Raw genomic sequence first — 42,841 nt, forward strand, 5'->3', positions numbered from 1 at the left:
AAAAAAAAAAAAAAAAAAAAAAAAAAAAAAAAAAAAAAAAAAAAAAAAAAAAAAAAAAAAAAAAAAAAAAAAAAAAAAAAAAAAAAAAAAATGACATATCCAAGCATACGTGTACAAACACGAATATGTGAAAACATGCAATAAAACTTAAGCTTCAATTAACTGTCGTTTCTCTAGTTGAAAAAGATGAACAAACCCACTAACAAACTAATTAGCAACAACACGCCTAATGAAGGAAATATAGAAGCTTTGACTAGAACAAACCAACATTTCCACAGAAAACTAAGTATCAGAACACGAGTTAGAAGATCAAGAGTTGAAGAATAAAATTTTCTATTTTAGAATCGATATCTCAGGACAGCAATATAGAACTCAAAATCAGAAAAAGTATTTAACTCAAACTACAAAAGCATTAGTCAAGAAGAAAAGATAAGTTTAATAATCTATTAAAAAAACAGACGTAAATGACCTTTTTAACTGCATATACTCAGAAGTCAAACTCGTCAACCTTAAAGGAATTTCACCAAAACCAATCACTCAAAAACATTAATTACGAAAATATCCAAATTACATAAAAGATATCTAGACTCATCATCCAACGCAATACTTAATGAATTGTACAACTTAAGTAAAAGTAGGGAATGAGCACTATTTTTCTTTAGTGACTAGAACTTTTTAGCAGAAAACTACGATATACTAATTAGGCTAAACACGTATACTAAAAACGCTGTTAAAACCCCAAATACAACCACCTAAAACTTAAACAAAGAATTACAATATTATTAGGTGGAATTTCGAAATAAACCAGTTGTATAAGGAATTAAATTATCAATGACCGATAGTAGTAATTGTTAACGAAATACTATATTCACAAAATTCTGAAACACAAATTCTCCACCTGTAATTGATATAGTAAAGAAATCGAGAAATTCATAGTTGTCAATAAAGAAGTAATCCTTTTCATAATATTTTTCATAATATAAGGTCTTACTTTAACTTGAAAACGAAAACTCTTAATCTTTATTCAATACAAAATCCCAGGAAGCTAGCTTCTTGGGATTTTGTATTTTTTGAACATTCATATATTATCTTCTATTTAATATGATTTGTTAACCCAGAATTTAGGCACTTATAGAAATTCGAACATAAGAGCTACCCCTCAATATATCCTACTCATATACCTCCACTTAAGGAAGAGCTTAGTAACGCCAACAAGCAATTCGGGTAAGTTTATTCCCATGCTGCATATCAATAATGCGGAAGTCCTGAACACCTAGCTTTTTGGCAGATTTCTTTAAACTGAGTATATTGTCTTTCTTTGATACCAAACTCGTAAACCACTCGCAAAGCTCCGGAAATAATGAACTCTCGTATAAATACGTATGTAAAAAGGCCTTTTCACCTCCTTGATACCACAACTCATTGGTATTTCCTGAAAAATTGCGTCCACGTGCCGTCTTTAGATTTTTTGTTTTTCGTGAGTTCGCGGCAGCCGCTTCCTCAGCAGATCGATAAAATGGTGGATTACACATGCTAAACTGAAACTTATCCTCCTGCTTAACAATCCCTTTTAATACCGATGTCTTGTCTCGTTGATGACGGAAACTTATAGCCCCCTCAAGCCCGTTTTCACCTACTATGGTAGCCGCAGTTTTTAAGGATTTAGGATCGATATCCGTTCCGACAAAATCCCAATTGTAAACTGCCTTCCCTAAAATAGGATAAACACAAGTAGCTCCCGTTCCGATATCGAGCACTCGAAAATTTTTTCCGCTTACCGGCAAATCGTTTAGATAATGAATATAGTCTACACGCCCCGGTATTGGAGGACATAAATTTTCGGAAGGAAACTCCCAATAAGCAACTTGGTAATGTACCGATAACAACGCCGTATTAAACAGTTTTACCGCCTTAGCATTTGCAAAGTCCAACGTTTTTCGACCATGCCTTTCCAATACAAACGCCTCCAACGCAGGAACCGCACGGACTAGCAGTTCAAAGTCATAGGCTTTGTTATGTACATTATTTGGGTGTAGTGCCTTCATTTGTTATAAGTAAATGCTTGCAAAAATAGTACTTATTCCAATACCAACACGGTAAACGCCAACGATAGCGGTGCTAGTTCTTTTTTTAAGGTGGAAATAAATTCTGGACCATAGGCCAAGTAGTACTCCGAAAAATTGCGTTGTCGTTCCTCCAAACTCTGGTTGGGTAACAGCGCGTCTTGTATACTTTGGATGCGTTGCACACGATCAGACTGATTGCGTTTTTCGGCCCTTAGCATGCGTTTTTCAAGCATTGCCAACCCTTTTAATTGCTTTTTTTCTTGTGCCTCCACAGCTCCTACAAAAGAAACATCTGTTTGTTTTGCCAATTGCGCTAAAGTAGCAAACTGCTCTTGCAATGTGGCCCGCTGTTGTGCAAAATCATAACTCACTACCGCCTGTTCTTCTACCTTCTTCTTTACCAACTCGTGTTGATTTAAAAAGAGTTCCTCTGTGCTGATGTTTAATTTCTGTAGTTTTTCTTCTTGTTTTTGAGTCATCACCTGTACCGAATTACGCAGTAATAACATCGGAAATGGCACCCCTACAGCCTCAAAATAAGCTTTTAGCTGAAACCAATAGGCGAGCTCTCCTCCACCACCAATATAACAGAGGTTCGGTAAAATCACTTCTTGATACAAAGGTCGCATAATCACATTGGGAGAAAAATCTTCCGGATGCGCTTCTAAATGTGCCAAGAGTTCCTCTTTATTCCAGCGCCAATCAGTATGCAATACGCGGTATACATTTTCTTCTAATACAATGCGCTCGCGCAATCCGTTTTTAATAAAGAATAAATTAATTTCTCTCGGGTTTACCTGAACTTTATACGATGCTTCTAGAGCGGTAATCGTTTCCTGTACCTTGTGATGCGATAGTTGCTGTTCAAGCTCGTCTTGTACATAGGGGCGAAAGAGCCCTTTGAGTGCGCTGTCATCACCATCTACGATAACAAGTCCTTCTTCTCCAAACAATTCATTAGCTAAAAAGCGAGTAGCTTCGGCCAAAGTCGCCTTTTCAGCATAGGCCTTATGAAAAAGTTCTTTTAAAGCACGAGCATTTTTAGAAGTTCCTAAATGCTCCGCAAAAATACTTGCAACCTCATCCAATCCTTCCGTTGAAAATCGCCCAACGGGTCCCGTTTGTCCAGTATTCCAGGTTACTTTTTTGCCCTTAAAATTAAAGTAGTTGATTTCTTCAAAATCGTGGTCTTCGGTAGCCATCCAATAAACGGGAACAAAATGATACTCCGGAAACTGTTGTGCCAACTCCTCAGCTAAATTAATAGCATTGATAATTTTGTATAAAAAGTACAAAGGCCCGGTAAACAGGTTTAACTGGTGCCCCGTAGTTACTGTAAAAGTCGTTGGGTTCGCCAACTTACTGAGGTGTTCCCTCGTTGCTGCTGATACGGTCGTTGTTTGGTATTGCCCTTCTAAGGCTTTGACGAGCACTGCCCTCGTATCTGGCGAGAAAGTAGCCTGCTTTTCATCAATCTGTGCTCGGAAATTAGCTAACTCCGGAAAACGGTGGTAAAAAGGGGTGGTTTTAGGGTCTCTATCTAAATAATCCGTCATGGTTTTTGAAAAAAAACCAGTGGTTTTAAAGGGTACTGTAATTGCTTTCATTTAAAGGTCTTTTTTCTGGAATAAGGTGTAAATATAAGGGCGCTCGCCGCCATTGGGATTGATAAAAGTGGTTTCAAAACTCTTGAGCAGGCTAAAGTTGCTTCCCATTCTTTCGGTCAACAATTCTTCGGTATAGCGCTGCACGGGCAAGCCACAGCATTTTTGAGCTCCCGTTTCTGAAAAAACGGCAATAATAGCATACCCTCCTGGCATTAACACCTTGTTTAAAAGGCTAAAATAGCGTTCCCAATCGCGTTTTTCAGTAAAAAAGTGCAGTACCGCTCGGTCGTTCCAAACGGCCACCGGGCCGAGTGCCGCTAAACGGTTCCCTTCCAACAAATCATCTTGTATAAACGCGACGTTTTTCGAGGCTGCTCCTAATCGGATTTCGATATCCTCCAATGCTTTTCCAGACAAGTCATTGGCAATTACTTGCTCGTAGCCCTCTGCTACCAATTGGTCTATAAGTACGGACGAGCCGACACCGATATTTAAAATTTTTGCTGAAGTCGCTACTCCTGTTTCCTTGATAAGTGCGACGCTGTGTGCTGCATCTGCTTCGTACCATCCCAGTTGTTCTGTGTTCTTGGTACGGTAAGCCTGTTCCCAATGCTGCTGTAAATCTATTCCTCCCGAAATAGTACAGTCACTCTCTTTTGTAGTCATAGTTCAAAAATACTAAATTTTATCTTTTGGTCGAAAAGGTGATATCCTTCTAACATATTTTTAACTCAATTGCGCTATGACGTTGATTTTAGTTATTTTTACTCGCAGAAGTGCGTGCAAAACCACTGGATTACCAGCAAGCAAACACTTCGCTAAATATTTTAAGTTGCCCGATACATGCTATTTAAACATCCTGAGATTCTTTATTTTTTAGCCCTACTGTGCATTCCCATAATTGTACACCTATTTCAATTACAGCGTTTTATCAAAACACCGTTTACCAACGTTGCGTTTTTACAGCAGTTAGCGCTGCAAACCCGAAAGAGCTCCCGTTTAAAAAAATGGCTCGTCTTATCGCTGAGAATGCTCGCCTTTGCCGGACTAGTATTGGCATTTGCGCAACCCTATTTTAGCAATCAACAAGCAGACACCCAAGCTAACTACCTCATTTTTTTAGACAATTCAATGAGTATGGAAGCGAAAGGAGCAAAAGGAAAATTATTAAACATAGCGGCGCAAGAATTGTTCGAAAGTTTACCCGCCGATGCCAATATCAGCTTGTTCACTCACAACCAACAACTCTTAAATCAAGACCTTCCTAGCCTTAAGGAATTCTTGCTCAACAGCAAGCCGAGTGCTTCCGAACTCACCTACGGTCAAATTGCCTTGCAGTTTGCTACCCTCACAAAGACCTTGGGTACCAGTGTAACTCCGGTTATGATCTCCGATTTTCAGAATGCCCCAAAAACCGACTTGGAACAACTGCCGGCAAAAACAGTCTTTGTACAGTTGGCTCCTCAGCAAAAAAACAACATCAGCATTGACAGTGTGAGTATTGGTAATGACAATGCTCAAAACCTCCGCATTTCACTGCATGTAACGAATAAGGGAACGGCTAGAAAACAAGTACCGGTGGCTCTTTACGATCGTGGACGTATCCTTAACAAACAACTATTTTCCATCGATGATTATGCACAAGAAATTGTCACCTTTACCATTCCACGCCAACGAGAATTGCGTTTAAAAGCTAGCATTGACCTCTTGGATAATTTTGATTTCGACAATCACTACTATTTTAACATCGATTCCAGTGAAAAAATCAATATTATGGCCATTGGCGAACCCGCTCCTTATTTAGGACGAGTGTTTACACAAGACGAATTCACCTTTACCAAAGCCACAGCAAATTCGGTAGATTACAACTTACTGCTAAAACAAGATTTTATAGTACTAAACGAAATCAACACACTTCCTAGCACCCTCATTAGTAGCTTACAAAAATTTCACCAACAGGGCGGAACCCTACTCTTAATTCCTGGAGTGACAGTCAATACCGACTCTTATCAGCAATTATTTACACGCCTGAAGATCGGTACACTCCGAAAAGTTCAAAACGACAGCTTGTCTATTGCCACCATACACTACCAGCATCCCGTTTTCCAATCGGTATTTCAGAAAAAGGTGAGTAATTTTCAATATCCAAAAATCAGTAGTTGGTACCTTACGCGGCTAAACATTAACAAACCCTTACTGAGTTTAGAAAATCAGCAAGCCTTTTTAACCCAAACGACAGCCAACGAGCCCCATGTGTATTGGATGGCGGCCCCAATAAATCCAGCAGTAAGTAATTTCACCAGAGCTTCTCTCATCGTTCCTACCTTGTACTCTTTGGGAAAAAGCAGTTTTAAGCTCCCGAAACTATCCTATGTAGCAGGCGTAAAAAACAGTATTGATATTCCTGCAAAAGTAGCCCCAAACACCGTTTTAAGTATTGTGAACGCTAGCAGTAACTTTATACCACTACAACAGCGCTTTAGAAACAAAGTACGCCTAGAAACAGAGGCATTACCCAATACCGCCGGTTTTTCATATGCCGTAAAAAACAAAGACACACTTAAAACACTCGCTTTCAACTACGCAGCTCTCGAAAGTAGTTTAACATATACCGACCTTTCAGCAGCCTTGCCAGCACAACAACAATCAGCGATTCACAACAGCGTCAAAGGAGCCGTACTTAACATTCGTAAAAAAAATGAAGTTCACTGGCTTTGGAAATGGTTTTTAGGAGTTTCCATTGTATCTTTGCTTCTTGAAATTTTTATTTTAAAATTCTTCAAACCATGACAACGCTGTTAAAGTCGGCTAAAATAATTGATACCACCAGTCCGTATCACCTACAAGTTAAGGATATTTTAATATCAAAAGGCACAATCATTGCCATCGAAGACACCATTGCTGAACAAGACGATTACCAAGTACTCAACCTAAACGACCTCCATGTGAGTCCCGGATGGTTTGATTCGAGTGTTTGTTTTGGTGACCCTGGTTACGAAGAGCGTGAAACCATTGAACACGGTATTGACGTCGCTGCTAAATCGGGTTTTACCGCAGTCGCTGTAAATCCCTATACCCAACCAATTACCGAAACTAAAGCGGCCATATCGTACTGGTTATCCCAGGCACAAGGAGCGGCCACTACCCTGTACCCTATTGGTGCTTTGACTCAAAAAAGTGAAGGGGTAGAAATGGCGGAATTGTTTGATATGAAACAAGCTGGAGCCATCGCTTTTGGTGATTACAAGCGTCCTATAACTAATGACAATTTGTTAAAAATTGCCTTGCTATACGCACAAAACTTTGACGGACTCATTCAAAGTTTTCCAAAAAACAAACACATCGCAGGTGAAGGAGTGGCCCACGAAGGTTATAACAGCACCAAACTCGGCCTCAAAGGAATTCCTGCCTTAGCAGAAGAACTGCAAGTAGCGCGCGATTTATTTTTGTTAGAATACACCGGTGGTAAACTACATATTCCAACAATTTCGACAAAAAAATCCGTAGCTCTTATCAGAGATGCCAAAGCACGTGGTTTGGATGTTAGCTGTAGTGTTGCCGTTCACAACTTGAGTTTAACAGACGATGAGTTATGTGAGTTTGAAGCTACGAAAAAAGTAAATCCTCCACTGAGAACCTCAGCGGATACAGAAGCCTTGATTGAAGGGGTACAAGATGGAACCATTGATATGATCACTACCGATCACAACCCAATAGATATTGAATACAAAAAGGTAGAATTTTCCATTGCCAAAGACGGAACCATCGGATTAGAGTCGGCTTTTGGAGTTTTAAACAGCCTTTTCGACCTCGAAACTATCGTACGCAGTTTGAGTACACAGCCGAGAAAACGATTTGGATTGGATGCAGTGAGTATCGTTGAAAACGCCGAGGCAAACCTCAGCTTATTTTCACCTGAAGGCAGTTATGAATTTACAGAAAAGAACGTACTATCGACCTCTAAAAACAGCGCATTCTATCACAAAACCTTACGAGGTACCGTGTACGGAATTTACGCCAATGAGCAACTAGTAGTAAAATAAACCTTATGGGAACTCCTAACAATACTAAATACGGTGTTATTGCCTATTTGACCATTATTGGTACGGCCATAGCCATTGTAAACAACAACAAAAAACCGAATCCATTTACGAGTTTTCACATTCGTCAAATGATAGGTTTACACGTTTTTTCGGTACTCAATACCTGGGTAATTCGCCCAATCGCCGGAGAAACAACCAGCAATATCTCAGGAATCTGTTTGGTAGTTTTATGGGCCGTTGCCTTTGTTGGAGCCCTAAATAAAGACAAAAAATTAGTACCCTTTTTCGGAGCCTACTTCGAAAAATGGTTTAAATCGATCTAAAATACATGAGTTTAGAATACCTCGTTAGAAAACCCAAAACAGCGACAGCACAACCACCGCTACTCATCTTATTACACGGATACGGCAGTAATGAACAAGACCTGTTTTCTTTTGCTGAAGAATTACCGGACGAATTGTTGATTATCAGTGCCAGAGCACCGTTTGATATGGGCTATGGAGGATATGCTTGGTACGCCATTAACTTTGACGACCAAAACGGAAAGTTCTCTGACATCCCACAAGCGAAATCGTCCGTGACGAAAATAGCTGAGTTTGTCAAAGAAATACAGCAGGAATTTCAAACTGCTCCGGAAAAGACCTTCTTGTTAGGTTTTAGCCAAGGGGCCATTTTAAGTTATGCTGTGAGCTTCCACTACCCTAACTTAGTCAACCACGTGGTTGCTTTGAGCGGATATATCAATGACGACCTCATTCCAACCGAAATGCCGCCAGCAATTGCTACCGACTATTACATTTCACACGGATCTGTAGATCAGGTTTTACCTGTTGATTGGGCACGAAAAGCACCGGTATATCTAAATATGCACGGCTTGGACAACGAATATTCGGAATATCCTGTAGGCCATGGAGTAGCTCCTCAAAACTTCTACAGTTTTAAAGAATGGATCGAAAAAAGGCTTTAATTATTGTTAAATATGACATTTGTCAGTTGCTAAAAGTATAAATCGAATACTTTTGCATAAATTTTTTTAAGAACTATGTTTGATATATTAAATCAAGATACCTTGTATTTCTGGAGTGCACCATTTTTTCTTTTGGTCATTTTTACAGAGATGTTTTTTAGCTATCGTGCAAAGGCTAAAAACTACGAATTTAAAGATACAGCAACCAATGTGTATTTTGCCTTGGTAAACTTTAGCTTGGATTTATTGATGAAGGGATTTTCCTTTCTCGTTATGGGTTTGTGCTTTAAATATCGACTGTTTACCATTGACAACCAAGTTGTATACTGGTTAGTGGCTTTTATAGGACAAGATTTCTTGTACTATATTCACCATTATGTTGACCATCATTCGAGATTCTTTTGGGCCGTGCACGTAACCCACCACAACTCGGAATTCTATAATATTTCTACTGGATTTAGATCACCGGTATTGCAGCCGTTGTTCCGTTATATGTTCTTTTTACCTCTCGCTTTTGCAGGTATTGAACCTTTACACATCATGTTTGCCTATGCCATGAATCAAAATTACGGAACGCTATGTCATACCAATTTCATTAAAAGTAAACTCGGTTTGTGGGGATTCTTCTTTGTAACGCCCTCACACCACCGCGTACACCACGCCTCAAACACCAAGTATTTGGATAAGAATATGGGGATGGTTTTAATAATCTGGGACCGAATTTTTGGAACGTTCCAAGCCGAAGAAGATGAAACTTCTTATGAGAAGTTAAAATTCGGATTGACAAAAGACCTCGAAGACCGCGGACCTATCAATGTGATTTTCCACGAGTGGAAAGAAATTTTTAAAGATTTCTTTGACCGCAAAAAAGCATTGCCGTTTACGACCCGTTTAAAATACGTTTTTATGCCTCCAGGATGGAGTCATGACGGAAGTTCAAAAACGAGTAAAGAACTGCAAAAAGAACTCTTTGGTGAATCTAAAAACACTGACAAACTCAAAAAAGAATTACAAGAAGCATCGTAATATAAAAAAGCGGATAGTACCAATACTATCCGCTTTTTTTATTCTTTTCCGCACTGTTTACGCCGGCAGTATTTGCGCCGTGTGCTCTTTGGTCTTAACTTTAGCAATCACCTCTTCTATTATACCTTCTTCATTGATTACAAAAGTGGTACGGTGAATTCCGTCGTACTCCTTACCCATAAATTTTTTAGGCCCCCATACACCAAAGGCATTGATAACGCTTTTGTCTTCATCTGCCAATAAGTGAAACGGCAATTCGTGTTTGTTAATCCAGTTTTGTTGACGCTTGGCACTGTCGGCACTCGCCCCTAAAATTTCATAGCCTTCAGCTAAAAAGCGCTCGTAATTATCACGTAGGTTGCAGGCCTCTGCCGTACACCCAGGTGTGCTCGCCTTTGGGTAAAAAAACAATACCAGTTTTTTTCCGGCATAATCACTTAACTTTCTCGTAGTTCCCTGTTCGTCCAAGGCTTCAAAATTCGGTGCTTTATCTCCAGGTTGTAAGCTTGTCATATCTGAAATCTTTAAAATTTATTCAACTCAAAGTTACAAATTACTGCTCAAAATTCACAGGGAGAAATCAGAACTTTGTACCTTTGTTTATCGCTAAATTTATCCGAATGAACAAAGCAGCCAAAGTACAGTTTGTTATTGACACCCTAGAAAAATTATATCCGGAAACACCGATTCCCTTGGATCACAAGGATCCGTATACCCTGTTGATAGCAGTATTGATGTCTGCCCAAAGTACGGATGCCCGTGTCAATACCATTACGCCTTTGCTGTTCGAAAAAGCAGACAATCCTTATGACATGATCAAATTGACCGTCGAGGAGATTCGTGATATTATCAAACCCGTCGGACTCTCGCCTATGAAGTCAAAAGGGATTCACGGTTTATCGGAAATTTTGATTGAAAAGCACAACGGAGAAGTTCCCGCTGATTTTGATGCCCTAGAAGCGTTGCCCGGCGTAGGACATAAAACCGCCAGCGTTGTCATGGCCCAAGCCTTTGACATTCCGGCCTTTCCGGTCGATACGCACATTCAACGTTTAATGTATCGATGGAACCTTTCGAATGGAAAAAGTGTTGCCCAAACCGAAAAAGATGCCAAACGTCTTTTTCCAAAGGAATTGTGGAACAAACTACACCTACAAATTATTTTTTACGGTCGTGAATACAGTCCGGCACGTGGATGGGATATGGAAAACGATATCATCCAACAAACTGTAGGACGAAAATCAGTGATGAAATAAAAAAAGCTCCAATATACTATTGAAGCTTTTTCCACTCTTAATTCAAATTCAATTCAATGAGATAGTTTGATTTAGTTTTAACTACTTTTAGCGATTTCGAAAAATCAAGTAAAAATTGAATTGTTTCTTTTTGGGGTTTCATGGTAAAGTCCGAAGACCTATCAGAGTAAAGTTGCGTCATTTATTCCTGTTTATAATTTGTTTTCAAATACTTAACGCTATTTTTTCTCTTATATTGTTTAGTTTACTAAAATTATATTATTTTTCTCCACAATCTTCCTCAAGTTGATCAGTGCATAACGCATTCTTCCCAAGGCGGTGTTGATACTTACTCCTGTATTTTCAGAAATCTCATTAAAACTCATATCGTTGTAAATACGCATTTTAAGTACTTCCTTTTGCTCTTCTGGCAACTCTTCAATCAATAATTTTACGTCTTCTAAAATTTGATCTTTGATAATTCTGTTTTCTGCGTTTAATGAACCGTCACAGATGACCGAGAAAATGTCAAAATCTTCAGAGCTGTTAAATTTAGGCATGCGATTGTTCTTTCTGAAAAAATCGATGATTAAATTGTGTGCAATACGCATTACCCAAGGTAAAAACTTCCCTTCTTCATTATAATTTCCCTTTTTTAAGGTTTTAATTACTTTGATGAAAGTATCCTGAAAGATATCTTCTGTCGAATCTCTATCTTGGATTTTACTATATATAAAACTATAAATTTTCTGTTGATGACGCTTAATCAAAAATTCCAACGCGACTTCGTTTCCATTGATATAGTCTCTCACTAAAAGACTATCTGCTACAGCATTTCTGTCCATATAATTACTTTTTTTGAAAGGATAAGCGTATCCTTCCGGGGTTAGGGGTATGTTAATTTTTAAAAGTAATTATGTGCTATAGGCGTTTATTTATTGATTAATAATGAGTTACAAATATTGTCTTTTTTAGAGAGAAATACAAATAATATCATAAAATTTTAGCGTTTTTTTTATTTCAATTAACAATTTGAGCTCTAATACCTTGACAATTTTGCAAGGTGCTAATTTGCGATGGAATTAGATAGTATCTAGGTTTCTTCTTATATTTAATGAACCGATAACTAACCAAAACTTTTAATATTATGGAAATAACCATCACAGAAAAAGAGTACATTTTTCCTCCTGGCGTTAGCTTATTTACAGCTGAAAATGCCCTAACCCCCACTGTAACAGGTAACCTGGAGTTTACATCTAATTACCACAAACCACTGCCTCCTATAGTCGAAGCCGTATATGTAAAAAAGAAAAAACACCTAAAGGTCAAAATCTTATTCTTTGTCGCCTCCAATTCTATACTGCCCAAAGTACAGGTAAAACAATTGTTTTCCATCAGTAATTACGGTGCCTATAAATTGCAGTTTTTTGTGTATTGTAGCAAACACGACCGCGACAATCTCGTACGAACTCCCGGCAAGTATCAAGCCTATGCAATTTCCTTTAAAACCAAGCACGTCCATTTTGACGATCCACAAGGAAACACTCCTGTCTTAATGAAAAAAATCCACGTGGCCCAAGCCTTTGTGTGGGACATTGATCCAGAAACCTCTCGAGGAACCGAAACGACTGTCCAAACTACTGATTAACCCACAAACAGCAGCCTATGAACATCTTACGATCGATATTATGGGGAGGCTGCATGCTCTTTGTAAGCGTACTGTTTGCGCAAAAACCATCAAAAACCTTTGCGCAAACATTCCAAGAGCTCCTAGCCAATTCCCAACCCCAAGAGGAATCTTTATTAAAAGCCGCTCATTATTTTCAGCGACAAAACTGGGATTCTGTCTTGGTTTTCAGTGCGAAATCACTGGTACAAAACCCTACAAAGCACAGCAAAAACTTGCTGTACTACATGCGCGGCCATGCCTTTATGAAGAAACGACTATTTACACCCGCTGTAAATGAATACCAACAGGTAGCCGAAAACTTTCCGTTGTACCATCAAATTTTACGTAACTACGGCGGAATGGCCCTCGAGAAGAAAGAGTTCCAAAAGGCCATTGACTATTTTCAACAGCTGCAAAAATTGCCGCTCCCTAAAGGACACAGCTACCACCAAAGCTCGGTTATTCACGACGAAGGCATTGCGCATTTCCATTTAAAAAACTATAAAACAGCGAGCAAACTCTTAGCCAAAAGCGCCGCCATGCAACAAGCAGCTCACGACACCCTTCGCCTGATAGGATCGTATATGGATATAGCAAATGTGTACTACGTGCAATACAAAGACGCACTTGCCATTCCGTATTTTGAAAAAGCCTATGCACTTTCCAAACACAGCGACAACTTTGAAATGAAAAGAAAGGCAGCACTCAATATGTCGGTAGTTGAAGAAAACAGAAAGAACTATCCCGCTGCGCTGCGCTACCGCAAAGAATTTGAACGTTGGAAAGACTCGCTGACCAGCCAACAAAAAATTTGGTCTGTAGCCCAATACGAAAAGCGATTAGCACTCAGTGAAAAGCAAAAAGAAATTGATCTGCTGGCCGCAGAACAGCAATTACAAATCAACCAACGGAATAGTTTATTACTCATCGCCGGCCTTCTCCTTATCTTGCTCATGGTAGGTCTGTACTTTTACATTTATAAAAGCAAAAGCCATCGTATTATTCAAGAACAAAAGGATCACCTCCAAGTAGCTAATGAAACTAAAGATAAGCTCTTTTCAGTGGTAAGTCACGATTTGCGCTCCTCGCTCACCTTGATTAAGTACAACAACGAACGCGTACTTAAAAAGCTCCCAACTGAAGTGCCCGATGATGTTGAACGCATCGTACAAACCAATGTCCGTACTGCCGATACTACCTACCACCTCTTAGAAAATCTATTGCATTGGGCTACCTTACAAACAGAACAGTTGTATTTTCATAAAGAAACCCTTCACCTGCATTCCATTATTGAGCAAGTGAGTTATAATTTTCATCCATTACTCGAGCATAAAAACATTCGTTTTTTTAACGACGTCGTACCCGGATATTTTATTACTGCCGATATTGATTCCGTTAAAATCATCTTCCGAAATCTGCTTGACAACGCCATTAAGTTTTCACCAAAAGATAGCTTGATAACTGCGAAGACTTCTGAAAATGACGAGTACATTCTGTTCAGCTTAGAAGATTACGGACCGGGCATGCCCCCCGAACTCATTCACGCCTTAAATACTCCTATACAAAAAAAAGCTACCCAAAAACAACCCGCAATACAAGGTACAGGCCTCGGAATGCAATTGTGTAAATCACTCTGTGAAAAGAACGGCGCTCCGCTACTGGTAAAAAGTACGGAAGGCGAAGGAACCTGTATCGAAATCTATTTTAAAAAAGCAACTCCCCATGAATAAACTAGCTATTTTGATCATCGAAGATCAGCCTGACATCGCGCAATCACTACACGACTGCCTTACCGATAACGACTATCATGTTGTCGGTATTGCCACTACTTATAAAGAAGCTGTCAGCTTATTTTTCTCTCAAACAATTGACCTGGTACTCATCGATATTTTTTTGGGAAACAACCCTGAAGGACTCGCATTTGCCGAGACCATTGCTACCATCCCCAATGCCGAAAAACCTTTTGTTTTTTTAACCTCTTCAAAAGATCGCTCCATTTTTGAACGTGCTAAACTCAGCAAACCGTTTCGTTTTCTATTAAAACCTTTTAATGAACTCGAACTGTTGTACACACTAGAAATGGCTATAGAAAAGTTCTATTACCAAAACAATGTTTTTGCCGGTGGACTTGAAAATACAGTGATCGGAAGCAACCACCTCTTTATCAAAAAACACAAATCACTTAAAAAAGTAGCACTCACTGCTATCATTTACATAGAAGTTGAAAATCGCTATTGCACCTTGGTTACCGAAACAGATACCTTTGTCATTCAAATCTCGTTGCAAAAAATCAACGAATACCTGCCCGAAAATTTTCTTCAGCAAGTACATCGAAAGTTTATTGTCAATACGCAAAAGATAACACAAATTATCCCTAGTACGCATACCCTAGTACTCGCAAATGAACACCGCATTGCATTCAGTGACAGCTACAAACACCTCATCAATAATTTTACAATACTAAAATAATCCGCTACCTCCCCAATTCCATGCCTATTATAGTTTAGCTCACAACAAAACAATAGGCATTCACTACAATACTGAATTTCACAGTACCTAATTCCAGTAAGTTTACCCTCGAAACACTGTTATATAGCAGTTGTTTTACAAGGTAGAGTTCAGCAACTACCCAGCAAACGAGGCGGACTCTGAAAAGCCATACGAGTAAGAAACTAACCAAAACTATCTTATGGAAAATTTAGTAGAAGAAAAACGAACCTTAGGGAATGAAATTCTGGAGCAATTAGCTACAGAAGCCCTGTCAAGTGCCAGAACATTGAAAAGCGTAAAACTCAAAGTTACCTTGGATGGTAAGGATAGAGGCTACCTCGGATTTGATAAAAAAAGAAGCGGCGACAAACTGATTTGTGATGTTTCTAAGTCCGATGCCACTGTTTTTAATGTCAAGCTAACGAAGTACACCAAAAAAGATCATTTCACCTATGAAATAGCTAATGGTCCTTATAAAGGGCGTTGGTTAGACTATCATACCGGATCGGGAGAGCTCTATGCAGAGTCTCATAAATTTTTTGAGGTCGACATTGCTATTTGGCAGTATAAAGACCACAAATTGCAAGCCCTAATTGGAAAAAAGACAGGAGAATTACCTGTTTGCGGCGAAAGCGACTCCGTATTTACCTATGCCAGCATGCGCATGGAAGCTTTTAAGGTCTTTGAAGAATAAGCACTACAACAACGAGACAGCCGGCTAAAGGCTGTCTTGTTCACTCATAACCTCAACTTAGCTACTCCTACCCCATTTCAAAGTACTCATACCCTCCATTCACAAGTCTTACTCCTTTTTTAATAGTTTGTTGGTAAAGGGACTCCCTTTTTATTAACCTTCCTAATGAAACGACCACTATGAAACTAACAGCAACGAAAACTACTCGTGAACAATTGCGAATTCACGTACAACATTTTTTAAAAGAACTGCAAGCCTGTTTGCCTACAACCGTAGAGATTTCAAAAAACTGGGGCAATCTCGACGAGGTCTTTGTACACAACGAAAACAGTCAGATTTTTAACAGACGTCTACAGTTCAACCCCTTTGTCATCGTGTATTGCGAAAAGACCTCCGATGTCCAGGCAACCTACCTAGCTGCCAAAAACAACAACCTTCCTATCAAGGTACGAGCAGGTGGGCACGATCATGAAGGTGAGTGTATAGGAACCAATGTCGTTTTGATTGACCTCTCTAAAATGAGTAAAAAAGAACAAGTCATCGTAAATCCAATTACTAAGGTGGCGCACATTCCTCCCGGTATACGCTTTGAAACTTTGACCACTGCTCTAGCCGATAAAGATGTCATGATTCCACACGGAACCTGTGCTACTGTTGGAATTTCTGGATTCACCATGGGGGGCGGTTGGGGCCCTTGGACACGACGCCATGGAATGTGCTGTGAACACCTTGTGGGCGCAACGGTTGTACTCGGTGATGGTACCGTTCAGGATTTCGATGTCAGTGAAGGAAAAGTACCAGATATCCTGTGGGCACTGCGAGGTGGTGGCGCTATGAGCTACGGCATTGTCACTGAGTTTAGAATTCAAACGTTTCCACTTCCTCCCATACTACATCGCTTTGAAGTAGTCTGGAACCCCTACGAAGATTTCAACCCAGACCAATTACAAGAAAATGTTCCCACGTTAAAAGTACTGAAAAAGTGGGAAGCGATTATTCAATCGACTCAAACAGCACAACTCACAGGAACCAATTTAAAAATTAATGCGCGTCCTTGGCAAAAAGACCTGCCACTTCCTCCTACCGTAGCACATAACTGCGTCTTTTACGGATACTGGCAAGGCGATGAAAAAAGCTTACGCAAGTTCCTAGATGACAATTTCTTTGGCGAACTCCGTCCGAGTGAGATCACAATTGCTCCACCTACTGGAGCCAACTATGGTACACGTGCCTACGGTTTGTATTTAATGAGCTCGTGGGATCGTGAATCCTTTACTAAGATTCGTTTGAAAATGACAACCACTGTGCAAGGCACTCCCTTACAACCCGATGAAGACCAGCCTGCACCGCATAAAATCACCTCTCGATTGGTGTCTAAAAACGGACTCGACGCCAACCGTGCCAACGGATATCAAAAGCTTTTAGAGAGCTTGAGCTCTGACCTTCTCGAAACGGGCAATAGGCGCTTGGGATTATTTAACTACGTTACCCTGGGAGCGATCGTTGGTGACTATTACCTGCAACACAAAAACACGCATGATGCTAGTGCCTTTCCGTATCCCGACAAGCTTTACACCATTCAATACCAATGCTGGTGGAACGAGGAAACTTATCAAAAAAATGAATTTCAAAATAATGAGGTTTACAACCGTACCAATAAAGCAATGGATTGGATAGAACGTTGTAGGGCGGCTGATATCCCCAACACTTCAGGTGCCTTTATCAGTTTTAAAGACAGCTCCATACCCACGGAAACCTACTTTGCTCAAAACTATCACAAGCTCATTGCCATTAAAGAACAGTATGCTCGTGATCCGTACAATCACTTTAGATCCCGCAAAACAATCTTATAACCCCAACTATATCCCCTTTTTAGGGGATTTTTTTGGCCTTCCCAAAAAAACCATGCCTTTTTTTACGGAATTCACTACATCTTTTTCTCTGTTCACTACACCGGACAATTGCTGCCTGCTTTTCTATGCTACTTTCACTAACGTTAACGAAACTCATAGCGTTTCCCAAACAAAAAGGCCCTAGAGGTCAATATACCACTAACTAAAAACTACCATCATGTCAAAAACAGACAATACATTCAAACTGAATTTCAAAGCAGATATTGAACTGACGAAACTCGATTTTAAACTCGCCGACTACGATATTGAAAACCCTAAAGATAACTGGAAGGGATTTCAGGTGGAACGAAAAGGAAAAACGCTGATCATCACCGTAAAAGCCTATCGCCATAAACATACGGGTCCGGCTACATTTTATAAAAAATCTGTAGACTACGACACTAACTGTATGATTCATACTGCCGGTGGTAGTAACAGTCCTGACGAACTAAACTTTGCAATAAAAGGCACTTTGTATATTAATGACGAGCGTTTCGACGTTTGTATTGGACAAGGAAATCACGTTGCCACCAACAATTGGCACTTTTGCTCGCCGGCCATACAAGCAAAAGACAATAACAAAGGAGGCGTTTTGTACTCTCCAAAGCAGAGCGCAACCACACAACTTTACCTAGACCCTTCAGGAAACTACAGTTTCAACATCTTATGTGTGCGCCAATTATCAGGGCTACACAACAACGAATTCTTACTATCGTTTGGCAATGAAAAGCTAGATAACTTTAGTTTTAACGTGACCGATAGCAAGGTAACTATTGGCCAACCCTATGACGGAGTGACCACGAGTATTCAAAACGGAAAAGGGCAGCTTATCATTAAGGCCGGAAGAAGTAAAAGTAAGGTTCCTGCCAAGTGGTTTGCACATGAAATAAACAAAGGAAGTGCGATTGCCTCATTTACTGGAAAACAACTCCCTGATGAATTAAACTTTGCCATCAAGGGAACCTTACAATTTAGCTTAGCAGGCAAGCAGTATACGATTAAAAACGTTCTCATCGGTCAAGGTTCAAACCAACACATTATGAACAACTGGTGGTTTGGCGGAGCGTTGATGAAAGGCGTTAATTTACCAGTACTAGGCGGTGGCTTGATTACCCTTGCCATAAGCATTCCACCACAAGCTTTCCTTGTAAAATCAATACTGAACACCAACGAAATGTCTATGCAAGCCATCGCTATCAATGACCACTCTAAAGAACTGGAACACTTGAACCTAGCGATTGCTAAAAATCAATAATTTTTTAAACTACTAAACTTTTAAATTATGTGTACTAGAATCTACAACAACTTTAATCCGGAAAACAAATTTTTAACCACTGCTCGAAACATGGATTGGGCCGAGCAAATGCCCACCACTATTTTCGTGTTTAAAACCAACCTCGACAAGCCAACCGAAAAAATAGGACTGTCAGAAAAAGATACCGATGCCCTGCATGACAACCCTTTAACTTGGATTGCCCGTTATGACAGCGTCGTCAATATGGTCGGTGTCAATGCTCCTTATGGTGCTTCTGACGGTATTAATAGCGCAGGGTTGGTTGCTAATTTACTATACGACAGCGACGCGAGTTATCACCGTAATGACAGTGCGAAATGCAAACAACTCGATGTACTTCGTTGGGTACAATTCGTATTGGATACCTGTGCATCGGTCAAAGAGGTAGTTAATCAGTTCAATGAAAATGCTACTGTGCAAATTGAAATCATCGGGGCTAAAGTTCCAGGCAGTACCAAAGAAGCCTCTTTGCATTTAGCTGTATCGGACAAATTCGGAGACTCTGCGATCATCGAAGTACACAAAGGTACTTTCGTTATTTACCACAATATGGACTTCCGTATCATGACAAATGAGCCTTCGTATGCCAAACAAATCGAACTCAACCAATACTGGCGTTGGCAGTGGAGTAGCCAAAACCACTTTCCGAGTAGGACCTTACCAGGAGGACCTTTTCCGTCTGATCGATTTGCCAGAGCTTCGTACTACTTAAACCACCTGCACCCAACGCATTCCAGTGCCGATTCATTAGCGCAGTCAAAATCTATCGTAATGAACGCCTCAGTACCGGTAAACTTCAATTCTGAGGATGATAATTTTCCAAATATTGCACAAACCTTATGGACGAGTGTAAGTGACCACAACAACCTCTTGTACTTCTTTTGCAATGCACGCACTATGGGAGATCTTTATATTGACCTCAACGAACTGGATCGACTTACCCACCCTGTATCGCAACTGGTAGTCGTCGATTTAAAAGAAGGTAAATTTATCAACAAGGAATTTTACGGAGCCTGCTACGATAAGTTTGAGAAGGCCGATGATCCTTTTGCTGTCCAAGCAATGACCTTGGCCTAGTTTAGTAGTAACCTGTTCTCGAACTTCGAGAACGGGTCACTTACTCCGACGTTTCAACACCACATACTTCAAAACAACCATTTAATAATAATAACCAAAACTCTACTAATTATGGAAACTACTTTAGTACATCAAAACGAAGCACTTCAACTTTCACAAGGTACCGCCGTGCTATTTAACGTAACTGACAATTATTACGCACAAGTAATAAGAGCTGCAGTCAACCCAAATTCTCCAAAAGAATTGAACGTATTTTACAGTACGGTAGATTCGAATCCGATTGGTTCGACTACAAAATACAAGTACACTATTGCTGTATACGAAGGTTTAGACAATCCTGTGGGCAGAACACCTGTAGAAACCTTCACAGTGCAACCATCGGATAACGGACAAGTCACCATCAACTCAAAATTCAATTTTAAGTCTGGTCAATTCATTATCGGTTTATCGGTAAGCATCAATCACGTACCCCAAACCTTATGCAGTTATTTAAAGCTCATCAACGGAAAAGACGGGGCCAATTTCCACGAATCAATTGAAGTGCTCGCCATTTCTGCAAACAACATGGGCTTTGAGCTAGAAATTCAGTCGAGTGCATTGTCTGGAATAAATCCAAAACAAAACGGAGATAGTATTTTCCTATTCCAAACAACTCCTGAGTACAAACAAATTAAAGGCGTTCGAGTTCAGAGTACAACCAACAATGCCATTACCTTGCTCACTACAGATGAATTAAACGAAGGTGGCCAATACATGGTAGGATATTACTGTGGTAATTGGCAGGGAGCCTGTTCCAGCAAACAAAAGTTTATTATCAACAATATCGGATAGTGCTATAGCGAGGGTAATACCTCGCTTTTTTTTTAGGGCAATTACTACCTGGTATCAGGGCTAACACTGAAGATAAACTAAGGTGTTTTTCCCCGTTGGACTGCGTTGCGTTAGGTTGTATCTTTAGTATGCATTACGTACATGCCCACAGCGAAATAATCACTCAGCGCTACCGATTATTTTGCACAATCTAACAAAAAAGTAGAGTCCAGAAACTACTCAAAAAACGGGGCGTTACCTGAAAAGCCAATGAGTAAGGAACTAACTTTAAAACATTTTCAAAATGGAAAACAAGCAAGACAATGAAATCCACTACCTGTATCAAAACAACTACAGAATTAGTAATAACTTGATGGGAGGTGTTTCTTTCAACTTGTCATTAATCATCAACAGAAAGACGAATAGAGTTGTTGGTACTGGAAATATCTTCCAAGCAACAAATCCAAGATTAAACATCGAAACCAATCTCGTAGGTGATTACTCGTATATGGCAACGATGAAATCTTGTAATATACTCGTTGTTGCGGACGGATACGCTCCTTTCGCTCCATTAGTAATGGGTGCTCCACAACCGATCAAAAACGTGACTTTACGCATGTCATTAGAAGAAGATTGGAAGTCTGGAATCGCCTTTTATTCGTATTTAATTAACGGGCAATGGGTAAACGTTGGACCTCAAAAAGTTGAATTTATTGAGACTCCAGTAGAGCAAACCGTTGAAAATTTAGCTGCCGCTGTAAAAGAAGAGCACGCTGAGTTGCCAGCACACGCTTAATTGCTCATTTCGTATTTATATTTATTTCTATTTGTGGCTGTACCGCTTTGGCGGTACAGTTTTTTTACGCCCCTTCCTCAAACAACCTCATTAAAACCTCAAAACCAACCATTTAAGACCTACACCACTACAATTTCAAGTATCACAACTACCTTTAAACTCATGGTATTCAAAGAAATACAACCACCGTAGAGTTCAGCACTACGAAAAAAACGAGGCGTATCCGAAAAGCCATACGAGTAGGAAACTAACCAAATTATTATGAGTGCAGCAGTAGCAGCTCCACAGACGGCCATGAGTGCCGAACAAGCAAAAAAATTAGGACAAAATATCGGAGGAGTTAAACACTTCGGTCCTTTAACCATCGAGTATTCAATAGACCTAGCCATCCCGCAAATCACAGGAAAAGCTTCCTTGTACGGTGCACCCATTGGTTCGATACTCCTCAATCCAGAGCACCCAGATGTGACCCTCGGAGGTAGTGTAGGTATCGGAGAGGCCAAAGTTGAATTATCGGCTGATTTCGATAAAAAAGAAATAGACTACGACGTCGAGGTCTCTGTATTTGGACACAATGTATACAAAGGTAGCGGCCGACTTTTTAGCTGGTAGTTCCTATTTTAAAAATTACATACCCTAGTTTACTTTACAACTAGGGTTTTGTTGTTCAAAGGCTTAGTTTGCTTTTTGAATCTCTTTGAACTTTCTTTTCTTTCTAGTTCAGAATACCGTATTTTTATCGCTTAGTTTTTTTGAGCATATGAATATAGATATTACGAACGTAGATCCTAAAGAAAACATCATCATTAAAGGTGCAAAACTGCACAATTTAAAAGATATTGACGTAGTGATTCCCAGAAATAAACTGGTAGTAATTACGGGTTTATCTGGTTCTGGAAAGTCCTCTCTGGCTTTTGATACCCTCTACGCCGAAGGACAGCGTAGGTATGTGGAAAGTTTATCGTCATATGCCCGACAGTTTTTAGGAAAACTCCACAAACCGAAAGTAGACTATATCAAAGGTATTGCTCCGGCAATCGCCATTGAACAAAAAGTTAATTCTACCAATCCTAGATCGACAGTAGGAACTTCTACCGAGATTTATGATTATATCAAATTACTCTTCGCTCGTATCGGCCGTACCTACTCACCTATTTCTGGCAATGAGGTAAAAAAACACAGTGTTAGTGATGTACTCGATTTTGTAAAAACTTTTGATGAGCGCAGCAAGCTATTACTCCTCGCTCCTATACAAATCAATGCTGAACGCAAATTAGCGACCAGCTTACAAGTACTAATGCAGCAAGGATACGCCCGTATACAACACCGAGGTACTGTATACCGCATTGAAGAATTTCCGCAAGAGAACTATGACGGTGAACCGCTGTTACTCGTTGTTGACAGGGTCGTTGTAAAACACGAAGAAGACTTTTACAATCGACTAGGTGATGCTGTGCAAACTGCTTTTTTTGAAGGAAAAGGCCTTTGTTTTATTCATGACTTACAAACCGAACAACAACACGAATTTAGCAATAAGTTTGAGCTAGATGGTATGAGCTTTTTGGAGCCTAATACACACTTGTTTAGTTTTAACAATCCCTATGGTGCCTGCCCTACCTGTGAAGGTTATGGTAATGTTGTCGGAATCGATGAAGAACTCGTTATTCCGAATACCGGCCTCTCTATTTACGAAGATGCTATTTTTCCTTATAAAACGGACAGCTATAGAAAGTATAAAAACAACCTCATTTTACACGCCGAAGAGTTTGGAATTCCCATTCACAAACCCTGGTTTGAACTCACCGATGAACAGCGTGCCCTCGTGTGGAAGGGAACGAAAAAGTTTAAGGGTATTCAGCACCTCTTCGATACACTTGAAGCCAAAAATTACAAAATTCAAAACCGCGTGATGCTCTCGAGATATCGCGGAAAAACAACCTGTACCACCTGTCATGGCGATCGCTTGCGAAAAGAAGCCAACTACATTCAGGTATACGGGAAAACCATATCAGAATTGGTCAACTTACCCCTCGATGAGCTGGCGGCCTTCTTTAAAACCATCCAGCTGGATGAATACGAAGAAAAAATAGCCCAGCGCTTACTCACCGAAATTAATAATCGCCTGCAGTTTTTAGGTGATGTTGGCCTCAATTACCTCACTTTGAACAGAACGTCAAACACACTTTCAGGAGGAGAAAGTCAACGTATCAACTTGGCCACCTCTCTCGGTAGTAGTTTGGTGGGATCGATGTATATTTTGGACGAGCCCAGTATCGGCTTGCATCCAAAAGATACACAACGCCTTATCAAGGTACTGAAAAATCTACGCAACCTCGGAAATACTGTCATTGTCGTTGAACACGATGAAGATATTATGAAAGAAGCGGACTATATTATTGATATCGGTCCTGAAGCAGGTAGTTATGGTGGTGAAGTGGTTGCTCAGGGAAGTTTTGAACACATGCTGCAATCCAATTCACTAACCTCGCAATACCTATCGCTAAAGCAACAAATTGAGCTTCCTGCGATGCGTAGAGTATCTAAAGATTTTATCTCTATAATTGGAGCAAGAGAAAACAACCTCAAAAACATAGACGTCCATATACCGCTACACAACTTAACAGTGATTACAGGAGTTTCGGGGAGTGGTAAAAGTACATTGGTCAAAAAAATCCTCTACCCTGCCATGCAAAAAAAGCTCAATGGATACGGTGACAAACTCGGACAACACACCGAAGTTACCGGCAGCCTGGACCTATTGCAACAGGTTGAATTTATTGATCAAAACCCTATCGGGAGATCCTCGCGTTCCAACCCAGTAACCTATATCAAAGCCTATGACGATATTCGAAAGCTGTTGAGCTCGCAAAAGCTATCAAAGATCAGAAACTATCAGCCCAAGCACTTCTCGTTTAATGTTGAAGGCGGACGTTGTGAAGTGTGTAAAGGAGAAGGAGAAGTAACCATTGAAATGCAATTTATGGCAGACGTGCATTTGCAATGCGAAACCTGTCACGGAAAACGCTTTAAAAAAGAAGTACTCGAAGTAAAATTCGAAGACAAAAATATCGACGATATCTTAAATATGACCATCGACGATGCCATTGACTTCTTTACCCGTCATAACGAACTTAAAATATCGAGAAAACTCAAACCATTACAAGACGTTGGTTTGGGCTATGTACAGCTAGGGCAATCGTCTTCTACCCTATCAGGAGGGGAAGCACAGCGCATTAAACTCGCCTCTTTTTTAGTCAAAGGAACGAGCAGAGAAAAAGCCTTGTTTATCTTTGATGAACCCACCACTGGCTTGCATTTTCACGATATTAAAAAATTGATAACCTCTTTTAACGCCTTGATAGAACGAGGACATTCTATAGTCGTTATTGAACACAATATCGATCTCATCAAATGTGCAGATCACATTATTGACTTGGGAATAGAAGGTGGTAAAAAGGGAGGAAGTTTACTTTTTGCCGGTACTCCGGAAGACTTAGCAACACATCCGAATTCAGTAACCGCACCCTTTATCAAAGAAAAATTAGCAGAACACGCTTAAAACTACAAACAGTATAAAATATAAAACAAGCCTAGTACTACTACTAGGCTTGTCTTTTACACAACACAATTAAAAGAACTAAACGTCCGAGACCCTTAGTATTTTACAATCTTTTTGGTAACTACAGCATTTGCTGTCGTAATCTTTAATACGTACGTTCCCGAAGTTAAGGCTGCCATGTTTACAACTCCATTGCTGGTCATTTTTTTAGCTGCCAATACGCGACGTCCGTTGATATCGTACACACTCCAACGTGCATTGGTTAGGTGCTTAGGTAAGGTTACCGTTGCCTCTTCTTGAATTGGGTTTGGATAAACCAACACATTCGCTGCCTCTTTTTCCACCTTGTCTGTTCCTAAAGTTACACTAGTTCCTTCTGCTACTGACGATTGTACATAAGCGGCATCAACAGTAGTAAGACTCCAATAAAAGGGTCCACTACCAATTCCTTTTAAGGTCCAAGTGGTTCCGTATACTGGGTAATACGCCACGTCGTGAGCTCCTTTAGTAGTTCCTACCTGCAACATATAAAACAAACCATTACTGTTCGTAGTATCATCAGTAGCGACATCCCACGCAAAAGTAACCGCATTTCCCGTTGTCGTTGTAGTGAGGTTGGTTGGAGCGGAAGGAGCAAGATTTGCCTTTACCGTTGTATTTTTATGCAATAAAGTTCCAGAGGTATAATTCCCTTTTTTATCTGTATACCATCCAGACACCAATGCATCTACATCGTTATCATTATCGATATCGGCCCATCCTAAACTCACATTCCCTCCAAGTCCTTGAATTCCTTCGTTTGTCAAATGGAATTTTCCGTTGTTATTTTTATAGGTTAAACTAACGTCGTTATAATCTTCATCGGTTCCTGCCAACAGCAAGTCTAAGTCTCCGTCGTTATCGTAATCTGCCCAAGCAACAGGCGTAGTACCACTACTGCTATCTACTCCTTTTAACTTCTTGTATTCTGCAAAGGTTCCTTTGGTATTTTTGTAAATCAAGGCGGCGTAATCATCGTTAGTATCATCCCCCATTACAGCGAAATCAGGATAGCCATCTGCATTAAAATCACCAAATGCCAATCCTCCTAAATACATCCCTGGTAAGCTTTGCTTTTCAGTAAAGGTAGCAGCCTCATTGCTAAAGGTTTTTAAAATATACTTGTCATCTTTATCGGTACCCATAATCAAGATATCCATATCTCCATCAGCGTCGATATCAGCAAATTCTGCCTGTCCATTTTGAACTCCTGGTAAAGCGATACTCGACTTCTTAAACATTCCTTTTTCATTGGTATAAACGAAGGCTTTTTGCGCCGCACCACCATGTGCTTGTGATGCTCCGGTAACCAGCATGTCCAAGGTTCCATTATTATCAATATCAGCAAAACTCAACGAAGCGTAAATTAACCCATCTAAATCTTGTTTTTTCTTAAACTTAGCACCGTCGTTTTCGTACACAGTTAAATAATACTTGGTGATATCCGCGTAATTTTGACCACAAATTACCACATCCAAATCTGCATCATTATCCACATCGACAAACTTTACAGCCCCTAAATGCAATCCGTACATTGGTGTCACCACCTCTTCAAAAGTTCCGTCCTGTTTATTTCTAAATAATTTTACTGCACTCTGATCCGCACTGTGATCACCGGTAGTATCAATACCTCCAGAAACAATTACATCTTTATAACCATCGTTATCAAAGTCTCCCCAATCTAACGAAGCATAAAAGAAATTACTGATTCCGGCAGTTACTTCCTCAAAACGCAGGTATTCTTCATAAGCGTATACAGCTCCTACTCTGTCCGTACCTTCGTCACTACCAATCAAGGTTCGTTCACCTCTCAAAGCAACACTAACTCCGTAATTATCTTCAGCAACCGGTATTTTTTTTGTCAGTTCTTTCGCAATTCCCCATTCCTTATTTGCCAAGGTGAATACAAAAACGCGCCCTTTTCTATTTTGATTTCCTTTTGAACTGATGATCAAACGCTTTCCTTCTATGGCAACTTTGTGTCCAAAGGTTTCATTCACTGTCGGATTCGGTGCTGTTAAACTGGTATTCAATTCCCAGGTATCTGATGCATTTTTCTTGTATACGTATACTTTTCCCGCACGAGACACTCCGTCAACAACGGCATTTGGAGCTGAAATTACAGCGTAATCTCCCGCAATGGCTACGTCATAACCAACAAGATCATCCGATTGGGTATTGGTCGGTACTAATTTTACCTGCTCTTCCCAATTGGTTCCATTTCTTTTAAAAATATAGGCAGCTCCGGCATCGGTAACTCCTGGTGCATCAAACTTATAAGCTCCGACTATTGCATAATCACCCGACAAGTCACCCGACCAACCGAAATAAGCATTCTTTTGAATGTCCTTGGCCTTCAATTTTGCTTGCTGTCCCCAAGAGTCTGCTCCTCCTTGATCTTTAAAAAAGATATAGGCAGCACCTGAACTGCGTTCTCCTTCGTCTTCACCATTTGCGGTAGCTAATATATAATCACCGCTGATGGCTACATCACGACCAAACAAATCGTAGGAATTTCCATTTTCTTGTTTCAGAATTTTAGTCTCCTTCCATTTGTTACTGGCATCCTTAGCAAACAGGTATACCAGTCCTTCTTTTTTAGTCGTAGCAACGTCGTGTTTACCGTAGTAAGCTCCAATCACCAAATGCTTGTCATTCGCGGTCATACTGTTCCCGAAGTAGGCCGATTTCATGGGGGTTGAAGGGAAAAGTTTTTCAGTAAACTTTAAGTTGCCGTCATAAACATAGACAGCTCCCCCATTTGAAATCGCTTCATCATCCAAAGAAGCTCCCACAAAACTGTTCGTTGCGTTGATCGCTAGGGAGGTTCCAAATTTATCGTTGGCCTTGGTGACCTTGGCCTCCAAGCGCGTAGTATTTTTCCATTGTTGGGCAATGGCTAACTGCCCAGACAAGATTAATAAACATGTAGTAAGTGTAATTTTGTTCATGTCATATACATTTATTCAAGATGCAAAAATACCTTATTCTTATTTAGAATAAATAAGAATAAGGTATTTTAACAGTGTTAAATTATGTTAATTAAATGTTAACACAGACATTAAAAAACAGCCTAATCAATGCTGATTAGGCTGTTTAACGTAACAAAAACTAACAAAATTCAATAAATATACTTACTGAAAACTTTTCTGTCCTGCAGTTGGGTTGTATACATAACTAAATGTAAAATAGCGTCCATTAGCAGGGTTTGATGCATTTTTATCTTTATAATAACTTTCAATTTCTACTTTAGCAAAACGACCATCGTGCGTTTTAACAACCAAAATTTTTCCGGCAGCTGGTTTGATGGTATGATTACTAGGGTCGTACAAGTACCATCCTTTTCCACTTCCGGTAGTTAAACCAAAAGCACCTTTAGCATCTTGTTTAAATTCACTATCTGCTGGAGCATCTTTTAAATCTTTTAAGGTATTTGAAACGATGGCTATTGCCGCATTTCCTGTACGGTTTGGTTCCTCGTTGATACTTTCAATTTTAGCACCTCCATTTACGATAATCTGAGTTGCACGAAATGCGATATCCCAGTCATCACCCGTTGTTTTAGCTCCTGTTTTAAAACTGAACTTCGCAAAATCTCCAGTGTAGTTTCCACCACCACCTCCTGCAGGGGCTGCAAAGTTTTTCACGGTTTTCGTAGCTAAGGGTTGCGGTTGTTGCTCCGGTGTTTTCTCATCACTACATGACACCATTAAAAAGGCCACTACTACTGCTCCTAAAATTGTTTTAAAATTTCTCATTATATAATCCTATTTTCTCGTTTGTAATATTCATTAAAAATTAAATCGCACTCTTCCGTAATAATTTCTACCTAGTAACAAGTAGTTCTCATTTGGGATTACCGTTCCATCCGTCCTGCGGTAATTAAAGAGTTTTCCATTCTCTGCTCCTGTATTATTGAGCACATTGTCAACTCCTATTTGAAAATCTATCCAGTTATACAGGGTTTTGTTTACCGCTATGTTCAACTGGAAATTCGGTTTTACGAAATTGTCAAATTCATCGATTACGGCATTGTCATTACTGTCAAACGGCGCAAACTTACTTCGGTAAATTCCACGGGCATTCACCGAAAAATCATGGGCGAAATTCTCGTAAAACAGCTTGGCATTCCACATGTGCTTCGAACGGTTTACCAATCCGAAATACGATGACTTTTGTAAACGCTGCGACACTCCGTTAGCATCTCTGTAAAATAAGCCTTGCTCAATGCGTGCGATATCGTCTTTATTTCCTGTATCCAAATACTGATACCCTCCAAACAATTGAATGTTTTTGTTAATTTTGACATTCATGTCCACTTCAATTCCCTGCGTAAATACCCTATTGATATTGCGATAGGAAAACGTTCGAGTTCCCGTCGGTAAACCAATGGCTGTTGGGTCAATTCGCGTATCAAACGTGTCAATCAGGTCTTGGATATCATTCCTAAATGCGTTTACATTCACAGTTACCGCCTGAATGGGCTTCCATCGGAATCCAACATTGTATCCTTTTGAACTCTCAGGCTTTAATTGCTTCTCCACCCTATTCAAGTCCACTTGATTTCCGTATAAATTGTGTAAGGTGTGTGTACCTAACACGATATATCCGTGTGTTATATTTCTGAAATCGAAGAACAACTGTCTAAAATCAGGAATCTTAAATCCGTATCCCGCAGAGGCTTTTACGATAAAATCGTCAAACACCTCGTAGCTCGCAGAAACTTTTGGACTAAAAGCCGATTGATAACTCGAACTCCCTTCGTAACGCGCACCGAGCACTACATTGAGCTTTTCAGTGGCAAAAAAGTCGTACTGTCCGTAGGCATACCAAGCTCTAAACTCTTTCGCTCCGTTAATAGAGGTCCTGTCCAACCCGTCGATATTTCCACCGAGCCCAACAACAATACTTTCTCTATTGCTGAGGTTTACTGTCGAACGCACTTCAGGACGAAATAAACTTCTATTAAATAAAGAGGTCTCCCCATTTAGCGTACTTTCCGTATTAAAACGCGTACCATAAAACGTATACAACACGTTCCAGTTGTTATGGATTGCCTGAGTTACTTTAGCATTTACATTCCAATCCTTCTGTTTGTTAATCACCGAATTCACATATTGTTTTTGCTCAAAAAAACGCGAGGCTACATCGATTTTCCAAGTGCTATTAAAATCGTACATCACTTGTAAGTTCCCCGTAATATTTTGATGCGGAAACACCGTTGGAGCCGTTGTTTGTGGCACCAAATCAAATCCTCCACTCGAATTCAAATTCAGTCCGGCAATAAGGCCTAAATTCTTTTTTCGAAAACTGAACTCACCGTTGGCGTCGAATTCATTTCTGGCGCCTCCTCTCGTCAATAATTGCAAAGAACCTTTTAACTGTTCCTTCGTAGGTTTTTCGGTAATAATATTAATTACACCACCCATGGCTTCTGATCCATAAAGTGACGATGTAGGTCCTTTGACCACCTCGATTTGCTTGATATTATTTACCGTTATTCTATTCAAATCTATATTTCCAGCGGTTCTACCCACTATCGGTACTCCATCGATCATGATCAAGGTGTAATCTGCTGATATCCCTTGCAATTGTACTCCTTCTGAATTTCCAACATCCTTAACCAAAGTTATTCCGGTTTGTTCTAAAAGGATATCACGTAAACGTACAGATCCCGACTTCTGGATTTGCTTTTTATTAATTAATATCACGGGCATGGGCACCGATGATAATTGTCTTTTTGTTCGTGTTGCCGTTACGATTACCTCTTCCAGCTCATTCACCTTCGTTGAATCTATTTGGCTTTCCATTGGCTCTTGAGCGTGTATAAATCCCCCAAAACTCAAAAACCATACTAACTTCCATCTATTATTTAGAAACATTCTTAATAATTTTGATGCAAATATATAGGTTATTTTTAATCAATCTAAATAAATTTCATATTTTTGCAGAAGAATATCATATTTTAAATACCGACAGAATGAAAAATGTACTCGTAGTTACCGCTTTAGCACTGTTTTTAAGCCATACTGGGAACGCTCAAAGCAAAAAGAAAAAAGATCGAGAAGCCATCAAAAAAATGTGTGGTTGCTTTGAAGTGACCTTCAATTTTGCTGAAACATTCAACTATAGTAAAGATTCTCTTTACAAACCTTCAAAAATGAAATCAGACAAGGCCTTAGAATGGGCACAGCTGGTGAAAGACGATAAAAATGAGATTGTAATTCAACATTTACTGCAAGTAGGAAATCCTGAAAAGCCTTATATCGTAAAACACTGGCGTCAGGATTGGTTGTACCAAAACCAAGATTTTTACCGTTATGACGGAGACAACAAATGGGTCTATGAATTCAAACCAAAGAAAGAGGTTCGCAAGCAGTGGACACAAAAAGTATATCAAGTAGACGACAGTCCTCGCTATGAAGGTTCGGGTACTTGGGTACATGTAGACGGGAAAAGCTATTGGGAAAACACAACAGATGCTCCGTTACCAAGACGTGAGTATACGAAACGAAGCGATTACAACGTAACTTTACGTGGAAATCGTCATGAAATTACAGATTACGGTTGGTTACACGATCAGGACAACCTTAAAATCATCAGAGAGTCAGGTAAGGACGACGTAAAACTAGCCGCTGAAAAAGGGTACAATACCTATGTACGAGTTCCGGATAGTCGTTGTCAAGGTGCCCAAGACTGGTGGAAAAAGAACGAAGCAAAGTGGCAGTTAGTAAGAAATACCTGGGATAATGTATATAACAGAAACGCTAACCTCAGCTTAGAGAAAAAAGTGGATAATAAACCATTGTACAAACACCTGTTTAAAAAAGATGTGAAGGAAGCAGCAAAAATTGATGCTATCATCGAATCTTTTATTAAAAAATAACAATTCCTAACAATGCTCTTCGGAGCATTGTTTTCATTTTTAAGAAAACTCATGAAACGATTTACACTACTATTACTGTTGCTGGTTACTACAGGAATTTACGCACAAGGAGAAAACGTGTTTTTATCGCGTTCTTTTTGGAAAAGCAATCCTTCTGTTGCCTTAATTAAAGATAAAATTAACGAAGGACACGATGCAACTGCCTTAAATCGCTATGCTTTTGACGGAGTGGTTTACGCCATTTTAGAAAAGGCCGACCTGGAGAGCATTCAGTATTTACTCAGTTTGGAAGGAAATGGCGTTAACAAAATTACCCATGATAAGAGGACTTATGTTTTTTGGGCTGCCTATGCTAACAACGTACCTTTAATGAACTATTTAATTGCTAACGGAGCTCGTATGGATTTAAAAGATTCTCATCAGTATTCCGTGGCTACTTTTGCCGCCGCTACCGGAAAAACGAATACGGAAATTTACGATCTGTGTATTCAACACGGTATCGATTTAAAAAATGACCTCGATGGTCATGGTGCTCATGCTTTATTACTCCTACTACCTCATGTAAAAGACTTGAGTATACTTCCTTATTTTACAGCCAAAGGCATGCATTTGGAAGATGTGGATGCCGATGGAAATGGTGCTTTTAATTACGTGGCTAAAACAGGAAACACCACCTTATTACAAGTGTTGATTGAAAAAGGATTGCCGTATAAAAAGCTCAACAATAAAGGAGAAAATGCTTTTATTCTTGCCACACGGGGATCTAGAAAAGGTTATAATAGTTTGGAATTTTTCAAATACCTAACAGGTTTAGGATTAAACCCTGCTATCGTTTCTAAGGATGGGCAAACGGCTTTACACAACCTAGCATACGGAAATAAAGACTCCGAAACCCTAAGTTATTTCATCGAAAAAGGGACACCTGTAGACCAACAGAATGCGGAAGGGAACACTGCACTTAGCAATGCTGCACGTCGCAATAACCTCGCTATCGTTAACTTACTCGCCGACAAAACATCAAATATCAATACCGCTAACAAAAAAGGACAAACCGCCTTAACGAATGCCATTTATGGAAATACTCCAGAGGTCGTAGCATTTTTGTTGCAACGAGGTGCCAATGCAAAGCATCTTGATAAAAAAGGAAATAGCATCGCGTATTACTTGGTAAAAGGATATTCTGACAGGGCTGTTGACAACTTCGATAAAAAGATAGCGCTGCTCCAGAAGCAAGGCATTGCTTTAAACCAATTACAAGCTAACAACAAAACCCTTATCCATATCGCCGTTGAGAAAAACAATTTGAATTTATTAAAAAAATTAACCGGTCTCAAGCTTGATATCAATGCAAAAGACAGCGATGGAATGACTGCCTTGCACCGTGCTGTAATGCAAGCAAAAAACACTAAACTTATCAAATACCTACTACAATTAGGTGCCGATAAAAAGATTGTTACTAATTTTGGCGAGTCTGTGTATGACCTTGCCAAAGAAAACGAGGTATTGCGTGCGCAGCAAACCGATTTAAACTTTTTAAAATAATCTTATGAAGTACACGAATATCATAAAAAAACTATGCATAGTGCTTATCACTGTTGGGGGATTGTACAGTTTTACAGCAACAGAAGCCGTTAATTACAAATGCCTTATCCAAATGAAAAATTATTCGGGTGAAGGTGCTTATGTTGTTATTTCGTTACTGGATGCCAATGCTAAGTACGTTGAAACACTCTATGTTCAAGGCGACGATGACGAGTGGTATGCCGACATTACCGAATGGTGGAACTTCCAAGGTAAAAAACGCGCAGATATCGATGCCATTACCGGAGCTACCATCAGTGGTGGTAATCGCTCGGTTAGCGTGATCAAAATTCCTAAAGACAAAATTGACGCGGGCTATAAAATCCGATTTGAATCGGCTGTTGAAGATCAAGAATACTACAAAGACGATGTAGAATTTGACTTGACTAGTGAGAATTTAGCCAATAAAATTGAAGGTAAAGGATTTATTAGATATGTTCGTTTAATACCGCAAGATTAAGTTTATATATGACCATTTCTATTTGGAGATATAGCCATTTAACACTGGCTATATCTTCTTTCGTTTTTATACTACTCGCTGCTTTAACAGGCGCTATACTGGCTGTAGAACCCGTTAAAAACACCTTAGAGGTTCCGCAGTTTGATTTACACGAATACTCCTTAGCAACCACCCTAACCGCACTTAATGAGCGTCATCAAGCGGTAAGTCAGGTCAAAATAGACGATTATCATCGCGTACAAGCGCACTTAGTAACCCGCGATGGAAAGGCTATCAAAGCCTTTGTTCACCCAGGAAACGGCCACATCATTGGCCGCCCTCAAAAACGAGAAAAGCTATTTAAGTTCGCACAAACACTGCACCGCTCGCTCTTTTTAAAGTCTACAGGACGCTTGCTCATGGGAATCAGTGCCCTCCTCTTATTTTTAATAGGAATTACTGGAATTGTACTCGTAGCAAAACGTCAAGGAGGCTATGCCAAGTACTTTCAATCCATCGTAAAAGAATCGGTTAACCAGTACTACCACGTGGCCATTGGTCGTTGGGCTTTCCCGCTGCTCATACTCGTAAGTGCTTCTGGAATGTTTTTGAGTTTGGATACCCTAAAATGGCTTCCAAAAACAAAAGCGCAACGACAATCCTACACCTTACAAACTAACTTACCTACACAGCAAACAACGTCCTTCGCAATTTTTGCAACTACGAAGTTAGCTGACTTAAAACGCTTGGATTTTCCATTTTCAGAAGATCAGGAAGATACTTTTGAGCTCAACCTACGCAGCAAATCACTCAGTATTCACCAATATACTGGCCAAATTTTACAGGAAACCAACGTCACAGACCTCCAAACGTATTACGAGCTTGCCTATTGGCTACATACCGGAAAAGGCACTTTCTATTGGTCTTTTTTATTGTTTGCTGTTTGTATGGCTTTGTTATTTTTTATCTACTCCGGATTCGTGATAACCTTTTCGAAACCTGTCCGAAGTAAACTACCTAAAAACTCGCAGTTAGCAACAGCTGCCGAGTACGTTATACTCAGCGGTTCGGAGTCAGGAGCAACCACACAATTCGCTTCAGCATTACACCATGCCCTTCAAGCCGCAAACAAATCAGTATTTACTACTACGCTTAATCAATACACTCAATATCCAAAGGCGAAATACCTCCTTATCCTGAGCGCTACCTACGGAGATGGTGAAGCACCGAGTAATGCCCGTAACTTTCTAGAACGATTTCAAAACACCTCCAATCCACAACAGCTTCAATATGCTATTATTGGATTTGGTTCTAAGGCCTACCCTAAATTTTGCCAGTTCGCCGATGATATTGCTGCAACACTCGCGAACCGAGCAAATTTTAAGGAATTATTGCCGTTGCATAAAATTAATCAACAGTCCGTGGATGCCTTTAGCCATTGGGTTCGAGATTTCAACCGAGTAACAGGACTTGCTATCAAGGTGGTTCCGCCCAAACGTACCATCCCCAAACTATCGAGCTTTCGCGTAGTACACAAAACAGGATTGACCGAGGCAGGAACCTTTATGCTACATTTACAACCACTGAAAAAAACAGCATTTCAATCGGGAGATTTACTAGGAATATTCCCTGAAGCAGATGGCATTGAGCGTCTCTATTCGATTGGAAAAATCAACGATAAGCTCGTATTGAGCATTAAAAAACACGAATTGGGAGTCTGCTCTACCCTACTTTCAAGGCTCAGCCAAGGAGCATTAGTGCAGGGACGCATCAAAGCAAATCCAAATTTTCAACTTTCAAAAAAGAGCAACAACGTACTCTTTATAGCAAACGGAACAGGTATCGCTCCCTTTTTAGGAATGGTACAATCAGGAACTGCCTCAAAAAACTTTAATTTGTACTGGGGAGGAACTACCAAAGCTGCATCTCAGCTATTTGCTCCTATTTTAGAACAGGCAGAGCAACAACAAAAACTGCGAGCATGTCACCTGGTGTATTCCAGAGAAAATTCCGAAAAACAATACGTTCAGGATGCTTTGCGTCGCAATAAACACGAACTACGTACCCAACTACTCGACGGTGCAGAAATGTACATCTGTGGCTCACTGGCAATGCTACAAGCTGTTCGGGAATTACTAGACTCGGAAATATTGAAGGATACCTCACTCAATACAGCAAAACTCCTTCAACAAAAACGTCTCAAAACGGACTGCTACTAATCCTAAACAAACACCTCTTCAACAGCTCTCTTCACGGGAGCTGTTGCTATTTTCGACGAATTCTAATTTCATCGATACGAATTCTAATTACCGCCAAAAAACGCTGGGCTTCTCTCCTACCTTTGAAGTATCAAAAGCACAAAACCATGATAAACAATATTCCATATACATTCATATTAATCCCTTATTTAACCAAATACCGCGAAGTTAAAATCCATACAGATGACACTGGACAGATCATTAAAACGGAACGATTAGAAAATGGGTTTTGGTCTACCGATCGAAACTTATGCAAACTCTTAAACACCTATGCTAATCAACCGTTGCCTACAGAAAATTTAACAGTAACCTTAAAACAATAAAATTATGAAAAAAGTAATCAGCACCACAGCATTAGGATTGAGTTTAATTCTAGGAACCAGCAGTTTTATCAGTTGTAAACAAGCGAAAAGTGAGCAGGCTACTCAACATAGTACTCACCAAGAAATGGCGGAGACGGTCAAAAGTCCGTCCAAAAAATCAGTGAGAACACCCGTGGTTTTCTTAACCGGATACGACAAAGACCAAGCGGGATACTACGAAGGTGCCAAAAAGTACTTTGGAGGTAAAAACTATCAATTGGTAGAAGGAACCTTTGCCATAGAGGAAATTATTGACTGGCTCAACACAAACGCCACCGCACATCCTTATGGAGATATTCATATTGTAAACAACAACAAACCTCAGTTCGGCCTCCAACTTGAAACCACGGTAAACGGAACAAAGGCCAGCGCTAAAAATTTACAAGAATGTATTGATAACGGTAGTTTACCGGCTTTAAAAAACGTACTAACTGATGAGAGCAAACTTATTTTCCACATCAATGAATTGGCTCAAAACACCCAGTTAATTAATACCTTAAAAGCTGCTTTTATCACGGATAAAACACCTCAAGTAATTGCTTCTCCGTATTTCAGTGTGTTTGGAGGATCGTTTAGCAATCATTACATGGCACAGCCGTACTACGTATTTTACCCGACGGCAGAATCGCCTGGAAAAGTTGATTTATCGAAAGAAATCGCAAAGAAATACCCAAATGAAAAGGAGATAGAATGGTATTCGGCGCTTACCAATGAGCGCGAGCGCTATGTTGGTGAGCCCTATACCAAACAATACAACGTTCCGGTTACCTTGGAAATAGACTACAAAAATTCGGATGATGAAATTCCGAGCTTTACCTCAAATGCCGAACTCATCAGTTGGATCACCAATCATACAGAACTGAAAAAGGAAGTGGAAAAACTGAATATTCCCGTTCATAAATTTCGTTGGAGATACCGTGTTAAAGATAGCCAACTCACCATTACAGGGCTCAGTACAGTACTCTGTGTACTCAAACCCATCACCAAACCCTATGGCGATTTGGAGCACGTAAAACCAGATACCAACAACAAACGATTGTACGCCATGAAGTAAAAACAATTCACCCCAATAACCGCTCATTGTGGGCGGTTATTTGCTAGGGGCTTCCATATAATTTAGTAAGTTTGTTTTATGAAACTAGGAAAGTTACTTATTGCTATCGGATATTGGTGGTTCCTCGGGGTTGTGCAGGGACAAGCGCCTCAAGAAAACAGCTTTGTGCTCACCAATAAAATATCGTTTGACACACAGTATCAACGTCAAAAAAACTACAGTGTAAAAAATGGATTATTGAGCAATCGCGTTACGAGCATTACCCAAGACAGTCTGGGCTATTTGTGGTTCGGATCTAACAAGGGAATCACGCGTTTTGACGGTAGAGATTTTACTCATTTTACCAGAAAAGACGGCTTACAAAGCAACTACTTCACTACGCTAGTTCCGTTGGAAAACCAATTACTACTGGGGAGCAATGAAGCCTTCTATATTAAAGATCAAGATGCCTTCCGCTATTTCGAAAGTAAAAAAGTACATTGCATTGCTCAGTTGGATGCGAAAATCGTACTCGGTACGGATAAGGGAATTGCCCTAGTCAAAGACGATTTTATCAGTCCACTTCGAACCAATATGACCATAGACCAACATCAGGTAAACGCGCTCGCTTATGCCTTTAATTGGTATTGGTTGGCCACTCCTAAGGGCCTTTGGAAGCTCGACCACCTCACCGTACCACAACAAATAAAAAAAGTATGTGACGGTAATGTCACCGCCTTGCTAAAAGGCGAGCAGCAATTGATTGCCACGACTAAGAATAAGGGTATTAAGCGAATAAGCCCAACTGAAATCACTACCCTATCCACCACGCTTTACAATGTTGCCGGTATCAAGTACATCAAAAACCAATATTGGCTCTTTTCGCATACCCATGGAATTGAAATCTTAAACCGTGATTTTAGTTTTAACCGTAAAATAAACAAATACAACTCACTCAATACCAACTCAATTACAGACATCGCAGAAGACCGTCAACAAAATATATGGATTGGAACCTCAAATCGAGGACTGATAAAGCTGGAGAGTTTGCTTAAAGCCAACAAAGAAAAACCCGCCATTTCTTTTGAAGATATCGCGGTAGTCTACCAAACAATTGACAGTATAAACTTTAACAACTACAACGGTATCTTACAACTTCCTCCTAGTAAAAACCACTTGAGTTTTACCTATAAATCAATTGATATCAACAACCCCAAAAAGGTGTATTACCGATACAAACTCAATGACGAATACAGCCCGTGGACCAATCACAACCAAGTGAATCTGGCCAATTTACAGGCGGGATCTTACACCTTTCACGTACAGTCAAAAATCGCTAATGAACAGGAAAGCTCTCCCATTGCCTTTCAATTTTACATCGATAAGCCGTTTTACAAAAAAACTTGGTTTTTGTGGAGCAGTGGTATTGGCGTGTTTTTACTGATAGTGCTGAGCGCCTATTTGACCGTAAAAAAAATACGTGCTAAAAACGAAGCGAAAATTCAACAATTGGAACTAGAAAACCACCTGTTGACCCTTGAGCAAAAGGCATTGCAACTACAGATGAATCCTCATTTTATTTTCAATGTACTCAACGGTATAAAATCGATGGGACTGGCCGGTAAAACCCAAGAATTGACCTTTACCATTAATAAATTCTCGAGTTTATTAAGAAGTATACTCAATACATCACGTCAGGAAGAAGTAAGCCTTCAAGAAGAAATTACAACCTTGACTAATTACTTGGCCTTGGAACAGCAGATGAGTCCGTTTAATTTTGATTTCAAGATCAGCCCTAACCTATCTTGTGATCCCGAAGAGATACTCATTCCGCCGATGCTTATACAACCTTTTGTTGAAAACAGTATCAAACACGGAATTCAACACAAAAACGACGGATCTATAACTCTTAACTTTTACGATCGACACGATTTTTTACATTGTGATATTATCGATAATGGGATGGGAATTTACCAGTCGCAAAAAAATAAAACGACGCAATCACACAAATCACTCGCCATTAAGGTTACGAAAGAACGCATTGCCAACTTAGCCTACGGAAGCGCCCTCACTTTTGAAGAATTACAAGAGAACGATCGCGTTGTCGGTACCAAAGTTTCCATTAAAATACCATTAAAAACAGATTTTTAAACGCCATGACAGCACTTACTGCCCTCTTAGTTGACGACATTCCTGCCGCTCTTGACCTCCTCAAGAACGACCTCAACACCTATCACCCTGAAATTGAAATTAGCGGTACCGCTCACAGTGTAATCTCAGCTTCTAAATTACTGAGTTCACAACAACCAGACCTCTTATTTTTAGATATCATGCTAGGTGATGGCACTGGATTTGACGTATTAGAGATTCATCCGAACCTAAAATCAAAAGTAATATTCGTAACGGCTAGTGATGAATACGCCATTAAAGCCTTTAAGTTTGCCGCCATAGACTACATTCTAAAACCCTATAACCCCGAAGAATTGAGTGAGGCCATCGAAAAAGCGAAACGCCAGTTACACCCCAACAAAGAACAGCTATCTGTACTTCAAGAATCCATTAACCAACCTCACAAACGCCCTAAAAAGATCTCGCTGCACACCTCTGATAAGATTCAAGTTGTGAATTTAGACGACATAGTGCACTGCAAATCGGACAATAACTACACTGAATTTTACATGAACGACGGTCAAAAGATCCTTGTGGGTAAAACATTAAAATACTTTGCGGACATCTTAAAAGAGTATGAATTTTTACGTGTACACCAAAGTCACCTTATCAACTTACACTTTGTAAAAGAGTACGTTAAATCGGACGGTGGCTATATTGTACTGCACAACAAACAAAGCATTCCCGTTTCTGTGCGAAAGCGAAATGAAGTAATCGAAGCGCTTCAAGGTTTATAATTTAACATATTTCACGTTTTGTGTTAAAGTTTTATTAATTTTTACTTATATTAGAGTTTTAAATACACTTATATGAGTAGGCACATAGTAAAACCGAGTAAGGGTAGATTGTTGATTGCGGAGCCTTCGATATTAACTGATCAATCTTTTAACAGAACCATTATTTTATTAACTGAACATTCTGACGACAGTTCAGTAGGTTTTATAATGAATCGACCATTACATTATAGTTTAAGAGATTTAGTCCCGGATATTGATTGTGACTTTACGGTGTATCACGGAGGTCCCGTAGAGCAAGACAACCTGTATTTTATACATCAGGTTCCCGAATTATTACCCAACAGCATTGAAGTGAATGACGGTATATATTGGGGTGGTAATTTTGACTGTTTAAAAGAGCTGTTAAACACCCACCAAATACAGCCCAACGACATTCGTTTTTTCTTAGGATACTCTGGCTGGGGTTCTCAGCAGTTAGAAGATGAACTGCGCACCAATTCGTGGTTTGTATCAAAAAACAAGTACCCTAATATTTTCAATATTAAAGACGAATCGTACTGGAAGGATCAACTTCTAGAAAAAGGGGGCGAATACCAATTATGGGCAAACGCACCCAGTGATGTGCAGCTTAACTAGCCCGTAATACTGGCGATGCGTAAGCTGTTTTGTAATTTATTTGCAATTGCCGTCCCAAATACCTTTTTGCGATAGTGGGTAACGGGCTGGATACCTGTGATTGCATTGGTAATAAATACTTCGTCTGCTTTTTGGATATCAAATGGAGAAATTACCGTTTCCTCGATGGTATATTCTGGGTGTTTTTCTAAGATATCAATAAGCTTTTTCCTAATGATTCCCTTAATACATCCCTCCGTTAAGGCTGGCGTTTTGATCGTAGTTCCTTTCACTAAAAACACGTTTCCATTGGTTGCTTCAGCAACGCCTTTACGTTCGTTTAATAGAATACAATTGTCATACTCGTTTTCCTCAGCAAATACTGCGGCCAAAGTATTGAGCATTCTATTGGTCGTTTTTACGGTAGAGAGCATTCCGGAATAGTTATAGAAATCTTTGTACAAATCAATTCGATACTGCTCTTTCACCTGACTGTTGAGTGCTCCAGCTTCGATAACAAAATCAACTTCATTGGTCGCTGGTGTATACAGCCCGCCATCTTTTCTGTAAACCGTAAGGCGTACACGCATCACATCAGCGAGGTTTTCCTGAGCTTTCACCGTTTTTAGCACCTCTTCTTGTAAGTATTCTAAGGTAAAGGCCATTGGAATTTTCATACGTAACATACGCATAGAAGCCATCAATCTAAAATAATGATCCTCGAAAAAGACCGCTTTACCATTGAGGACTTTAATACTCTCAAAAATACCATCACCGTATTTAAACGCTCGGTTCTGATAGGTAATTTGGAAATCGTTTGATGGAATTAAGGTTCCATTAATATTTACCATGGTGTTAGTTTTAGGTGGCAAAATTACTAATTTCAGAAAAGTTACGGCATAAAAAAACCCGACAATTGTCGAGTTAATTTATGAAACAAAAAGGAAGCTAGGCTCCAATTGTATGTTTTAGCTCCTCAATTTGATTTTCCCACAACATCTTTGCCTCTTCTACCTCGTCATCTCCATCGGCAAAATCCGTAACTAATACCGCTACATCTTTGGTAAGCGGATCTACATTAATTTTGAACTCGAAATAGCTTTCATCGCCTTCACTCTCGGTCCATTTAAATTTAATGCGCTCATCGGCTTTATTAGCAATGATTTTTGCTTCCTCTTCAGCATCATCCCAAATAAAAGTAATTTGTTTTCCTCTCGAGTTCACTCGATCAGCGAACCACTCTTCTAATCCGGCAGGGGTGGCTAGATATTGATACAGCATGCTGGGAGAAGCATGAATTGGGAATTCTAGTTCAAATTTAACTTTACTCATTTACATTATTTGTTTGTGCGACAATATAGAGAAATTAAAATTAAAAAAAAACTTATTTTAAATATTGCTCAATCAAAAAATGTTGCTATATTTGCACCCGCAATCAGGCGAGGTAGCTCAGTTGGTTAGAGCGCAGGATTCATAACCCTGAGGTCACGGGTTCAA

The 42,841-nt window shown here is 39.7% G+C and carries 36 protein-coding genes; 26 read left to right on the top strand and 10 right to left on the bottom strand.

Annotated elements, in window-relative coordinates; genetic code table 11:
• Positions 1-1,199 precede the first annotated feature (1,199 nt).
• From rlmF to ACXAG7_RS19065, 3 genes are read right to left on the bottom strand one after another with little or no spacing between them, the layout of a single operon-like run.
• A complete protein-coding gene (rlmF, locus tag ACXAG7_RS19055; RefSeq protein WP_476667812.1) occupies positions 1,200-2,045 on the bottom strand; it encodes a 23S rRNA (adenine(1618)-N(6))-methyltransferase RlmF in 846 nt (281 codons plus the stop codon).
• 32 nt (positions 2,046-2,077) lie between these two features.
• Positions 2,078-3,673, bottom strand: a complete 1,596-nt coding sequence (gene bshC, locus ACXAG7_RS19060) for a bacillithiol biosynthesis cysteine-adding enzyme BshC (protein WP_476667813.1) — start codon at positions 3,671-3,673, stop codon at positions 2,078-2,080.
• Positions 3,674-4,339 (bottom strand): class I SAM-dependent methyltransferase, encoded by a 666-nt coding sequence (locus ACXAG7_RS19065; RefSeq protein WP_476667814.1) that lies wholly within the window; start codon positions 4,337-4,339, stop codon positions 3,674-3,676.
• Positions 4,340-4,516: 177 nt separating this feature from the next.
• On the opposite strand from ACXAG7_RS19065, the gene ACXAG7_RS19070 reads away from it, so the two are divergent.
• The 5 genes from ACXAG7_RS19070 to ACXAG7_RS19090 all read left to right on the top strand — a co-directional run bounded on the left by ACXAG7_RS19070 (position 4,517) and on the right by ACXAG7_RS19090 (position 9,709).
• Entirely contained in the window at positions 4,517-6,463 is a 1,947-nt protein-coding gene (locus tag ACXAG7_RS19070; protein WP_476667815.1) for a BatA domain-containing protein, read from the top strand.
• On the top strand, positions 6,460-7,716 hold the full coding sequence (locus tag ACXAG7_RS19075; protein ID WP_476667816.1) for a dihydroorotase: 1,257 nt from the start codon (positions 6,460-6,462) through the stop codon (positions 7,714-7,716). The genes ACXAG7_RS19070 and ACXAG7_RS19075 overlap by 4 nt, the downstream gene beginning before the upstream one ends.
• Before the next feature lie 5 nt (positions 7,717-7,721).
• Positions 7,722-8,039: a hypothetical protein gene (locus tag ACXAG7_RS19080; protein WP_408044506.1), complete on the top strand. Its 318-nt coding sequence runs from the start codon at positions 7,722-7,724 to the stop codon at positions 8,037-8,039.
• Between the two features lie 5 nt (positions 8,040-8,044).
• Positions 8,045-8,683: an alpha/beta hydrolase gene (locus ACXAG7_RS19085; protein WP_476667817.1), complete on the top strand. Its 639-nt coding sequence runs from the start codon at positions 8,045-8,047 to the stop codon at positions 8,681-8,683.
• 75 nt (positions 8,684-8,758) lie between these two features.
• A complete protein-coding gene (locus ACXAG7_RS19090; protein WP_408044508.1) occupies positions 8,759-9,709 on the top strand; it encodes a sterol desaturase family protein in 951 nt (316 codons plus the stop codon).
• A gap of 57 nt (positions 9,710-9,766) precedes the next feature.
• Here ACXAG7_RS19090 and bcp read toward each other — a convergent pair whose 3' ends face one another.
• Complete coding sequence (bcp, locus tag ACXAG7_RS19095; protein WP_408044509.1) at positions 9,767-10,222, bottom strand: thioredoxin-dependent thiol peroxidase; 456 nt, start codon at positions 10,220-10,222, stop codon at positions 9,767-9,769.
• 107 nt (positions 10,223-10,329) lie between these two features.
• On the opposite strand from bcp, the gene ACXAG7_RS19100 reads away from it, so the two are divergent.
• The gene (locus ACXAG7_RS19100; RefSeq protein WP_408044510.1) at positions 10,330-10,965 is read left to right on the top strand and encodes an endonuclease III domain-containing protein; all 636 of its coding nucleotides are present in this window, start codon (positions 10,330-10,332) and stop codon (positions 10,963-10,965) included.
• A gap of 239 nt (positions 10,966-11,204) precedes the next feature.
• On the opposite strand, the gene ACXAG7_RS19105 is transcribed toward ACXAG7_RS19100, so the two are convergent.
• Positions 11,205-11,789, bottom strand: a complete 585-nt coding sequence (locus tag ACXAG7_RS19105) for an RNA polymerase sigma factor (RefSeq protein WP_408044511.1) — start codon at positions 11,787-11,789, stop codon at positions 11,205-11,207.
• 302 nt (positions 11,790-12,091) lie between these two features.
• On the opposite strand from ACXAG7_RS19105, the gene ACXAG7_RS19110 reads away from it, so the two are divergent.
• From ACXAG7_RS19110 to uvrA, 11 genes are all read left to right on the top strand, one after another.
• Positions 12,092-12,592, top strand: a complete 501-nt coding sequence (locus tag ACXAG7_RS19110) for a hypothetical protein (protein WP_408044512.1) — start codon at positions 12,092-12,094, stop codon at positions 12,590-12,592.
• A 17-nt stretch (positions 12,593-12,609) separates the two neighbouring features.
• Positions 12,610-14,343 carry a tetratricopeptide repeat-containing sensor histidine kinase gene (locus tag ACXAG7_RS19115; protein WP_476667818.1) on the top strand — a complete coding sequence of 578 codons (1,734 nt, stop codon included), beginning with the start codon at positions 12,610-12,612 and terminating at the stop codon, positions 14,341-14,343.
• Positions 14,336-15,082, top strand: a complete 747-nt coding sequence (locus ACXAG7_RS19120) for a LytR/AlgR family response regulator transcription factor (RefSeq protein ID WP_408044514.1) — start codon at positions 14,336-14,338, stop codon at positions 15,080-15,082. The genes ACXAG7_RS19115 and ACXAG7_RS19120 overlap by 8 nt, the downstream gene beginning before the upstream one ends.
• Before the next feature lie 220 nt (positions 15,083-15,302).
• Positions 15,303-15,797, top strand: coding sequence for a hypothetical protein (locus ACXAG7_RS19125; protein ID WP_476667819.1), 495 nt, complete (start codon positions 15,303-15,305; stop codon positions 15,795-15,797).
• Positions 15,798-15,976: 179 nt separating this feature from the next.
• Entirely contained in the window at positions 15,977-17,650 is a 1,674-nt protein-coding gene (locus ACXAG7_RS19130; RefSeq protein WP_476667820.1) for an FAD-binding oxidoreductase, read from the top strand.
• Between the two features lie 217 nt (positions 17,651-17,867).
• On the top strand, positions 17,868-18,944 hold the full coding sequence (locus ACXAG7_RS19135) for a hypothetical protein (RefSeq protein WP_476667821.1): 1,077 nt from the start codon (positions 17,868-17,870) through the stop codon (positions 18,942-18,944).
• 27 nt (positions 18,945-18,971) lie between these two features.
• Positions 18,972-20,060, top strand: a complete 1,089-nt coding sequence (locus tag ACXAG7_RS19140; RefSeq protein ID WP_476667822.1) for a linear amide C-N hydrolase — start codon at positions 18,972-18,974, stop codon at positions 20,058-20,060.
• Positions 20,061-20,171: 111 nt separating this feature from the next.
• Positions 20,172-20,891, top strand: coding sequence for a hypothetical protein (locus ACXAG7_RS19145; RefSeq protein ID WP_476667823.1), 720 nt, complete (start codon positions 20,172-20,174; stop codon positions 20,889-20,891).
• Positions 20,892-21,174: 283 nt separating this feature from the next.
• The gene (locus tag ACXAG7_RS19150) at positions 21,175-21,666 is read left to right on the top strand and encodes a DUF1842 domain-containing protein (protein WP_408044520.1); all 492 of its coding nucleotides are present in this window, start codon (positions 21,175-21,177) and stop codon (positions 21,664-21,666) included.
• 261 nt (positions 21,667-21,927) lie between these two features.
• Positions 21,928-22,278 (top strand): hypothetical protein, encoded by a 351-nt coding sequence (locus ACXAG7_RS19155; RefSeq protein WP_476667824.1) that lies wholly within the window; start codon positions 21,928-21,930, stop codon positions 22,276-22,278.
• Positions 22,279-22,426: 148 nt separating this feature from the next.
• Complete coding sequence (gene uvrA, locus ACXAG7_RS19160; protein WP_476667825.1) at positions 22,427-25,225, top strand: excinuclease ABC subunit UvrA; 2,799 nt, start codon at positions 22,427-22,429, stop codon at positions 25,223-25,225.
• A gap of 95 nt (positions 25,226-25,320) precedes the next feature.
• On the opposite strand, the gene ACXAG7_RS19165 is transcribed toward uvrA, so the two are convergent.
• From ACXAG7_RS19165 to ACXAG7_RS19175, 3 genes are all read right to left on the bottom strand, one after another.
• On the bottom strand, positions 25,321-28,215 hold the full coding sequence (locus ACXAG7_RS19165; RefSeq protein ID WP_476667826.1) for an FG-GAP-like repeat-containing protein: 2,895 nt from the start codon (positions 28,213-28,215) through the stop codon (positions 25,321-25,323).
• A 183-nt stretch (positions 28,216-28,398) separates the two neighbouring features.
• Positions 28,399-29,022 carry an HmuY family protein gene (locus ACXAG7_RS19170; protein WP_476667827.1) on the bottom strand — a complete coding sequence of 208 codons (624 nt, stop codon included), beginning with the start codon at positions 29,020-29,022 and terminating at the stop codon, positions 28,399-28,401.
• 33 nt (positions 29,023-29,055) lie between these two features.
• Positions 29,056-31,146: a TonB-dependent receptor plug domain-containing protein gene (locus ACXAG7_RS19175; RefSeq protein ID WP_476667828.1), complete on the bottom strand. Its 2,091-nt coding sequence runs from the start codon at positions 31,144-31,146 to the stop codon at positions 29,056-29,058.
• 98 nt (positions 31,147-31,244) lie between these two features.
• Here ACXAG7_RS19175 and ACXAG7_RS19180 point away from each other — a divergent pair, with 98 nt between their 5' ends.
• From ACXAG7_RS19180 to ACXAG7_RS19220, 9 genes are all read left to right on the top strand, one after another.
• Positions 31,245-32,150 (top strand): DUF6607 family protein, encoded by a 906-nt coding sequence (locus ACXAG7_RS19180; RefSeq protein ID WP_408044526.1) that lies wholly within the window; start codon positions 31,245-31,247, stop codon positions 32,148-32,150.
• A gap of 51 nt (positions 32,151-32,201) precedes the next feature.
• Entirely contained in the window at positions 32,202-33,692 is a 1,491-nt protein-coding gene (locus ACXAG7_RS19185; RefSeq protein ID WP_476667829.1) for an ankyrin repeat domain-containing protein, read from the top strand.
• A 4-nt stretch (positions 33,693-33,696) separates the two neighbouring features.
• Positions 33,697-34,191 (top strand): DUF2271 domain-containing protein, encoded by a 495-nt coding sequence (locus ACXAG7_RS19190; RefSeq protein WP_408044528.1) that lies wholly within the window; start codon positions 33,697-33,699, stop codon positions 34,189-34,191.
• An 8-nt stretch (positions 34,192-34,199) separates the two neighbouring features.
• On the top strand, positions 34,200-36,389 hold the full coding sequence (locus ACXAG7_RS19195) for a PepSY domain-containing protein (protein WP_476667830.1): 2,190 nt from the start codon (positions 34,200-34,202) through the stop codon (positions 36,387-36,389).
• Between the two features lie 146 nt (positions 36,390-36,535).
• Positions 36,536-36,751 (top strand): hypothetical protein, encoded by a 216-nt coding sequence (locus ACXAG7_RS19200; protein ID WP_408044530.1) that lies wholly within the window; start codon positions 36,536-36,538, stop codon positions 36,749-36,751.
• Between the two features lie 4 nt (positions 36,752-36,755).
• Complete coding sequence (locus ACXAG7_RS19205) at positions 36,756-37,844, top strand: hypothetical protein (RefSeq protein WP_476667831.1); 1,089 nt, start codon at positions 36,756-36,758, stop codon at positions 37,842-37,844.
• Between the two features lie 78 nt (positions 37,845-37,922).
• Positions 37,923-39,974 carry a sensor histidine kinase gene (locus ACXAG7_RS19210; protein WP_408044532.1) on the top strand — a complete coding sequence of 684 codons (2,052 nt, stop codon included), beginning with the start codon at positions 37,923-37,925 and terminating at the stop codon, positions 39,972-39,974.
• A 5-nt stretch (positions 39,975-39,979) separates the two neighbouring features.
• Entirely contained in the window at positions 39,980-40,729 is a 750-nt protein-coding gene (locus tag ACXAG7_RS19215) for a LytR/AlgR family response regulator transcription factor (RefSeq protein WP_408044533.1), read from the top strand.
• Positions 40,730-40,801: 72 nt separating this feature from the next.
• On the top strand, positions 40,802-41,365 hold the full coding sequence (locus ACXAG7_RS19220) for a YqgE/AlgH family protein (protein WP_408044534.1): 564 nt from the start codon (positions 40,802-40,804) through the stop codon (positions 41,363-41,365).
• Here the strand turns inward: ACXAG7_RS19220 and ACXAG7_RS19225 are convergent.
• On the bottom strand, positions 41,362-42,195 hold the full coding sequence (locus tag ACXAG7_RS19225; protein WP_408044535.1) for an aminotransferase class IV: 834 nt from the start codon (positions 42,193-42,195) through the stop codon (positions 41,362-41,364). The genes ACXAG7_RS19220 and ACXAG7_RS19225 overlap by 4 nt on opposite strands.
• Positions 42,196-42,292: 97 nt before the next feature.
• A complete protein-coding gene (locus ACXAG7_RS19230; protein ID WP_408044536.1) occupies positions 42,293-42,676 on the bottom strand; it encodes an START-like domain-containing protein in 384 nt (127 codons plus the stop codon).
• Positions 42,677-42,841 lie beyond the last annotated feature (165 nt).

The organism is Tenacibaculum sp. AWR4_210 (genome assembly GCF_056160945.1).

Bases quoted from the DNA above. Each gene is read 5' to 3' on its own strand.
- rlmF (WP_476667812.1), bottom strand. From the start codon at position 2,045: ATGAAGGCACTACACCCAAATAATGTACATAACAAAGCCTATGACTTT.
- bshC (WP_476667813.1), bottom strand. From the start codon at position 3,673: ATGAAAGCAATTACAGTACCCTTTAAAACCACTGGTTTTTTTTCAAAA.
- ACXAG7_RS19065 (WP_476667814.1), bottom strand. From the start codon at position 4,339: ATGACTACAAAAGAGAGTGACTGTACTATTTCGGGAGGAATAGATTTA.
- ACXAG7_RS19070 (WP_476667815.1), top strand. From the start codon at position 4,517: ATGCTATTTAAACATCCTGAGATTCTTTATTTTTTAGCCCTACTGTGC.
- ACXAG7_RS19075 (WP_476667816.1), top strand. From the start codon at position 6,460: ATGACAACGCTGTTAAAGTCGGCTAAAATAATTGATACCACCAGTCCG.
- ACXAG7_RS19080 (WP_408044506.1), top strand. From the start codon at position 7,722: ATGGGAACTCCTAACAATACTAAATACGGTGTTATTGCCTATTTGACC.
- ACXAG7_RS19085 (WP_476667817.1), top strand. From the start codon at position 8,045: ATGAGTTTAGAATACCTCGTTAGAAAACCCAAAACAGCGACAGCACAA.
- ACXAG7_RS19090 (WP_408044508.1), top strand. From the start codon at position 8,759: ATGTTTGATATATTAAATCAAGATACCTTGTATTTCTGGAGTGCACCA.
- bcp (WP_408044509.1), bottom strand. From the start codon at position 10,222: ATGACAAGCTTACAACCTGGAGATAAAGCACCGAATTTTGAAGCCTTG.
- ACXAG7_RS19100 (WP_408044510.1), top strand. From the start codon at position 10,330: ATGAACAAAGCAGCCAAAGTACAGTTTGTTATTGACACCCTAGAAAAA.
- ACXAG7_RS19105 (WP_408044511.1), bottom strand. From the start codon at position 11,789: ATGGACAGAAATGCTGTAGCAGATAGTCTTTTAGTGAGAGACTATATC.
- ACXAG7_RS19110 (WP_408044512.1), top strand. From the start codon at position 12,092: ATGGAAATAACCATCACAGAAAAAGAGTACATTTTTCCTCCTGGCGTT.
- ACXAG7_RS19115 (WP_476667818.1), top strand. From the start codon at position 12,610: ATGAACATCTTACGATCGATATTATGGGGAGGCTGCATGCTCTTTGTA.
- ACXAG7_RS19120 (WP_408044514.1), top strand. From the start codon at position 14,336: ATGAATAAACTAGCTATTTTGATCATCGAAGATCAGCCTGACATCGCG.
- ACXAG7_RS19125 (WP_476667819.1), top strand. From the start codon at position 15,303: ATGGAAAATTTAGTAGAAGAAAAACGAACCTTAGGGAATGAAATTCTG.
- ACXAG7_RS19130 (WP_476667820.1), top strand. From the start codon at position 15,977: ATGAAACTAACAGCAACGAAAACTACTCGTGAACAATTGCGAATTCAC.
- ACXAG7_RS19135 (WP_476667821.1), top strand. From the start codon at position 17,868: ATGTCAAAAACAGACAATACATTCAAACTGAATTTCAAAGCAGATATT.
- ACXAG7_RS19140 (WP_476667822.1), top strand. From the start codon at position 18,972: ATGTGTACTAGAATCTACAACAACTTTAATCCGGAAAACAAATTTTTA.
- ACXAG7_RS19145 (WP_476667823.1), top strand. From the start codon at position 20,172: ATGGAAACTACTTTAGTACATCAAAACGAAGCACTTCAACTTTCACAA.
- ACXAG7_RS19150 (WP_408044520.1), top strand. From the start codon at position 21,175: ATGGAAAACAAGCAAGACAATGAAATCCACTACCTGTATCAAAACAAC.
- ACXAG7_RS19155 (WP_476667824.1), top strand. From the start codon at position 21,928: ATGAGTGCAGCAGTAGCAGCTCCACAGACGGCCATGAGTGCCGAACAA.
- uvrA (WP_476667825.1), top strand. From the start codon at position 22,427: ATGAATATAGATATTACGAACGTAGATCCTAAAGAAAACATCATCATT.
- ACXAG7_RS19165 (WP_476667826.1), bottom strand. From the start codon at position 28,215: ATGAACAAAATTACACTTACTACATGTTTATTAATCTTGTCTGGGCAG.
- ACXAG7_RS19170 (WP_476667827.1), bottom strand. From the start codon at position 29,022: ATGAGAAATTTTAAAACAATTTTAGGAGCAGTAGTAGTGGCCTTTTTA.
- ACXAG7_RS19175 (WP_476667828.1), bottom strand. From the start codon at position 31,146: ATGTTTCTAAATAATAGATGGAAGTTAGTATGGTTTTTGAGTTTTGGG.
- ACXAG7_RS19180 (WP_408044526.1), top strand. From the start codon at position 31,245: ATGAAAAATGTACTCGTAGTTACCGCTTTAGCACTGTTTTTAAGCCAT.
- ACXAG7_RS19185 (WP_476667829.1), top strand. From the start codon at position 32,202: ATGAAACGATTTACACTACTATTACTGTTGCTGGTTACTACAGGAATT.
- ACXAG7_RS19190 (WP_408044528.1), top strand. From the start codon at position 33,697: ATGAAGTACACGAATATCATAAAAAAACTATGCATAGTGCTTATCACT.
- ACXAG7_RS19195 (WP_476667830.1), top strand. From the start codon at position 34,200: ATGACCATTTCTATTTGGAGATATAGCCATTTAACACTGGCTATATCT.
- ACXAG7_RS19200 (WP_408044530.1), top strand. From the start codon at position 36,536: ATGATAAACAATATTCCATATACATTCATATTAATCCCTTATTTAACC.
- ACXAG7_RS19205 (WP_476667831.1), top strand. From the start codon at position 36,756: ATGAAAAAAGTAATCAGCACCACAGCATTAGGATTGAGTTTAATTCTA.
- ACXAG7_RS19210 (WP_408044532.1), top strand. From the start codon at position 37,923: ATGAAACTAGGAAAGTTACTTATTGCTATCGGATATTGGTGGTTCCTC.
- ACXAG7_RS19215 (WP_408044533.1), top strand. From the start codon at position 39,980: ATGACAGCACTTACTGCCCTCTTAGTTGACGACATTCCTGCCGCTCTT.
- ACXAG7_RS19220 (WP_408044534.1), top strand. From the start codon at position 40,802: ATGAGTAGGCACATAGTAAAACCGAGTAAGGGTAGATTGTTGATTGCG.
- ACXAG7_RS19225 (WP_408044535.1), bottom strand. From the start codon at position 42,195: ATGGTAAATATTAATGGAACCTTAATTCCATCAAACGATTTCCAAATT.
- ACXAG7_RS19230 (WP_408044536.1), bottom strand. From the start codon at position 42,676: ATGAGTAAAGTTAAATTTGAACTAGAATTCCCAATTCATGCTTCTCCC.